Origin of the sequence: Exiguobacterium acetylicum (genome assembly GCF_019890935.1) — a bacterium.
In the GTDB taxonomy this organism is placed as follows: Bacteria; Bacillota; Bacilli; order Exiguobacteriales; family Exiguobacteriaceae; genus Exiguobacterium_A; species Exiguobacterium_A abrahamii.
On the sequence record NZ_CP082333.1, the window covers coordinates 207,672 to 265,342 of the forward strand.

Sequence of the window (57,671 nt, forward strand, 5' to 3'; positions counted from 1 at the left end):
ACAGCAACTCATTGATTTCACGATGATCCGTCAAATCGAGGAAGAAGTCAGCGTAGACTTCCGGAATCTCCATCCGGCGGCGGATGAATGGATGCAGTTTAAGGACGAAGACGTACTCCTCATGAAGTGCTTCGTACAGCGCATCGAGATCAAGTTGATCAAAATCATAATAGGCACTCTTCGCACCATTTCCTCGGAACGTCGGTGCGAACATGATGACTTTCTTTTGTTTGAAGATGGGATATTCCTCATAGATACGTGCTTTTGCTTCCTCGATGAACGGTTGATCGAAGAACATATCCGTCCGTGGAATACCGGTCGCGATGACTTGATCTTCCCGTAACCCGAAGCCTTCAGCATAATGACGGGCGACATTATGGGAGCTGACGATCGCTTTCGTATAGTTTCGATGACTGAGCGAGTTCGCGCTTGGACCACCTGGTTTTCCGAGGCGGCTGTACCCGAATGTCTTGAAGGCGCCGACGGCATGCCAGACTTGAACCAAATCACTGCCTTTACGAATGTTCAACGGATAGATCATCGGATAGAAGTCATCGACCAGAATCGTTTTTGCTGTCGCTAAATGGTATGGCAAGGCAAATTTGTCACGCCAATCACGACGAGACTGAAGATTTGGTTTGAAGAAGGTCTTCACATCGAGATCGAGATCACGACGCTTGACTTCATCCAAGATATAAGCAAAGTTCCCACTGATATCACTCCGTGAATCCGAAGCGAGGATGACTTTGTTCTCTTGGATTGGTTGCGTCCATTTCGTGACGTTATAAATCGCCTTGAAGGTGAAACGACGAAACTTGAACGCGCGCTTTTTCATATTCTTTTTCCACTTCTTATAGCGATCGATGACTTGGATTAGACGTTTCGATTCGCCTTTCTTCAGGGAATGGAAACCTAAAGAGTTGCTGTATTCCGAATACTGCACGACAAGTTCATATTCGAGTAAGATCAAGGCGTTACTGTGTTTTGTATCGACGCGGTAAGCGACCGGGATTAACGAACGCGTATCACCAAAAGGCGCTTCATGTAAGATCGTTTTTCCTTGGACGATGGCGAAGAACGCATCAAAATAGCCCATCGGCAGTGGACGACCGGTCGGCGTGATATGATTCAGGTTCAATTCGCCCGTAAAGGCTTCTTCCGTCCAGTCACCTTCGAACGGAAAGCGGCAAATGAACGTCCGTTTGTTTCGTTTATTACGAAAGACGATGGCACGTTCAAGCGGTATTAATGCTTCAGTAGGTTCAGACTGAATATACTCATCGTCATGTTCCTCAAGTTCAGGTTGCTGTTGCGATGTAGGATTTTCAAATAACGTTTGTTCGGCACGCAATAAATCAGCCAATCCACTTAAACGTGCTTCGAAACGAAACGTCGTTCCAGCTAATTCCAAGTAGGTGACCTCAGCATGTAAAGTAGGGGTCAGTGTCTCTTCGATCAAAACCATCTCTCCTCGCTCAAATAATTACAATGCATTTACACAATCATGATAGATTTTTAAATTTTACGTGAACATAGTATAGTGAAACTAGAAATCACCACTCATTATATCGTGAGACATTAAAATTAATAGGGATTTCTTTATTTTTTTGTGTTTTTGTAAAATAACACTTCAACACAGACTGCATCATTACACATACCCTGAACGCTAGGGAAAGAAAACCGAAATTCGATTATTTCATAAGGGAGGGAAGCAGGTCGTCTCGTTTGAAAGAGCCAACGAGACACTGCGTCAGAAGATGATTTATGCAGCCATTTTAGCTGGAGGAAAAGGAACACGGATGGGGAATGTCGATCGACCGAAACAATTCTTATCGATCGGAGAACGTCCAATCATCGTCCATACAGTAGAGAAATTCCTATTACATGAGGATTTTGACCGCATCATCATCGTCACACCGACTGCTTGGATTAACTATACGCGCGATATTTTGGAGAAATACATTGGAAAAGATGAACGCCTCGTCATTACACCGGGTGGACAGGATCGTAATGAATCGATCATGGCAGCGGTGAACTGGATCGAAGAGAAAAACGGTCTGTCTGAGGAAGATATCATCGTCACACACGACGCCGTCCGTCCGTTCTTAACGCATCGCATCATTAAAGAAAACATTGAAGCAGCGCAAGAGTTCGGTTCATGCGACACGGTCATTTCAGCAATCGATACGATCGTCGCGTCAACGAACGGTAAAACGATCACGGATATTCCGGTTCGTGATCAAATGTATCAAGGGCAGACACCACAAAGTTTCCAGATCACGAAGTTGAAATCGCATTATGAGTCGCTTTCAACGGAAGAACGAGCGATTTTGACGGATGCGTGTAAGATCCTTCTTCTGAAAGGGGAAGATGTCGCGCTCGTCACAGGGGAACTGTTCAACATTAAAGTGACGACACCATACGACCTACGGATTGCAAATGCTATCTTGAAGGAGCGGATTCATCAATGATTAACCAAGTCTATCAACTCGTCGCCCCGCGTCAAATCGAAGTGACGTATGATGAACGGTCATTGAATACCGATCGTGTTGTCGTGCGTCCAACGTATTTATCGATTTGTCACGCGGATCAACGCTACTTCACGGGTAGCCGTAGTGCGGAAGTATTGGCGAAAAAATTACCGATGGCCATGATTCATGAAGGCATCGGAAAAGTCGTACATGATCCGAGTGGAACATTCAAGAAGGGAACACTCGTCGCGATGGTTCCGAATACACCGACGGAAGAAGATGACATCATCGGTGAAAACTATTTGCGAACGAGTCGTTTCCGTTCGAGTGGATACGATGGCTATATGCAAGACTATGTGTTCTTAAAAGCAGATCGTCTTGTCGAAGTACCGGCTGATCTTGACCCTGAAGTCGCGGCATTCACTGAACTCGTTAGTGTATCGGTCCATGCCTTGACTCGTTTCGAAAAGATTGCCCATCCGCGTCGGGAGACGTTCGGAGTGTGGGGGGACGGGAACCTTGGCTTCATCACAGCACTCTTGCTACGTAAGTTGTATCCGGAAGCGAAATTACTCGTCTTTGGCAAAACGCAGTCGAAGCTTGACTATTTCTCGTTTGCAGACGAGACGTACCACATCGACCAGATTCCAGCCGATGTCTCCTTCAACCACGGTTTCGAATGTGTTGGGGGAATTGGCAGCCAATATGCGATCAATCAGATGATCGACTATATCATTCCGGAAGGCACGATGGCGTTACTTGGCGTATCAGAAGATGCCGTCGCGATCAACACGCGGATGATTCTTGAAAAAGGACTTCGTGTCTACGGTTCAAGTCGGAGTACACCGGCTGATTTCGCACGGACGATGGAATTGTATCAAGCACATCCTGATATTCCAGCTTATTTATCGAACCTGGTTTCAGGCGTATTCCAAATCCGACAAATCGAAGATATTCATAAAGCGTTTGAAAACGATTTGACGAACCGGTTCGGAAAGACGGTCATGGAATGGTGCATGTAACGATGTGCGCTGAAAAAGAGGAGAATCGTCTATGAAACAAAAAATTCGGTTATTGCAACGACGGACGGTCCACTATCTGCTTGCTATGACGTACTGGTTGACGAAACGGCTACCGATTCAACCGAAAAAAGTCGTCTTTGCGACGTATCGTTCCGATCGTCTTGTCGATAACTTTCGTGCCGTCTACGATGAACTCGAACGACGCGACTTAGGGTATGAATACGTTTTTTTGTTAAAGCGATTCCCTCAATCGTTGGCGGGGCAAATCCAATACGTCTTTCATATGATGCGGGCGACGTACGAATTAGCGACTGCTCGTTACTTCATCATTGATGACTATTATTACCCTGTATATGTGTCGTCCTTACGGAAAGGAACAGAAGTCATTCAGCTATGGCATGCTTGTGGAGCCTTTAAAAAGTTCGGCTATAGTGTGCTTGATAAATCCTATTCGCCGGATGATGATTATTTGAAGATGGTCCAGATTCACCGGAACTATAGCAAGGTCTATGTTTCCGGTGAAGCATGTATCGCACCATATGCGGATGCTTTCGGAATGGAGCAGAAACGGATCTATCCCTTAGGGGTTCCACGGACGGATCAGCTACTGAACACAGCACGCCAAGCCCGTGTTCGAGAAAAGTTGTATGACCGATATCCAGAATGGCGCAAGAAACGAATCATCTTACTCGCACCGACGTTCCGAGGAAATGGACAGACAACGGCACATTACGATCAAGAGCTCGATTTTGAGAAGTTCCGTCGTGAGCTTGGACCGGATACAGTCCTCTTGCTTCGCATGCACCCGTTTGTTCTTAATCCACCAGTCGTACCGGACGCGTATGCGGATCAAATCATTAATATGACAGACTATCCGGACATCAATGATTTGATGCAGATTGCGGATATTCTGATTACGGATTATTCGTCTGTCATCTTCGAGTTTGCCTTGTTGCAGAAGCCGATGATTTTTCTCGTCAACGATTTGCAGTCATATAAAGCAGAACGCGATTTCTACTTTCCATACGAAACCTTCGTGCCGGGACCAATCGTGTCGACGTTTGAAGACGTCATTGCTTGGATTAAACGTGGACAATTCGATACACAGAAAATCGAGACATTCGCGAATCAGTTCTTTACGTATCAGGATGGAGAAGCGACCAAACGAATCGTCGACCATATGTTATATGACACGATTCCAGAGGCGCCTGTCTATACGAAAACACCAGTGTGAATACAGAAAAACGTTCCGATTGCGTCTCCATTTGGGGAGAGAGACGTCATCGGAACGTTTTTATTTTTGAATTGGGGCTTGATTGGCGCGAGCAGGGGTAGCTCGCAGAATGCGCACCTCTTAAAAGTGCGTCAACTTGTCCTTTGCGGACGTTCTCGGTTTGACAGGTGGAACGATGGCAGGCCAGCCGATTTGAATGACGCCGAGAACGCGTTCGTTTTCAGAAGCGTCAACGAGTGAGGCATACTCTGGTGTGAACCAGTGTTTCCCGCTCTTCCAGCAACACCCAAGACCTCGTTCTGTTGCTACCAACTGCAGGTTTTGAATCATCGCAGCTGTTGCAAGTGTATCCTCGAGCTGTTGATCCGGTGTCCCTTGTACCTGACAAAGTACCGTTAAATAAACCGGAACTTCCCGTAATTTTTGTTCAGCCTGTTGACGTTGTTCAGACGTTTTCGTCTCGAATTGACCACGCGCTGTCAGCAATTCCATCAAGGCATCGACATACCGTGTTTGTCCGTCTTCGATTGCGAGAACAAAGCGCCAAGGCTCTCTTAATTTATGATTCGGGGCATAAATCGCCGTGTCGAGTAATGCTTCTACCAATTCGACCGGAACGGGTTGTTCCGTATAGGACCGGATCGACCGGCGTGTTTCGATCACTTGTTGGGCATGCATCCGTTTCATCTCCTCACTGAGTACTTTTTCACTATAAATGATAACGATTATCATTGTCAACGTTATTTGTCAGAAAACAAAAAAAGACGATTCCCGATAGGAAATCATCTTTCGTTGTATTCGGGTTAAGAGGCTTTTCGTTCCTCGTCTTGATCTTGAGCAACAGTCGTTAGTTTCTTTTTCATAAGACGAATCCGGTATAGGGCAAATAGATAATGGGCGAAATAGATCGTAAAACCAAGGAAAATCGTTAATGCTACATGAATTTGAACGCCGGGAACAGCATGAAGCTGAATGAAGAGCAAGACAGACATTGCCATCGTATAAAGCACCATTTCCACCGATTGTGGCATGACGCGTTGACGTTTTAAGAAAAAGGAACGCATGAGTGGCAGGACGACGAGACTGACGAGACGATCAACCAGTCCGATGACGAGCACGCTGATCACCATCGCTAAACCATTTTCAAAAGCGATTAACCGTGGGAAGACAAGATAGGTGACGAGTAATAGTGGTCCAACTAATAAAAAGATTGAAATCGAGGCACGTGCGAATACGAAGAGCCCGTTGACACTTGTTAAAAAGGCACGAACGATCTTTTGTGACCAAGGGGACGGTCGACCAACTTGCCAAGCAAAACAACAAGCAAAGATGAACGCATAAAATTGCAGAAAGGCAACCATAAAGCATCTCCTTTAGATATGAAACTCATTGTCCCTAGTGTATCGATTTTAGGGCTGAAGTGCAAAGAAGAACTTTTCGTAAAGTATAAGAAAAGAGGCTGACTCAAAAAAGAATGACGCGTCTTTTCACGCCCTTTCCTCAGGCGAGACACAAGCCAGTTTTCCTGCTTTATTCAAGCAGGAAAGCGGGTCTTGTTTGTCTCTGACAGCGCAAAGATGCGCTTTTTCCTGTAGGAGTTGCGTGAAACGCGTCATTCTTTTTGTTATGAGGTAAGGGTGGCAGATCATCATTCTGCCACCCTTATCTTTGTGGAAACTGACTTTTGAGTCAGCTCCTTTCGTCAATCAATCCAGATTCGGTTCTTTTTTTCCGTGCAAGAAGAAGGACAGAATCAGTGCAAGCGCAGATAAGACGGTAGCAATCCAGAACGCATCGGTGATTCCTTGGATCGTCGCTTGTTTCGTCAGCATCGTAAACCAACTCGTTGAAGCGGCTTGTGAGCTACCCAACTGTTGTCCAAGATCGTTTAAATGTTGCGAAAGCGTCGGGTCGAGCGTCGTAAACTGATTCGCGTCGTCTGCCAAGTGAGCCGTCGTTTGACGGGTCATGACGGTGACGAGAATTGCCGTTCCGATGGAGCCGGCGACTTGACGAAGTGTGTTTTGGGTCGCGTTTCCGTGTGGGATCATCTTCATCGGTAAAGCGTTCATACCGGCAGTCATGATTGGCATCATGATGAATGCCATACCGAATGACCGAAGCATGTAGATGCCCATGATGGAATAATACGACGTATCCATGTTTAATTGCGTCAATTCCCATGTCCCGTACGTCATCAACGTCAAACCGAAGATAGCGAGCGGTCGAATACCGAAGCGGTCAAATAAACGACCGGCAATCGGTCCGGTGATTCCCATGATCAGTGATCCGGGCAAAAGGAGAAGACCTGAATCGACCGGTGAAAAACCGCGAATGCTTTGAAGGTAAATCGGTAAAAGCAACATCCCGCCGAACAAGGCCATCGTGACGATGACATTGATGAAGAGGGTGAACGAAAATTCCGGAACCTTTAACACACGAATATTCAACATTGGATCTTCCATCGACAGCTCACGCATTGCAAAAGCAGCAATTCCAATTAAGCCGATGACGATCGTGCTGATGACGATCGGGCTATCCCAGCCGTCATTCCCGGCTTCACTGAATCCGTAAAGGAGACTCCCGAATCCGATCGTACTAAATAAGACGCCCAGTGCGTCGAAAGAAGGTTTCGAGAGTGGCTGCGTCAGGCGGAACCAGGCTGTACCGAGTAACAATGTCACTAATCCAAAGAACGACATCGCATAAAACATGACGTGCCAGTCATAGTTTTGGATGACATATCCCGTGATCGTAGGTCCGACAGCAGGAGCCAGAATCATCGCGATTCCGAGCATTCCCATGGCAGCACCGCGCTTATGCGGTGGGAACAATGTCATGAAGACGTTTGATCCGAGTGGCATCAAGATACCAGCCCCCGCTGCCTGAACGACACGACCGATCATCATGACCGGGAAGTTCATTGCCATCGAACAGATGACCGATCCGAAGAAAAACAGTGTCATCGAAGCGAGAAACAGCTGGCGGAACGTATAGCTTCGCATCAAAAAGGCACTAATCGGAATCAAAATCCCGTTGACGAGCATGAAGCCCGTCGTCAACCACTGGGCAGTGGACGTCGACACGTTAAAGTCATTGATCAGAACCGGTAACGCGACATTGATCAACGTTTGGTTCAAAATAGCAATGAACATACCGATGAGTAAGACCGTCAGTACTTTCGGAATACTGACGTTTTCAGTCGATACCTGCTTAGAAGGTGCTGCGACTGGTGGTGTCACGGTCATCGTCGGTTCCGCCTCGAGGGATTCCTCAAGAGTCGGTCCGTCCGTCGCCAGCGCCGTGTCGGATGAGCGACTTCGACGGGCGATCCAGTTGACGCCGATAATGATCAGAATCGTGAACGCACTGTATCCGAACAAGAAGGTAGTAGACATGAACGTCCCTCCTTAATCCTTATGAATGCGGACGGTCACATTCATACCAGGTCGAATGTCGAGTGATTTTTCTTGCGAGAGTGAGACTTTAACAGGAATGACTTGTGCGACTTTCGTGTAGTTCGCATTTCCGTTTGAAGAAGGCATCATTGAGAACGTGGAAGCCGTCGTCATACCGATTTGCTCGACTTCACCAGAAAGTGTCGTGTCCGGGTAGCTGTCGACGTAAACATCCACTGTTTGTCCGACTTTGATTTCATCGATTTCTGTTTCTTCGATGTTCGCTGTGACCCAAAGGTCGTTTAAGTCAAAACCATATGCAAGAGGTGTACCTGCTGCGACGAAGCCGTTCTTTGTCGCCATCGACTGAACGATCGTTGCTTTTGAGGGCATTGAAACCGAGAGATCCGTCGGTTTTTGTCCGGCTTGTGCCGTCATGACGTGTCCGACTGTTGCGCCACTGGCAAGTGATTCGCCTGTTTTCGCAGACCAGTCTGTTAATTTACCAGCGCTTGGGCTCGCAACCGTTATCATCTTACCGTCGATTTTCGCATTGTCTGTTTTGACATAGCTCGTTGCTTGATCGTAATAGTAGTATCCGACAACACCACCACCGATTAAAACGATGAGTGTCACGATATTGATGATCAATAATTTTTTCATACTCATAGGTGTGTTAGCATCCTTTCTTGTGTACAATCGATTCAAAAAAAGTACTCCTCTGGGGGGAGGAGTAATTAATATAGTTAATTATATGGAACGTTAGCTAACAAACAACCGACAATTTCCGACAAAATGTTGGAAAAATAGATGATAACGGATTCATTAATGAAAAGATGGTGAAAAAGGAGTGAAATATGGATGAATGAGAGCCGTGATCCCCGACCAAAACGGTCACGTGACCGTATTACGATGGAATTATTTCGTTTACTGAAGACGCACAGCTTCTCGAGCATTACTGTCAAAATGTTGACGGATGGAGCAGGTGTGAATCGTTCGACCTTCTACGCACACTATACGGATAAGTATGATTTGCTCGACCAAGTCGTTGAGGAGCAAATGAAAGCACTTGAACAAGCGATTCGGATCACGGGTACAGGAATTGTCTTTCCGACAGTCGAGCAGGTGAGTCGCTATTTTGCTCGTTTGTTCATTCATATCGAAGAAAATGAACTATTCTATCAGACGATGCTCGTTCAAGGACCGATCAAAACGTTCATCTCTCGTTTTCTCGATACATTGAAAGAGAATTATCGAATTGTGTTTCGACCGCAAATCACAGAAGAAGCTACGTTCGTCGATCGGGACTTATTATTGAACTATGTTATTGGTGGACAGTTAGGATTGTTGATTTCTTGGTTACGAAACGGTCGACCGTATTCATCAGAATACATGGCAGAACAATTAAGTCGGATGATTGTTTTCGGAACGGTTGAAAGCATCGGTTTTCCTAAAGAGACGGAATGAAGACGTAAAAAAGACACTCCCCTACGGAAGTGTCCCATTAGTTTAAGCTTGTCGGAATGCAAGTTCTTTCGTATAAATCGTACTCCGGTTCCGTCCGCTTTCTTTTGAGTAATACAACGCTTTATCTGCCTGTTGTAATGCTTCAAGTGACGTGTGCGAACCACTAGAATGTGAAATCCCAAGTGAGATCGTGATTTGCAGATCAGGTACATCTGCTGTCGGGAACAGGTTACGTGCGACCGTCAACCGAGCTAGTTCTGCTATTTTTTGCGCTTCTTTCGCCGAAGTACTTGGTAAGATGATTAAAAATTCTTCACCACCGTACCGTCCGACGAGGTCGTCTGGACGCGTCAAGGAAGCGAGAGTCATGCCGAGTTGGCGTAACACATCATCGCCCGCATCATGACCATATGTATCATTGACATGCTTGAAGAAATCGATATCGATGAGCACAAGTGAATAGCCTTGATCGGTCGAACCGACAAGCGATAGCGAGTCATCCAGACGACGGCGATTGGCGAGCCCTGTCAAAGCATCCGTCATGGCGAGTTTCTGCTGATACTGGATGTTTTCGAAGTGACGGCGTAATTCCGTCAGTAATCGAAAGGCAACAAAGCCAGCTAATAAATTAAAGAAGACGTACGCAATCGAGATTTTAAAGAATGTCGACCAGCTGTGCGTCAAGATGTAGATGGCGGGTAACGAATAGAGAATACCGACCAACACCATAAGTTGAAAATGACGCATCGAGACATGGACGAATCGACGAATGATCCCAATCGTCGTGATGAATAAGACGATGATCAGCGTAGATAAATAAAATCCTTCCATTTGATCAACTGGTGTTAAAAAGTAACGTGTCCCGATGATCATTGCTCCTGCAACGATGGCGCTTGGGAAACCACCGAACAGCATGGCGATCGCGACGGGAACGATACGTAAATCAACACGGGCGACATCGATTTGGATCCCATTGAACATTAATAAGACCGCAATCAGACCAGAGACTGCTCCGAGTATAAGTCGAATGCTCCATTTGGAGTTCAATGAAATACGCGGTTGATTCCGAAACGGTAAGAACAAGAGAGTAATCGTTGTGAACAGTAGACAAAAGTTAATGATGAATTGATTCATGATGGACAACAAATCCTCCCAACTCCCCCAGCTAACAGATTTCCATATATATACTTCTAGTATACTCAAGTAGATAACGGTTAGACAGAGGGAAATCTTTAGACCAAAATAGAAAAAACGGTAGAAAATCTACCGTTTTTAAGAAGATGAAGTAAGGGTATCCTCATCCATCGTCTGTAAAATTTTATCAAAGACATGAACCATCGTTTCGAGCTCTTCTTCGGTCAATGTACCGAAGCGGTCTTGTAAATAGTTTTTCCGGACGATTTCGAGATCCCGAAATGCACGTTCCCCGTCCTCCGTCAAAGCGAGTACGATTGAACGACGATCTTCCGTCGAACGTGTCCGTGTGACATATCCTTGTTTATACAGCTTATCCGTCAAAGCAGTGACTTGACTCGTCGCGAGCTCAAATTGTTCCGCAAGAAGCGTCGGGCGCTGAGGACCATTTTCAGAAAGGCTTCGTAAGATGAAAAATTCACTCCGAGTCGCCGTTCCTTCAAATAGCCGGTTAAGTTCACGTCGCAGGGTACGAAGAATGACACGCATTTGTTCTTCGAGTCGATAAGTTAGCAAATCACGTTCCTGTGGCATGCAAGCAGCATCCTTTCTCTCAGTGGACTTCTACCATTTAGTGTACTAAACATATCGGATTTTTACCATCGACTACCCGATATTCGAAAAAGGCAATTGACAATTTCGTGGCGTTTTGTGTAATATGGCGTAGTAATAACTAACTTAATTCAGTTCTCACTCAACCAGTGGGATGGAGGTTGCAATTCTTAAGAGTACGGTTACGGATGTCGTCAAGCGACAGATGAGGTGATCTGAAAGGAAGAATTGCCGAAATCAATCATCGCTTTGAAGATGATCGATTGGGATTAGATCAAATAGGTCTAATACTGTCACAAGTCGGGTATCACCTACTTGTGGAGAGCTATCTTTCACGACGGTAGAATGAGGCGCATCCATTTTATTATGTTGCGTTCTCATCTTCCATCTGGAAGATGAGGGCGCTTTTTGTTTTTTTCATTCAAAAAGTGTCCTCTCAAAAAAATCTAAACAGAGAGAAGCGAACGAAATGAACAATCTAGATGTGAAACAAACAACAGATTCGACAGCAGAAGGATTAAAACGTGGATTACAAGCCCGTCATATGTCGATGATCGCCATCGGTGGGGCAATCGGAACAGGACTTTTCATTGCGTCCGGTGCTTCCGTCGCAGCAGCAGGACCAGGTGGGGCGCTCCTATCGTATGCAATCGTTGGTCTGATGGTCTACTTCCTCATGACAAGTCTTGGTGAAATGGCAGCGTACATGCCGGTCGCCGGATCCTTCTCGACATATGGAACGAAATTCGTCGATCCATCATTCGGTTTTGCACTCGGTTGGAACTACTGGTACAACTGGGCAGTCACGATCGCAGTTGAGCTCGTCGCAGCACAAATCGTCATGACGTACTGGTTCCCGGACGTTCCTGGATTTTACTTCAGTGCCTTATTCCTCTTACTCATGATCGGTTTGAACTACTTCTCCGTTAAAGGATTTGGGGAAGCGGAGTATTGGTTTGCCATGATTAAAGTCGTCACCGTCATCGTCTTCTTAGTCGTCGGTGTTGCGATGATTTTCGGTGTCTTTACATCGGAGCCACCGGTTGGCTTTAAAAACTTTGCTCTTGGCGATGCGCCGTTCGTCGGTGGCATTCCTGCCGTCATCGGTATCATTCTCGTTGCCGGATTCAGTTTCCAAGGTACAGAACTGGTCGGGATTGCCGCGGGTGAATCGGAAGATCCGAAAAAGAATGTTCCAAAAGCAGTCAAACAAGTCTTCTGGCGTATCTTGCTTTTCTACGTCTTCGCGATTTTCGTCATCGGAATGCTCATTCCATATACGAGCCCGAACTTGGTTTCCAATGACATTACGGACGTCGCGGTTAGTCCGTTTACGCTCGTCTTTGAAAAAGCGGGTCTTGCCTTCTCAGCAGCACTCATGAACGCCGTCATCTTGACATCTGTTCTATCTGCCGGAAACTCAGGTATGTATGCTTCGACTCGGATGCTTTATACACTTGCTCGCCAAGGGGATGCACCGAAGTTGTTCGCGAAAGTATCGAAAAACGGTGTACCGCGTAACGCTTTGCTCGCAACAGGAGCAGTCGGTGCGCTCTGTTTCTTGACGTCGATGTTTGGTGGACAAGTCTACTTGTGGTTACTCAATGCTTCCGGTATGACAGGCTTCATCGCATGGCTCGGGATTGCGATCAGTCACTATCGTTTCCGTAAAGGATTCCTTGCACAAGGTCACTCGTTGAAAGACTTACCATATGTTGCACCAGCGTTCCCATTCGGTCCGCTGTTCGCCTTCGGTCTTTGTTTCCTCGTCATCGTCGGTCAAAACTATGCCGCATTCCTCGCGGATCAAATTGATTGGGTTGGAATTGCCGCAACGTATATCGGTATTCCGTTGTTCCTTGCTTTCTGGTTAGGACATAAATTCAAAAACCGGACGTCAATCGTTCGTTATGACGAGATGGACTTCCCAGAACATCCACGTCAATCATAATGTGTGAACCACCTTCTATAAATGAAGGTGGTTTTTTATTCCTTTAAATGAAAACGTTTTCTAAAATATAGTTTTGAAAAAGTATAAAAAAGGAATCAATGAATAAGTATTCAAAAATAGAAATATGAATAAAGAATAGGGGGGAAGGCGAATGACTACATCTGAATTATTTTTCACATTAGGTTCTGCAGCGTTTTTCATGTTGCTCGTTGCCTACATATCCTACCGATTGACGCGTGGGAAAACACAAGGCGTCGATGAATACTTCTTAGCGGGGCGAGGGCTAAATGGCGTTTTCATTGCCGGATCATTACTACTGACGAATTTGTCGGCGGAACAGTTGATTGGACTAAACGGACAATCTTTCATGGGAAACATGTCGAGTATGGCGTGGGAAGTCACGGCAGGATTTGCTGCGATCATCATGGCCATCTATCTGCTCCCGAAATTTCTTGGACTCGGTATCTCGACGTTACCGGAATACTTAAGTCACCGGTATGACGAGACGGTTCGTCGGATGACAGTCTTACTCTTTTTGCTCGGATATATGTGCGTCACGATTCCTTCGATGCTTTATTCAGGTGGGATTGCTGTCTTGCAACTGTTCGATGTTCCGGAGCTATTTGGTCTCAGTTATACGCAGTCCCTTTGGTTAGTCGTTTGGGTCGTCGGGATCATCGGAGCGATTTATGCGATTTTTGGAGGGCTCCGTGCGGTGGCTGTCTCGGATACCTTGAACGGAATCGGGCTTGTCTTCGTCGGATTCCTAGTTCCAGTGCTTGGCTTTATTGCACTGGGTGACGGGAATTTACTTCAAGGGATGAAGACGATTGCGACTGTGCAACCAGAGAAGCTGAACGCAATCGGAAGCTCAACCGATGCCGTTCCGTTCTTCTCGATTTTCACGGGTATCCTATTTGCGAACTTATTTTATTGGTCACTCAATCAATATGTCATTCAACGTGTGCTCGGGGCAAAAGATTTGAAGGAAGGACAGAAGGGCGTCCTCATGACAGGATTTTTGAAGTTATTAGTTCCAATCTTCATGCTGATTCCTGGGATCATTGCCTATCACTTGTATGGGAACACACTAACAAGCGGTGATTTATCATATCCTCGACTCATTACGGAGTTACTGCCGGTCTCGCTGATGGGATTTTTCTTAGCTGTCTTACTCGGAGCCGTCTTCAGTTCGTTTAACTCGTTGCTCAATAGTATTGCGACACTTTTCGTCCTCGATATCTATCAGCCGGTGTTTGCGAAAGAGGCGAGTGATGAACATTTGATTCGTGTCAGTAAATGGTTCGGAACGATCGTTGCCTTGATTTCTTTCGTCATCGCACCATTCTTGATGTACGCGCCGGACGGCTTATGGAGTTTGATCCGGCAATTCACAGGGTTTTTCAATATTCCGATTCTCGTCATCGTATTAATGGGGATTTTCATGAAACGAATTCCGGCAATTGCGGCGAAAATCGTCATCGTCTTTCACGTGTTCGCGTATTACTTATTCGTCTTCGGTTTCAAACAACTGTTTGGCTGGGATCATGGCATTAGCTATATTCATGGGTACGGTATTCTACTCGTGATTGAAGTGCTGTTCATGGTATTCATGGGATATCGTTACCCGGCCGTCCAGTCAAGAAAGGTCAATCGACGACAGTCTGTCGAGCTCACTCCATGGAAGTTCGCGATTCCGGTCTCGATCCTATTATGCACATCCATCATTTGGACGTACGTTCTGTTTTCAAAAATCGGACTGGCTTCTACAGCAGGAATCGTATCGATGTGGTTCTGGCCGATTACGTTAGGACTTGCCATCGCAACGATCGTATTATGGCGTGTGTCGCTAAACGCTTGGGAAGCGAAGTACCGGACCTATCTCGAAGAAGAGTACCGTCAAGCCGAATAATCCTCTCGCAGAAGACATGACATATCGGGTAAGATGAAAGAAAAACAGGAGGCGATCTTCGTGAATTACTGGTACCACTTCAAGCGTGCCTTCTTACCGATCGCATTATTGCTTGTGACGCTTGCCTTGTACCAAATGATTTATCGTTTGAATAACATCTGGTATTCGCTCGGAGGACTTCTTCTTGTCTTTGCGGCGATTTACTTCGTCATGCGTCGTCTAAAAGCGAACCCAGAGGATTGAATGAGCAGGAAAGTCGAGTCCATTCTCTGAACGCGGTAAAATAGACACATACAGAGGAGGGGAAGATAGATGGCAAAAGCAATATTTGCAGGTGGTTGTTTCTGGTGCATGGTCAAGCCATTCCATAAATATGATGGGGTAGAGCAGGTCATTTCAGGATATACCGGTGGTCATACAGAGAACCCGACTTATAAAGAGGTCTGTTCGGAAACGACAGGTCACTTGGAGGCGGTTGAAGTCACGTACGATCCGTCCGTCATTACGTACGAAGAATTACTCGATATCTTCTGGCGTCAAATCGACCCGACAGATGGCGGAGGTCAATTCAATGACCGTGGTGAATCGTACCAACCGGCTATCTTTTATGTCGATGAAGCACAGCGTGAAGCAGCTGAGCGTTCGAAAGCAGCGCTTGACGCATCAGGACGCTTCTCGCGTCCAGTCGCGGTAGAGATTCGTCCAGAAAAGCCATTTTGGCCAGCTGAAGAATATCACCAAGATTATTATAAAAAGAATCCGTTCCGTTATCAGATGTATAGTGTCGGCTCAGGTCGCGCGAAATTCATCAAGGAAGCGTGGAAGGATCACGGTAAGGAAAAAGAACTGAAAGAGCGTCTGACACCAATTCAGTATAAAGTCACACAAGAGAACGGGACAGAACCCGCTTTCCGTAACGAATATTGGGATGAAGAACGTCCAGGTCTGTATGTCGACATCGTCGATGGCACACCACTCTTCACATCAAAAGATAAGTTCCAGTCGAACTGTGGTTGGCCGAGCTTCGCTAAACCGATCTCAGAAGACAAGATGGAAGTCGAACTCGATACGAGTCACGGGATGACGCGGACGGAAGTGCGTTCTGCGAATGCGGATAGTCACCTCGGTCATATCTTCGATGATGGTCCGACAGAACTTGGTGGTCTTCGCTATTGTATCAACTCAGCAGCATTACGATTTATTCCGCTTGAAGAGCTTGATTCGGCAGGATATGGGGAATATAAAAAACATTTCGAGTAACACGTAAGGAGCAGTCAAACGATTTCGTTTTGACTGCTCTTTTTTCAAATGGAAGGGAGAGAATCGAATGTTTCGACCCGTGTATGAAGAGATTCGACAAATGACGATTGCGAAGGTACTTGATTTCTACGATCACGAAATCCGTCAGCTCGATGAGCAAGCACGTCAGGAAAAGTACGACAAGATGAGCTTGAGTCCGTTTCGCTTTTTCCGTGGGAGTTCGCATCTGTTTTATTATGATGTGACGCGAATCCCCCTTGGTTTTGATACGCCTCGCGATAAACCGACGTGGATTCAGGGAGATCTTCATTTTGAGAATTTCGGTGTCCATGGTAATGCGAAGGGAGAGATCATCTACGATGTCAACGACTTTGATGAAGGGTACTTAGGATCTTATTTATATGATTTGATTCGCATGGCGGTCTCCGTCCGGTTGTTCGCTGAAGAGGCAGGATACGACCCGACTCCTGCGATTCGAAATTATGTCCTTGAATACTTACACGATTTAAAAAAGTACGCTCTCGGAAAAGATCCGAGTGATGTTTGTTTTACGCGAGAAAATACAAAAGGACCAATCAAGAAGTTGATCAAAAAAGCAGAAAAGAAACGTGAGGAATTAATGGGAGAGCGGACGGAATTGGTGGATGGCGTGAGACGTTTTTGTACATTACCAGATATGGCAGCGGTAGATGATTCGACACGAATGGCGATTGAATCTGCTTGGTCCTCCTACATCGAGACGATTGACGCCGAGGATCGCCGTGAAGAATCGTTCTATACGATTAAGGATATTGTCAGGAAGCTAGACAGCGGAACAGCATCGATTGGTCTTGAGCGCTATTACATTCTGATTGAGGGCGAAGGTGGAGAAGAAGATTTGATTCTTGAGATGAAACAGGCGCAAACGTCCGTTCCTTCGTTATTCCTGCCTGTCTATCGACTGGAAGCAGAAGCCGTCCATCAAGGGCGACGGGTCATCACGTCTCAAAAAGCGATGCAGGCACATGAAGATCCATATCTTGGTTATTTGACGATTGGTCAAAAGGAATATTATGTACGTGAGCGTTCACCGTATAAGAAAAAGTTAAAAGCAAAGCATATCAAAAGTCAGGATGACCTCGAAAATGTCTTATGCATTCAAGGTCAAATTACCGCCAAAGTGCATGCACGGGCAGATCAAGATGCTGGGATTAAAGAAAAAATATTAACCCATCATGCGGATGTTGAAATCATTCGAGCCATCGGTGTTTCTGATACCGCTTTTTTGGAGCAAATCGAACGCTGGTCGGAAGCTTACGTCATGCGAACAAAGCTGGATTACCAAGTGTTTTTGGAATGGACGAAGACGCGAAAAACGACTGGAAACTCAAACTGAAAAAGGAATATTTTATCGGTATGTAACATCTGTTACATACCGATGTTTTTGAGAATTTTTTTATTCTTTAACAGATGAAAGCGTCACTCAAAAAACAAATAGGTATAATGACCTATATCAATTTATCAGAAAACTTCGTAAATTTTTGATTAAGTTCTTACGAACGACTCGCTTCGTACAGACAAATCACAACGAATATAGGGGGAAGTACATCATGAGTTTGACGCGGAAAAAAGATGTTTCCGCTATGATTGCTGCAAGTAAACGAAACAGTGGACTTGCTCGAAATCTTGGCGCGATGGATTTAACGTTTTTAGGAATTGGCGCCATCATCGGAACCGGAATCTTCGTTTTGACGGGAACAGGAGCATTGACTGCAGGACCAGGACTTATCGTATCATTCATTCTATCTGCCATCGCCTGTGGTCTAGCTGCTCTTGCTTACGCTGAATTCGCATCAACGATTCCGGTCAGTGGATCCGTCTATACGTACACGTACGCAACGATGGGAGAGATCTTCGCTTGGATCATCGGTTGGAACTTGATCCTCGAATATGGACTCGCCTCCAGTGCCGTTGCAGCCGGTTGGTCTGGATACTTCCAGTCCTTACTCGCAGGATTTAATATCCATGTGCCAACAGCTTTATCAGCAGCTCCTGGAGCAGTCGAAGGAGCCAAGACATACTTCAACCTTCCAGCCTTCCTGATCCTCTTTGCCATTACGGCATTGTTGTCGATGGGAATCAAGGAAACGAAACGTGTCAACAACATCATGGTTGTCATTAAATTAGCAGTCGTCGTATTGTTCATCGTCGTCGGTGTCGGCTACGTTGAACCATCAAACTGGACACCGTTCACACCGTTTGGTTGGGGAGGCGTCTTCTCGGGTGCCGCAATCGTCTTCTTCGCGTACATCGGTTTTGATGCTGTTACATCAGCAGCAGAGGAAGTTCGTGATCCGCAAAAGAACTTACCACGTGGTATCATCGGTTCGCTCGCTGTCTGTACAGTCCTTTACGTCATCGTCGCAGCCATCATGACGGGTATCGTACCGTACCAACAATTCGCTGGTATCGATCACCCGGTCTCGCTTGCGATTCAAATGGCAGGTCAAAACTGGGTTGCTGGATTCATCGATCTCGGTGCGATTCTCGGGATCACAACGGTTATTCTCGTCATGACATACGGAATGGTACGTCTTGCATTCGCCATCTCGCGTGACGGAATGTTCCCGAAAGTGTTCTCTGAAGTGCATCCGAAGTACCAAACACCATTCAAGGCGACTTGGATGATCGGACTGGGTAGCTCACTCGTTGCTGGATTTGTTCCGCTCGATGTCATCGCAAACCTCGTCAACATGGGTACACTCGCAGCCTTCGTCTTGATCTCTGTCGCTGTCTTGATTCTTCGTAAGACACAGCCCGATCTCCCACGTGCGTTCAAATGTCCCGGTATGCCGTATGTGCCAATCGCAGCAATCGCTGCATGTCTTTTCTTGATGTTCAACTTGAAGCTCGAGACATGGATTGCTTTTGGAATCTGGCTTGCTATTGGTTTAGTCCTTTACTTTACGTTTGCACGTAAGAGTTCGAATTTACACCCAGGCAACATGCCGGCAGCGGAACTCGCTGCTTCGAAAGAAGAACAGTAACACACAAGAAGACCCGGTCGCCTGAAGGCGATCGGGTCTTCTGATGTTATGAAAGTGGAACAGGTCCTTTGACGCGGACCGCATCAAATTCACGACGAATGCTTTCATTGGCTCTCGCTTCATCTTCTGCCGACCAGCCGAGTTCGCTACGCATCAAGGCGAGAACACCATCTGCGTACTGTTCAGCGTGAGGGAAATCAAAGAAGACGGCCGAGGCACGACGGTTCAAGAAGTCGCCAGGTTGCATGACGAGCTCAGCTTCTAATCCATATAGAAGAGCACCGAACCAGTGTAACGGTAATTGATAACGAGCTGCCTCGTCGCCACGTGTCCGAATCAACTCGTAGACACGTTCGACGTTCGTACCGTAACGTTGGATGAGCCATGTCGCCTCATTCGGTGACAATCCGAGTGCTTCTCCTTTTGGTTGTTGCTCCTTCAAGTAGCGGGCAAATCCTTTACTTCCTTGTGGATGACCACCACCAAGCAAGATATCGTGCGTACGGGAAGCGAGGTAAATTCGATTTTCTTCTGTCTTGAATTGGTCTGCGACCATATCAATGATTCGTTCTGCCATCTTCCGGTACCCGGTCAACTTCCCACCAGCGATTGACATCAGCCCGGATTTCGAGACGAAGATCTCATCTTTTCGGGACAGTTCACTTGGGTCCTTTCCATCTTCATGAATGAGTGGACGTAGCCCGGACCATGTCGATTCGACGTGTTCAGGTCGTAACTCGACGTTGAACATTTGATTTGTCGCCTCTAGAATATAGTCCTGATCCTCGACGGTGACACCCGGCTCAAGAATATCTCCTTTATAGTTCGTGTCAGTCGTTCCGACATAGGTTTTCCCTTCGCGTGGAATCGCAAAGATCATCCGACCATCTGGAACGTCGAAATAAACAGCCTGTTGGAGTGGGAAATGCGCTTGATCGATGACGAGATGAATCCCTTTCGTCAGGTGGAGCGATTTCCCAGCTTTCGAACCATCTTTTTCACGTAGTTCGTCGACCCACGGACCGGTTGCATTGATGATTTTCTTCGCCCGAATCGTATACGTTTTGTCACTTAAGACGTCACGGACTTCGACACCGACAACTTTTCCATTGTGGTAGACAAGCGATTCAGCCTTCGTATAGTTGACGGCACGTCCACCGTAACCAACGGCTGCCTTTAAGACTTCGACTGTCAATCGGGCATCATCCGTTTTATATTCGACATAACGACCACCACCGACTAAGTGTTCCGAACGTAATAGTGGCTCGTAACGTAATGTTTCTTCTTTACTGAGCATCGTCCGGCGTTCCTTGCGTTTGACGCCTGCGAGCTGGTCATAGACGCGTAAGCCGATCGATGTCGAGAAGCTGCCGAACGTTCCGCCTTCGACGAGTGGAAGCATCATCCACTCTGGCGTCGTCACGTGTGGGGCGTTCTCATACACGATGGCACGTTCTTTTCCGACTTCGGCAACAAGTTTGATTTCGAACTGCTTCAGATAACGCAATCCACCATGGACGAGTTTCGTCGATCGGCTCGATGTCCCTTCGGCGAAGTCCTGCATCTCAATCAATCCTGTCCGCATGCCTCGACTTTGTGCGTCAAGCAAAATACCGGCTCCCGTGATACCGCCCCCGATGACGAGCACGTCTAAAAGTTCTTGTCCCATCTCTTCTAACCAAGCTGTCCGTTCCGTACTTGAAAACATCTTGTCTTCCCCCTGTTCGTCTGAATGGATAGTTAGTCTACTTCTATCCATGTACCCGATTTTGCACTTTTTTGAGCACGATCAATGATTTTCATGACGAGTTCAGCCTGTTTCGGAGAGACAGGTGGGATTGTCCGTTTACGAATGGCTGGGGCGAGGTCTGTATAATAGTCCCCAAATTGACCGGAGACAAAAGGAAAGTTTTCAAGGGGACCGTTTGCTTCAGCCAATTGATACGTCGCGCGTTTCGTATCGACTTCATCGACGAAATAGCTAGCCTTTGTTCCGTGTACCATAAGCGAAGGACCGACAGCCGGAACGATGGAGCCGATGTGCAAAATAGCGCGTCGTGTGCCGAAGGCTAAAATCAGATGTGTGTAGTCATCGACAATTCCACCTTGTCGTTGAATCGTTTGATCACAAAAGACGCGATCTGGTACTGCATTGAAGGCGACGAGTGCTTGATCGATCAAGTGTGATCCAAGATCGTACAAGAGACCAGCACCGGGTACGTCCTGTTCGCGCCAACGATCCTCAACGTCTGGACGATAGCGATCATAATGCGCTTCGAACGTTTGGAGGGTGCCGAGACGTCCGGATTCGAGTAAGGTCATCAGCGTTCGAAAGTCCTTCGTATACCGACGATTATGATAAACTGTCAGTAACCGATCGTGTACACGTGCTAGTTCTGTCAACGTTTCGGCTTCTTCGAGCGTGACAGTGAACGGTTTCTCGACGAGTACATCACAGCCCGATAGCAAAGCGAGGCGCGCAAGGGGATAATGTAGTTCATTTGCTGTCGCGATGACGACTAAATCGATCTGTTCTTTAGCGAGCAGGGCTTCAAGTGTCGAATAAACAGGTAGCGTCGCGTCATAAGAAGCGACGGCTTCCGGACGACTCGACTGAACAGCGACTAACTGATAATCAGGTGCGTGTAAATAAGGAGCATGTAAATGTTCACCGGCAATACCAAAACCAACTAAAGCGGTACGAATCATGGAAAACACATCCTTTTCAAGTTCATACCCTCAATCTACCATAAGGAGGAATACAAGATGATTACGGAACAACACATCATCGAAAAGATGCGTCAAGCGATGCAACGCATTGAGCAAACGACAGGAGCCGCGCAGAAAGAGCAGATTGCAGCAATGAAGGCGTACTGTGAACTATTACTTGAATCTGAGGCAACATCAAGTTCAACGATATCGCTACCTACGTCAACACCTCAGGCAACACCAACAGTCGATCCGATGTTAGCGCGTTTCATGGGTGTTTCGCAGGAGAAAGAAGAAAAAGGCACTTCATTGCTCGATTTTTGAATGAAATGACGCGATTCAGGGAATAACCATCACAGTTGAAACGAGAAGGGGAGATACGTCATGAAAACAGTAATCGTCATCGGAGCAGGACCAGGAAACGGATATGAAATCAGTAAACGATTCGGACAAGAAGGTTTTCAAGTCGTTTGTGCGGCGCGGACGCAAGAAACACTCGCAGCCGTCATCACGGAACTAAAAGAAGCGGGCGTGGAAGCGGTCGGAGTGGAATGTGATGCTTCACGAAAAGCTGATATCGCATCCCTCATCGAATGGACAGAGGAGCAATACGGACAAGTCGATGTCTTAGTCTACAATGCTTCGATTTTACATCAAGCGTCTGTCCTTGAAGTCTCGGCAGAACAGATTACGAAAGAGTTCGAAATCGATGTTCTCGGTGCACTGCATGCCGCACAACTCGTTGCGCCGTCGATGCAAGAACGGAAAGACGGCGCCATCCTGATTACTGGAGGCGGCGCTGCGATGCAAGCAATCAAATCGTTACCAGGGCTTTCAATCGGGAAGGCAGGCGTTCGCCAAGTGACGCATATGTTACACGATACGTTGAAGGAAGACGGTGTCTACGTCGGAACCGTCACGATTGCCGGGGAAGTGAAGCGTGGAACGGCACTTGATCCGAAAAATGTAGCGGAAGCGTTCTATCAACTTTATACGAACCGAAATGAAGTCGAAACGGTTCTTTCAGCAGACTAATGAATAAACAAGATAGCGTATGCGGGTTCGGGCTTTGACCGAATCCGTATTTTCATGGAAAGGAGCGAAACAGAAGTGAGACGATACGCCATGATGAGTCTACTTTTTCTATTCGTTCTCATCGGTTGTGCACCAGAGGAGACAGACTTGCTTGGCATCAAGCAACCGGATGACGAGAAGGTTACAAAGGCGACGGTCGAGCGCGTCATTGATGGAGATACGTTAAAAGTAAAGTTGGCGGATGGGAAAACGGAGGACGTTCGTTTACTGCTCGTTGATACACCGGAAACCGTCAAACCGAATACACCGATTCAACCATATGGAACGGAAGCTTCAGCATTTACGAAAGAGACCTTACCGAGCGGGACAGCGATTCGGTTGGAGCGTGATCATTCCCGTACTGATCGATACGGAAGATTACTCGCATACGTCTGGTACGGCGACAAGATGTTGAATCAGGAGTTACTTCGAAAAGGACTCGCGCGTGTAGCGTTCGTCTATGAGCCGGACACACGTTATGTCGATATGTTCGAACAGATTGAACAGGAAGCCAAGCAGGCGAAGAAAAAGATTTGGGAGCACGATGGCTACGTCACGAATCGTGGCTTCGACGCTCAAGCGATTACAGAAACGAAATCCTGCGACATCAAAGGCAACATCAATCGGTCGGGTAAAAAAATCTACCATGTACCGGGAGGTCAGTCCTACGATGAAGTGAAGCCAGAGCAACGGTTCTGTACGGAAAAAGAAGCAGAAGAAGCCGGATTCGTTCGCGCTGCACGCTGATAAGCGCACACAAAAAGCCATCGATTTCGATGGCTTTTTGTTTATTCTACAGGTGGTGAGGGAGATTGATACTGCTGTACTTTATCATCTTCATCAAAGGAGATCGTGACATCGGTGACCCCTTTAAGAATTCGAATTTGTAGCTCCAGTCGATCCTTGATGTCGTCCGCTTGGGCAATCGTTAAGTTAGGATCCACTTCAATCTCTGTCTCGACATGGAAGTGATCGCCTTCTTTGATGACTTCAAGCTTTTCAATATCACGAACCGCTTCATCACGTAATAGGATTTCACCGATTTTAGCAGTCAATACTTCATCAATCTCACCGAGTGCACCGGCAGCATTTTGAATAAAGACATTATAAACGACGTAGAACATCATCAGACCAATCAAAATCGATGCAATGCCCTCTGCTTGATAAAACGATGTGTAATGCGAAATCAGAACGGCGATGATCGCGATGATACCACCGAGAGTCGCAACAAGGTCTTCCATGAAGACAAGGCGTGTCGCTGGTTTTGCCTGCCCAAGATGGGTGAAGCTTTGTCCGACAAGCGTCAATCCTCGGGATTTAAGCCCGGTTTCATGAGCAATCTCGATCATTGCTTTATAAAAGACGCCGACTTCGAGGACGACACCAATTCCAAGTGCCGTCAAAATGATCCAAAGCCCAGTCGTCTCTTCGCCAGGACCGTGTGTGATATGCAAGATGCCTTCACGAATCGTCTCATACGCAAGGAGGGCGACGACGATGATTGCAGCAAGTAACACGAGGTTAACAAGCCGACCGAATCCGTTCGGGAATCGTTTCGTTGGTGCTTTTTTACTGAGAGCAGAACCGATATAGACGAAAAACTGATTCGCCGCGTCACCGATCGTATGCATCATTTCAGCGAACATTGCAACGTTCCCGGTCAAGATATAAGCGACGAACTTGATGATAGCAATGATCGTGTTGACGACAGCAGCAGCAAGTGCTGACTTATTACCGCGACGGATCAATGAGAAAAAAGTGGCCATGAGCGGTTCTCTCCTTGTCTATTCAAAATAGGTTAACCGCGTCCTGCTTGGAACGATGGATAAAGTGTCATCCCGCCGTCCGCAAAGAGTGTGATACCAGTGACATAACTCGCTTCGTCCGACGCAAGCCATGCGGCAACGGCTGAAATCTCCTCGGGTTTTCCGATATTGCCCATTGGAATCATGCTCTCGACTTCTTTTCGTTGTTCTGGATCTTCGAATTTTTCAGCGTTAATTGGTGTATTGATCGCACCAGGTCCAATCGCATTGACCCGAATTCCTTTTGGTGCATATTCCATCGCAAGCGTTTGTGTCATCAATTTGACGCCACCTTTACTCGCGGCGTAGTGAACAAACGTCGGCCATGGAATGATTTCATGCACGCTCGACATATTGATGATACTGCCTTTGACATCATGTTTGACGAAGTACTTCAGAGCTTCTCGCGCCCCGAGGAAAGCCCCTGTTAAGTTGACGTCGATGACTTTTTGCCAATCTTCGAGTGACATCTCATGGGATGCTGACGGCATTTCGATTCCCGCATTATTGACGAAAACGTCCAATTGACCAAAATGATCAACAGTCTCCTTGACGAGGTTGATCATATCGTCTTCCTTCGAAACATCCCCTTGGATTGTAATGGCTTCGCCGCCCTGTTCTTGAATCGATTCAGCGATTTTTTTCGCTTCTTCCGGATGACTGCGATAGTTGATGACGACACGCATACCTTCTTCTGCATAACGACGAACGATGGCTTCACCGATTCCCATTGATCCACCTGTTACGATGGCTACTTTTCCCTTTAAACTTTCATACATGATGCTTCACTCCTTCATTATTGTTTCGTAAATCCGATCATGATTCCGCCGGCAACGACTAAAATACAACCGATGATGACGAAGGTCATTTCTTTCTTTGTCTTCGTCTCTTTTAGTAAGAGGACACCGCCAATCGTTGAGATGACGACCCCAGTTTGAGATAAGGAGAAGCTCGTTGCGACTCCGACTTTTGCTGTGGCAAACAGTAAAGCGACGTTCCCGACAGCCCACATGAGTCCACCGATAGTATTGCCCGCTGTTTTCTTTGTAAAGAGATCTCCTTCTCGTAAAGAAAGCAGAATCGCACTCACGACCATCCCGACAGCTTGTGGTAAGACTGCTTCCCATCCGTTGATATCGAACCAACGGGCAATGACGACGTAGCCGACATACCCGACAGTCGAGATGAGGAGGAGCGTCAGTCCTTTTCCGATATTCTCATCTTGTTTACTCTTATCTTCCTTGTAAGACGTGAAAGCTGCTCCGGCAATGATCAATACAAGGGCACCGATTCCGAGAATCAACGCAGTTGTCGTTGACCACTCTCCAAAAGCGAGAACACCGAACAACGATGTTCCGACGAGTTGCATCCCTGTTGAGATTGGCATCGTCTTTGAGACACCCATTTGACGGAATGCGGCAAATTGATTTTTTTGACCGAGCGCCCAGAAGGCACCAGAAAAGAATCCGGCGACCCAAGCAGTCGTCGACATCTCTGGGCTGACAAAAAAGAAGGTGACGATCGCGAAAAGCAATGCACCCAGAGTCGTACCGATAATTTGTTGCGCCGTTGAACCTCCGATTTTCGAGACGACGAGCGGCAACGATCCCCACATTAATGCAGGAACGATGGCAATTAAAATATCAATCAAGTGTTTCACCTCTCCTTACTGTTATCTCTCTACTTGAAGCTGTACCCCGCGAGACGCGAGGAAAAACCTCGAAGCGCGAAGAGGAATTATTCTGAAATAAAAAAACGTCCACCGAAGTGGACGCATATTGTCGTTCTATTTAACGAAACGGTTCATCAGCGATCCGGACGATTTGTCGTCCGATCCGTCGACCATTCCATAATGCGATGACGGCGATCGTCAAGGAAATGCCCATGACGTCGTACTGCGTAAAATAATAGCCGAGATAACTAAAAGGCAGACTGATGATCCCGACGAGTGAACTCGTCCACTGCCGGATTTTGAGTGACTCGATATTCGCGACACGAGAGAACTTTTGTTGCTCCATGATCCGCCAACGTGTCGGTTCGCTGAGAGCGTCGTTGACAAGACGCGGGAAGGCGAGCAATCGCGCACCGTAAGAGCCGGCAATCTGGAGGTAACGATTTTGGTTTTTTCCTTCATCATCGAGCCAACGCCGAACCATTGGTTTGGCTAACTCGAGTAGGTTGATTTGCGGTGAAAGAATCTGAAGAATCCCAAGAATCGTCGAGGCAGCACGACCGAAGAAAGCAAACTCGGCAGGGAGCTGGATCGGTTCGTTTCGGACGAGCAATTCGATATCGGATAAGACCTTCTCAATCAGTTTCGTATCGACGTTTTCCATATCACTCTCGAGATAGAACGTGACCGCTTTTTCAATTGCTTGTCGGATGTTTTGCTTATTCGCATTCGGCAACAGGAATCGTAAATCTTCGAGACCATCGACGATTGCATCATAATCTAATGTGACGAAGGATTGGAGGATTCGTTGAATCGCTCGCATGTCATCAGGCGTTGTCGCTCCAATCATCCCAAAATCAAGCAAGACGATTTTGCCGTCAGACTGGACGAGGACGTTGCCCGGGTGTGGGTCGGCGTGAAATTTCCCGCCGAACAGTAATTGCTCACCAGCGTTCAAGAAGAGATTACGCGCTAGTTCGTCACGATCAATCTGATGTTCCGCTAAATAATCGAGATCGGTGATACGTGTCCCGTCAATCCATTCCATGACGAGCACACGATTCGTACAATGTTCTTCATAATAACTCGGAATATAGATGACAGGATTCGTCTCATACATTTTTTTAAAGTAGAAACCGTTTTTTAATTCAGTTCGGTAATTCAATTCATCACCGATGACGAAGACCATTTGGCGATACAGACTTTGTAAATCAGTCGATTTGTTTAATGAAGTCCGGCGTAACATGGCAATGACGATGCGCATGGCACGGAAATCGGTTTTGATGATTTGTTCGATGTTCGGTCGCTGAACTTTGATCGCAACTTTTTTACCATTTGATTTTAAGGTTCCGCTGTACACCTCACCAATCGAGGCAGAAGCGACAGGACGGGAACTGATATCCGAGATGATCTCTTCGATCGGCATCCCCCAATCCTCTTCGATGATCTTTCGTGACTCACCGAGTTTGCTAGAAGGAACTTTATCGACGAGTTCGGTCAGTTCCATCAAGACGGATGGAGGAAATAGATCGGCTCGAATCGATAAGAACTGACCGAGCTTGATCAGCAACCCTTCTAACCGTAATGCTTTTTTCTTATAGTCACGCGCAATCCGGATCATGATGCGCTCAAACTCTTCGTTGTTCGTACCTGGCCGGTTTTTCCGGGTGAATCGATAGATCGTAAAGATGTAACGTGCGAACATCGTCACGATGACGACGATGCGATAAAGCGCCCAACGTTTCATACGGTCACCTAGCTTCCTGTACAGTTTGTTTCAGTATAGGTTACTTTACCTAAAAACGTCACTCGCAAACGGTCGAAACGGTGACAGAAAATTAATGCTTTACGGAAACTAAAAAGAGAGTATAGTAAGTATTGGAATTTCTTTGTAGAAAGGTGAAATGTGCGCATGTCCTGGGACTTATTGAATATCATCGGCACGGTCGCTTTTGCGATGAGTGGTGCGATTGTTGCGATGGAAGAAAAATATGATTTATTCGGTGTCTGGTTACTTGCTTTGATCACAGCATTCGGCGGTGGTGCCATTCGTAATTTACTGATTGGTGTACCGGTATCCGCTCTCTGGTCGCAAGGTGGTCTCTTTTTAGTCGCGATTCTCGTTGCGTTGTTGATCTTCATGTTGCCCCAGTTGTTCTTGCCGCACTGGACACGTTGGGGCGTCCTCGCGGATGCGCTCGGATTGTCTGCGTTTGCGATTCAAGGTGCTTTGATGGCGACAGCAAAAGGACTGCCATTGTCAGCAACGATTTCGGCTGCTGTACTGACTGGTGTTGGTGGTGGAGTGATTCGCGATTTACTCGCTGGTCGGAAACCACTCGTCTTGCATAAAGAGATCTATGCGATGTGGGCCGTCATGGCAGCACTTGTGATTGATCGTTTCCAATTGACGAATCCTCTACATTTGTTCACATTGCTCGGACTCATCACTGTTTTACGTATGCTATCGTATTATTATGAATGGAATTTACCAGCACGACGGTTAGGGGGAGAATAAGCATGAAAGTTTTCATTATGATTGGCGCGATCTCGATGATGTTATCGGTCGCACTCGGTGCATTCGGTGCACACGCCTTAAAAGATATGTTGACGGAACGGATGCTCGCGAACTGGCAGACAGGCGTACTTTACCAGATGGTACACTCGCTCGGTATCCTAGCACTCGGGGGACTCTTATTAAAAGCATCGATCCCGCAATGGTCATTGGCTGCATGGCTGATGCTTGCCGGAATCGTCTTCTTCTCCGGTAGTCTGTACGTCATGGCATTGACGAACGTAACAAAACTGGGAGCTATCACACCGATTGGTGGCGTCTTATTCATCGCTGCATGGATCTTTGTCGCGATTGGTGCCTACAAAGGCTTATGAGGATTGACCGTTTTTCTTCCGTCATGAAGAAGAACGGTCTTTTTTTTATACGAAAAACGCCTACTCGCGATGGAGTAGGCGTAGGTATCAAAACGAATTCATCGTTTTGTCGTTTGAGTTTTGTTTAGCTTCGATAATGCTTGCTCATAGCGATCCAGTACGCGATCTGCAACCGGTTTCAGCTCTTTTGAAAGCACAGCGAATTGCAATTCACGCGACCGTGTCGATCGGTTCATAGCATTCCCCATGGTAATTCCTCCTTACGTCATTCAACTTACTGTTTTATAGCCGCAAGGAGTATATTCCCATGAGATATTTCAATCAAACGTCATTCAACACATTAAAGTGCAAAATGAGTATTTAATTGTTCACTTTCGAGACGGTTCCCGATGAAGAACTCACCAAACTCACCGTACTTCGCGCTGACTTCGTCAAAACGCATTTCATAGACGATTTTCTTGAACTGGAGAATGTCGTCTGAGAAGAGCGTAACGCCCCATTCCCAATCGTCAAATCCAGTTGATCCACCGATGATTTGCTGAATTTTCCCAGCATAACTTCGACCGATCATACCGTGACGATACATGAGCTCTTTTCGTTTCTCCATTGAGAGCGTGTACCAGTTGTCGCCATCGCGACGTGACTTGCTCATCGGATAGAAGCAGATGTGCTTCGCTTGCGGCAAGATTGGATAGAGACGATCACGCACGTAAGGGTTCTCGTATGGGTTTCCTTCGCCTGAACCACGGTACGTACCGAGTTCGACGACAGAGACGTAAGAATACGTCGGGATCAAGTAATCATAGAGATCAAGTTTCTGCATTTTGACTTCGACGTCTTGAATTTGTTCCATCGTTGGACGAAGAACCATCAAGACGAGATCGGCTTTTTGACCGATGATCGTGTAAAGTGCGTGGCTTCCGTCTTTTGCCGCTTCGACACCAGAAAGCTCTGAGAGGAAAGCTTGGAATTCTTCAATCATGCGCGCACGGTCTGTCGCGTCGACTTGTTTCAAGCGTGACCAATCGATCCGGCGGAAATCATGTAATGTATACCAGCCGTCGAGTGTTTCAGCGGCTTGTTGCGTAGCAGTCGGTTCAGATGTTTGGTGTTGCATGGGATGACCTCCTGAGTCTGAAATAAATTGTCTTTTTCCATATCCTATCTTATCACATTCTACTGAAACGCTTCGCCCGAAAAGGTCTTTGTCCATGAGATCGTAACACATGAAAAAAGCAGAGAGTGGGTAAAAGGGGAAGTGGAGATTACTTTGCTTGGAAATAGTCTCTGTACCATTCTTAAAAATGACTGTAATAGTCAGTGAATATGGCTTCAGTGCTTTTGTTAGATAACTTTTTTGCAAATTGTTTTAACAACGATTGAGAACTGTGTATAATAAACGATGGAAAAGAAAATCGATCAAATCGACGACGTCGTGTTTACCTAAAAAGGAGAGAAACTCATGCAATTATTCGATATGTTAGAACAAAAGATTAAAGCGCACCAACCAAAAATCGTCTTCCCAGAAGGAATCGACGCGCGTGTTCTTGGCGCAGCTGTCCGTTTGAAGAAAGACGGTCTCGTCACACCGGTCGTCATCGGACCACGTGTACAAATCGAAGAAACAGCAGCAGCGAACGGAATCGATGTCACGGGACTTGATACGATCGATCCTGCTTCTTACGCTGGAATCGATGAGCTTGTCGCATCGTTCGTTGAGCGTCGTAAAGGGAAAGCAACAGAAGAGCAAGCACGTGCTGTCATCTTAAAAGACGTGAACACGTTCGGTACGATGCTCGTTCATACAGGGCAAGCAGAAGGTCTTGTATCGGGTGCGATGCACGCAACAGGCGATACAGTTCGTCCAGCACTTCAAATCATCAAAATGCAAGAAGGCTATAAAAAAACATCAGGCGTCTTCATTATGGTACGTGACGATGAGCAATACGTCTTCGCGGACTGCGCAATCAACATCGCACCAGATGCAAACGATCTAGCAGAGAATGCGATCGCATCTGCGAAAACAGCAAAAACATTCGGGATCGACCCGAAAGTAGCATTGCTCAGCTTCTCGACAAAAGGTTCAGCAAAATCACCAGAGACAGAGCGCGTCGTTGAAGCAACTCGCATTGCTAAAGAACGTGCACCAGAGCTTGCAATCGATGGCGAACTCCAATTCGATGCAGCATTCGTTCCAAGCGTCGCGAAATCAAAAGCACCAGAATCAGATGTCGCAGGTCAAGCGAACGTCTTCATCTTCCCAAGTCTTGAAGCTGGAAACATTGGCTACAAAATCGCACAACGTCTTGGTGGATTCGAAGCAATCGGTCCGATCCTTCAAGGGTTGAACAAACCGGTCAACGATCTTTCACGCGGTTGTAACGAAGAGGATGTTTACAAACTCGCGATCATCACGGCAGCACAAGCGGTCGAAGAACGCCAAGCCTAAGCACGGTGTGAAAAAGTCTTTACTTTTTCGCTAAACCCCGTACAATGGTACACATCACGAAAATCACGAAACGTAAACGTATAGCAACGCTCGTATAATAGTGGGAATTGGCCCACGAGTCTCTACCGGATCGCCGTAACGGTCCGACTACGGGTGGTGAGTTACTGCTCTCTTTTTTGGCGTACAGTGGCTGCCCCCGGGTAGCGGCTGTACGTTTTTTCGTTTTTAAAGAGGAGAATGCATGTATGAAACGTCTACACGACATGATTAATCAAGAGGGAATCGTCTTATCGGATCAAGTATTGAAAGTGGATGCCTTTTTAAACCACCAGGTCGACCCGACCTTGATGTGGGAAATCGCCTATGAGTTCATGGATCGCTTCCAAGATGCCGGTATCACGCGGATTTTGACGATCGAAGCAGGTGGTATTGCCCCGGCAATGATGACGGCGCTCCGTTTAGGGGTACCAATGGTCTATGCTCGTAAGACGAAATCCGTCACCTTGAATGAAGGAACGATTTCAGCTGAAGTCTTCTCGTTTACGAAACAACAGACGAGTACGATTACGGTTGCAGAAAAATATCTGCAACCGGGTGAACGTGTCTTGATCATCGACGATTTCCTCGCGAACGGGGAAGCGGCATTTGGTCTTGCTCGTCTTGTTGAGCAGGCAGGTGCGGAAGTTGCCGGCTTTGGAATCGTCATTGAAAAGTCGTTCCAACCGGGACGTCAAAAGTTAATCGAAGCCGGGTTCCGCGTCGAGTCACTCGCTCGTGTGGAGTCGTTGAAGGACGGAAAAGCGACGTTCGTTGACTCGGTGACCGTATGAGACTATCGAACTTCAAAGCAGCTAGTCTTGGACTTCAGCATGTGCTCGCGATGTACACAGGAGCAGCTGTCGTTCCGCTGATCGTCGGGAGTGCGATCGGATTGTCGGGAGAAGAACTCGCTTATTTAGTGGCGATTGATCTCTTCATGTGTGGCGTAGCGACCTTACTACAAGTGCTCGTCACGAAATATACAGGCGTTGGTCTTCCAGTCGTCCTCGGTTGTACCTTCACCGCAGTCGGTCCGATGATCGCGATTGGTAGTCTTCAAGGAATTACGGCGATTTATGGTGCGTTGATTGCGAGTGGTTTGATCATTCTCGTCATCTCAGGATGGTTTAGTAAGATTGCTGTCTTGTTCCCGCCAGTCGTCCTCGGTTCTGTCGTGACGATCATCGGCATTTCCTTGATTCCGGCTGCAATCAATGACATCGGAGGCGGACAGGGCGTAAAGGACTTTGGTGACGCACGTTATCTCGGACTCGCCGGACTGACGATCGTCTTAATTTTAATCTTGAATCGTTACGGAACGGTCTTCTCAAAAGCAGCAGCCGTCTTGATTGCTGTAATGATCAGTACACTCGTTGCGTTCGGCATGGGGATGATCGACTTCAGCCCGGTGGCGGAAGCATCATGGTTCCAAATGGTGACGCCGTTCTACTTCGGTGTTCCGACATTCAATGCGACGGCGATCTTGACGATGACGCTCGTGGGTCTCGTCTCGATGGTTGAATCGACAGGTGTGTTCTTGACACTCGGTGAGATCACAGATCGTCGCTTGACGGATAAGGATCTAGCACGTGGCTACCGGGCAGAAGGTGTCGCGACGATCGTTGGTGGTATCTTCAACAGTTTCCCGTATACGACCTATAGCCAAAACGTCGGTCTCGTTCAGTTGACTGGCGTGAAGACACGTAAAGTCATTTTATTTGCGGGTGGATTTTTAATCTTGCTCGGCTTCTTACCAAAAGTGGCGACATTCACGACGTTGATTCCAAAACCTGTCCTAGGTGGGGCAATGTTGATCATGTTCGGAACGGTCGCAGCGAGCGGGATTCGTATTCTGTCGCGGGTCGATTTTTCGAAGAACGAACACGTCATCACGGTGGCACTCGCGCTCGGAATTGGTTTAGGAATCAGTACGAATCCGGAGATCGTAGCCGGTCTCCCATCACAAATCCGTGTCTTGACGGACAGCCCGATCGTCGCGGGATCGCTAACAGCATTATTGCTAAATGGAATCTTCCGATTGACGAGTAAGTCGGAGTCAGTAGACGCGCCACTTGCTAAAGTTGATTAACAATTGTAACTTTCCGAAAGGAGCCGTCCTGTATACTACTTAGTAGCAGGAGGTTCCTTTTTTTATACTGCTAACGTAATCAGAATATTCCGAGTATGTGGATTTGGTAAGAAATATCATATGAAAACGTTTACAAAATCGACACATCTTCTTTATACTGACAACGTAGCGGTACGGGGAACTGCTAAGAAACAAACAGAGACGGGAAGGACGTCGTAAAAATGAAACAACAGACAGAGTTGAATCGGGGACTGGAAGAACGTCACATTACACTGATGTCGCTGGGGGCGGCAATCGGTGTCGGACTCTTCCTAGGGTCAGCAAAAGCGATCCAATTAGCAGGACCAGGGATCTTACTTGGTTATCTGATTGGTGGTGTCATCATTTTCATTATCATGCGAGCACTTGGGGAGCTTGCAGTGCGGGAGCCGGTGGCTGGTAGTTTTGCGGAGTATGCCCGGAAGTATGTCAGTCCATTAGCTGGCTTTTTAACAGGTTGGAATTATTGGTTACTCTGGATTTTTACGTGTATGGCGGAAATCACAGCAGTCGGTATTTACATGAAAGTATGGTTCCCGGATTCTCAGGGGTGGGTATGGGCACTAGCAGCACTTGTCTTGATGACAAGCATCAACTTCATTGCTGTTAAATTTTATGGTGAATTCGAATTTTGGTTTGCGTTGATTAAAATCGTCGCGATCGTCGCCATGATCATCTTAGGAACTTTGACGATCGTCATTGGTCTTGGAAACGGCGGTACACCGGTTGGGATTTCGAATCTGTGGTCACATGGTGGATTCTTACCGAACGGATTCAGTGGAGTACTCCTTGCCATGCAGATGGTCATGTTTGCCTTCTTAGGAATTGAAGTGATTGGGGTCACAGCAGGGGAAGCGAAGAACCCGAAGAAAACGATTCGAAAGGCCGTCAATAACGTTTTCCTTCGAATTTTAGTATTCTATATCGGGGCGCTCTTCGTCATTTTATCGATTTATCCGTGGGATCAAGTTGGTGCGAACAATAGTAGTCCGTTCGTATTATTATTTGATTCACTTGGTATTCCGGCAGCAGCCGGCATCATTAACTTCGTTGTTTTAACGGCAGCACTCTCGTCATGTAATTCGGGTATCTTCTCGACAGCCCGGATGATGATGAACTTATCCGAAAACAGTGAAGCGCCACGTCGTTTCTCGAAAATCTCGAAAAACGGTGTTCCGGCACTGGCGACGATTCTTTCAGGTGTCGCCTTACTCGTCGGTGTCGCTTTGAACTACTTCTTACCGGAAGACGTCTTTGCGATCGTTACGAGTATCGCGACGTTCGGAGCTGTTTGGACGTGGGCGATGATTCTGATCGCACAAATGCGGGCACGGAAGGTACACGGTTCAGCAGAATTCGCTGTTCCGTTCTTCCCGGTCGCGAACTATATTGCCCTTGCGGCACTTGCTGGTGTCATCGTCTTGATGGCATTTGACGCAAGTACACGCATCGCTTTGGTCGTTGGACCACTGTGGTACGCAATTCTGATTGCTGTCTATTATGCACGGGGAATGCATAAGGAGACACGTCAGTCGACGCGTCAGGCATCAGGAGAATAATGAAATGAGCGGATCCGGAAACGGATCCGCTTTTTCAACACTTCGCACCAAACGGTTTCGTTTTGTTTTGATTATAGATTTGCTACACTTACGGCAGAACCATACAGGAGGTCATACGAAATGAAAACGATTCATGTAGACGAGTTACAAGAGCGATTAGAAGCAGGCGAGGCGTTACACGTCGTCGACGTTCGGGAGCAGGATGAATACGATGCAGGACATATTCCGAACGTCCGCTTCCTTCCGATGTCTGAGATCGGCGAACGCTATACGGAGCTGCAAGAAGGCGAAACCTACTACTTGATCTGTAAAGCGGGCGCACGGAGTGAAAACGTCGGTCGTTTCCTCGAGCAGTACGGATATGATGTCGTCAACGTTGAAGGCGGTATGATGAACTGGAAAGGCGATCAAGAAGCATAAGGATAAGCGTTACCAAGGAAGACGACTCTATGCGGGTCGTCTTTTTTTCATGTGAATCAATGAACGATTATTATTTTTTACTATGAATATTCTTCGCTATTCTTCCGATAAAGAAGGTAGAATAGCGAGTCCTTGCACTCGGGAATGGAGTGACACATGGAACAAAAGATCAAACGCACGATGAGCATCAAACAAAAATTAATTCTGACATCGATTCTATTATTAGTAATCCCAGCGCTTGTGATCGGATTCGTCGCCTACAATCAGGCGAAACAATCCATGACGGAGCAAATTCTACAATCGGCACATGGTGGAGTCGATCGAATGAATGATGAGATCCAGAATATCATTGATCCGATGCGACGCGATGTCGCCTTTTTTGCGGACCGGATTGACGGAACGCTTTATCAAAAAGGAAAACAAAATGCAGCGTTAAAAGAAAAAATGACGGAATATCTCGATATGCATCCGCAGGCAGCGAACATCTATTTCGCAACGACGGAAGGGGATATGAACATTTTCCCGGAACAAGTCATGCCCGAGGATTATGATCCACGCGAACGTTCATGGTATCAGTCAGCGGAAGCAGCAGGTGGAAAAGTCGTCATCACCGATCCATACGTCGATGCGGCCTCAAACAAGATGATGGTCACGCTCTCGCAGACGACAGGCAACGGAAGAGGTGTCGTCGCGATTGATGTCGATGTCGACCGCATCGCGGAAATCGCGAAAAAGATTAAAATTGGTAAGGAAGGTTACGTGACGATTCTCGATTCGAATAAGAAGTTCGTCACGCACCCAACGTTAAAACCAGGTGAAAAAGCGACAGGGAACTGGGTTGCCCCACTCTATGCGGATCCAGCTGGACAATTTTCGTATGAATTCGAAAATGAAGGCAAACAGATGGACTTCATGACGAATGATTTGACGAAGTGGAAGGTTGCCGGAACCCTGTACGATCACGAAATCACCGATGCGACATCAAGCATTCTTTGGACGACACTTGCTGTCATTGGCGGAATGTTACTCGTCGCAGCCGTCTTCATTTACTTCATCCTTCGCTCGATTCTTCGCCCACTCGGTCATTTGACACGTGGGGCAGAACGGATTCAATCCGGTGATTTGACGGAACCGGTCATCGTTGAATCAAACGATGAGGTCGGACAGGTCGCACAAAGCTTTAATGTCATGGTCGATTCACTCCGCTCGATCATCATCAATCTCGACCAGTCGATCACACAAGTAGCCGGTTCGTCGCAGGAATTAATGGCGAACTCTGCCCAGACGACGTCCGCATCGGAACAGATTGCGGGATCGATTCAACAGGTCGCAGCGGGGGCCGATCAATCGAAGCGTCAACTCGATGCGAACGCAGTCTCGCTCCAGTCGATTACAGCCGGCATCATGCGGATCGCTGAGAGCTCAACGGACGTCTCAGAGCTATCACGTTCAACGGCAACAGAAGCTGAGAACGGAACGGTTGCTGTCCTGCAGAACGTTAAGCAGATGAAAGAAATCGATGCCTCCGTTCAAAATTTCGGTGGTGTCATCAGTTCACTCGCGCATCGTTCGAATGAGATCGGAAAAATCGTCGATGTCATCAACGGTATTGCCGAACAAACGAACTTATTGGCATTGAACGCGGCGATCGAAGCAGCACGCGCAGGCGAAAACGGAAAAGGCTTTGCCGTCGTCGCAAGCGAAGTAAGGAAACTAGCAGAGCAGTCACAGGACTCAACGAAGCAGATTGCACAGCTGATTCAAAACATTAAACAGGAGACGGATCAATCGGTCACGATGATGAAGGAAGTCTCGGGACAGACGAAAGCTGGCTTGTCGACGACGGAAGCATCAGCAGAACGATTCCAGAAGATTCTCGAACGGACACAAGAGATGACACCACGAATCGAAGACGTGACGGCAACTGTTGAGGAAATCGCAGCGAACGTTCAAGAGGTATCAGCATCGGCGACGGAAATCGCCCATATCGCGCAAGAGAATTCGTCGGCGTCGAAACAAGTCGCAGCGACGACAGAAGAGCAGTTGAGTGCGATGGAAGAGATTTCGCAATCTGCGAAAGCATTATCCGATATGGCAGAAGAGCTACAGGTACTCGTTGCCCGTTTCCGTGTTTAAGTCATCGATTATAAAAAGCAAGGAAGCTAGTCTTCCTTGCTTTTTTTCGTCTATCACCATTCTGTGACAAACTGAACAAATACCTTGGAATCCTTGTGAATCCGGGCTTGAGACGGGGTTAAAACGGGAAAATAATAAATGTCTAACACTTCGAAGGAGGTGGGTACGGTGAAGCAGTTACGCAAGATGAGAGAGTGGAGTGAAGCGGGGCTTTTGGACGAAGCAACCGTCAAACGAATCATCGATTATGAGAACAATCGTAAGGAAAAGCAACGTCTCCCGCTCTTGTTGATTGTTGGAGGGACCTTCGTCGTCTTGGCTGTATTCAGCTTTTTAGCTGCCAACTGGCAAGCGATGCCGATCGGCTGGAAAATCGGACTTGTCGTAGCACTCATGTGGATGTGTTACATCATGGCGGATCTTTCGGAACGTCGTCGTATTTTTCATCCGGTCGTCTTTCGAATCGGTGGAATCCTAGCGTTTGGCGCCTCGATTCTCGTAGTTGTTCAAAGTTTTCACTTGCCGATGGAAGGATCACTGCTCAGTTGGTGTATGTTTGTCGCCGCATTAGTGCATTATATGCTTTGGCGTCATGAAGCATACGGTGTCGTCGCCTTCCTTTCCGGATGGACGATCTTTACGAGTCTTGGTGGTTTTGGTCAAGAACAGGCGAGTTATCTCGACTGGACGTCGTTCGGTCTGATGGTCGTGTTGTCGTTCAGTTGGTTTTACTTCAGTCAACGTCTGCCATCGCTTTTGTTTAGCTGGCTATTTCTCTTCTTCAGTGGTCTCTCCTTGTTTCTCCTCGTATCGTATGACGGATTCCTGTGGCCGGTCTGGACGCTATTTTTACTCGTTCCAGTTCTCTGGCTTGTTCGTGAGGAGTCCAATCGTCGGATCGTCGAAATGGTCTATCTGGTCGTCGCTGCCATCAGTTCGATCGTCTATCTGTCTATACGTGCGGAATCAAATGCCGCATTACCATCCATGACAGAAGCGATTCTGCTAGCTATCGTATCCATCGGGTTGGGAATTTTCCTCTATCAAAAACGTCGCTCCTTATTGTTTATCGTTCCGCTTGGATTCGTTGGAGTCCTGTGGCTTGATGAACAGGCCATTCTACTCGCCATCCTCGTTGAACTATCCGCGCTACTGTATCTGTTGTATCAAGAACGTCGTCATGCGATCATCTGGCCAGCCTTCCTATATTTCATTCTCGTTCAACTCGCGATATACGTCATCTATGCGTGGGATCGTTTGAACATGTCTTTGTTTTTCCTCATCGGTGCGCTCCTCATCTTCCTATTGTCCGGTGTCTTATGGTGGTTACGCCGTAGAGGAGGTGTGACGTCATGAAGCACTATTTAATGCCTGTATTGCAGACGTGCGCCGTTGGTCTGTTGATCGTCAGCTTTTTTGCGACCTCCTGGTTCGGAACATCGTACCGTTTTCGGGCAGAGCCGTTTGATCCGTTTGATCCCGTTTACGGTGAATACGTGATGCTTCAGTATCCGGATTTAAAACCAGGTCCGACGATTCAAAATGGGCGTGTTTATGTCAGCTTCGAGACAGATGCTTCCGGTTATGCTCAAATCGACCGGATTTCGAATGAACGATTCTTCGGAAGTGTTGCTGGCGACTATTACGATCAATACGTGTCGATTCCACAGTTGACGCAGTATTATGTCGAACAGGGAAGCGGAAAACAATACGAGAAAGCTAAAGCACTAGAAGTCCATGCGGATGTGTCACCATGGGGAACGATCCGGACGACGAATTTAAAAATTTCTGAGTAAAAAACCTTGCGTCAGGGATGAAACGGTTGTACTATTAATTTAAATTTTCAGACAACTAAATCTGCATGCGTAGATGGGAAGAGTAAAGTGATCAGAAATCGATAGAGAGTCTCTGTTGCTGGAAATGAGACGATTTCGTCATTTGAAGATGGTCCCGGAGCAGTCGGAAGAACGTGAACCGTGTTCATCAGTAGAACCGACCGGTAGGACGGATACCGTTAGCATTCCATGGAGTCTCGTACTCCTAGAGGTGGCTGAACGTGAGTTGAGCCATGAACGAAGGTGGTACCACGTGATCAGACATCACGTCCTGAGAGATGAGGGCGTGGTGTCTTTTTTGTGGGGACGTTCGCGCAGGAGGAGGATGACGAGATGGCAGAAGCATTGGTATTGCAATCAGACTTTGGCGTGAGTGATGGGGCAGTGAGTGCAATGTACGGGGTAGCGCATAGCATCAATCCAGAGATTCGGATTTTTGATTTGACGCACGACATTCCACCGTTTCACATTTGGGAAGCGTCCTATCGGTTACTGCAGACAGTGCCGTACTGGACGGAGCAAACGGTGTTCGTTTCTGTCGTTGATCCAGGTGTCGGGTCAAGTCGAAAGAGTGTCGTCGCGCGGACGCATGCGAATCAATACATCATCACACCGGATAACGGAACGTTGACGCACCTGTGGCAAGGCGGATACATTGCTGAAGTGAGACAACTCGATGATCAACGGCATCGCTTACCGCGGATGGGGGAATCGTATACGTTCCACGGACGGGATATCTTTGCTTTCACGGGTGCTCGATTATCAAGCCATGTCATCACCTTCGAGGAAGTAGGACCCGTTTTACCTGTTGCGGACATCGTCTTGCTCGACCGGACAGTTGCCTCGTCGTCGAACAGCGGTGTTACCGGTATCGTCGAGATTCTCGATGTTCGCTTCGGAAATGTCTGGACGAATATTCCGGTCGCTCTCGTCCGTCAGGCGGGTCTCGACATCGGTAGCCAGGTCAAGGTAACGATTTCGTACCGGGAACGGATCGTCTATGAACAGACACTGCTCTTTGGTCATTCGTTCGCCGACGTGCCAGTCGGTTCAGGCGTCGTTTACATCAATTCGCTGGATCAGATTGCTCTTGCCTTGAATCAAGGTTCGTTTGCGCATGCATTTGAAGTTGGAATCGGAAATGACTGGAGTGTTACCGTACAACACATCAAAGGAGGAGATCGAACATGAAAGGATTTACGACAAAACAGATCGTCGCAACCGGGATCGGAGCAGCTGTATTCATCATTTTAAGTCGATTCGCTGCGATTCCGACAGGCGTACCGAACACGTCAATCGAGACAGCCTATGCATTTCTCGCATTCATGGCAGTTTTGTTCGGACCGGTCACAGCCGGTTTGATTGGTTTAATCGGTCATGGATTAAAAGATGCGATTTTATATGGTTCCCCATGGTGGAGTTGGGTCATCGTCTCCGGCTTCGTCGGGTTTGGCATCGGACTGATCGCTAACCGGATTCGCTTAGAAGAAGGCGGATTGACGACACGTAAAATCGTCTTATTCAATGCGACACAAGCCATCGTGCAAGCGATCGGTTGGATCATCATTGCACCGGTACTCGATATCTTAATTTACACGGAGCCGGCGAATAAAGTCTTCGTCCAAGGGGCTGTCGCTGCGACATCAAATATCTTGACAGTCGGTGTCATTGGAACATTGTTACTCGTCACGTATGCCAAAACAAGAAGTAAAGCAGGCAGCTTGAAACGCGAAGTTTGACCGAATGAGCTATGATCCTGTGCGAAGAGTCGACAGGATCATAGCTCATTTGGCTTGGGGGGAGAAAGACATGACAAACGTGATTGAATTTCAGGATTTTTCATTTACATATCGGAGTCAGTCGGAACCGACACTCCGGCAGATTCAGTTAACGATTCAAGCAGGAGAACGCATCTTAATCGTTGGACCGTCGGGTTCAGGAAAAAGTACGCTCGCCCAGTGCATCAATGGGTTGATTCCGTTCTCGTACCCGGGAACGTGGGAAGGACAGGTCCTGATCAAAGGACAAGATGCCCGGGAGTTATCGTTATTTGATCGTTCGTTGCATATTGGCACGGTGTTACAGGATCCAGATGCGCAGTTCGTTGGTTTATCGGTTGGCGAAGACATCGCCTTTGCGCTCGAGAACAAACAGACTAGGCGACCAGAAATGCAGGAGATCGTCGAACGCGTCGCACGGATGACGGATGTCGAGACGCTCTTGCACGCACGATTGAATGATCTATCAGGCGGACAACGACAGCGGGCGGCATTAGCCGGAGTCCTCGTCGAAGATGCGGATATCTTACTGTTTGATGAACCGCTCGCGAATCTCGATCCGGTAGCGGGACAAGAAGCGATGGCGCTTATGGATCGACTGCAACGTGATACGAACCGCACACTGATCGTCGTCGAACATCGAATCGAGGATGTACTCGTCATTCCGTTTGACCGCATCATCGTCATGGTCGATGGGGAAATCGTTGCCGATGACCATCCGGATGTCATCTTAAGCAATGGCGTGCTTCAACAAGCGATCTTGCGTGAACCCCTCTATGTCAGTGCCGCACGCTGGGCTGGTATGACTGTTGAACCTGTGGACCAGCCGAGCCGCATCGATCCCTTTTTAAAACAGTTCAATCAGACGGACGTGTTAGAGCGTTTAGAGGAAACGCCTCAAAAAGAGACTGCAACCGCTACTGCGTTGCTCGAACTTGAACAGTTGGCGTTTCATTATCGTCAAGGAACACCGGTGCTTGAGAATGTGACGGCGACTTTTCAAAAAGGAACACTGACGACGATCGTCGGTCAGAATGGTGCCGGGAAATCCACCCTTGCGAAAGTGTTGAGTGGTTATCAACGGACGACAGGTGGTCAGATCCTACTTGACGGAACTGATATCACGAACCAATCAATCACAGAGCGAGCAGGAACGATCGGATTCGTCCTGCAAAACCCAAATCATATGATTTCAAAACACCTTGTGCAAGAAGAAATCCGCTACGGGATGCAGGCGCTCGGATTAAGTGAAGCGGAAGAAAACGAGCGTCTCGAGCAGACATTACGTCGTTGTGGATTATATCCGTTTCGTAATTGGCCGATTCAAGCACTGAGTTTTGGTCAGAAGAAACGAGTGACGATTGCTTCGATTCTCGTTCGACGACCGGATATCTTGATTCTCGATGAACCAACAGCCGGTCAAGATTACCGGCATTATTCGGATATGATGGACTTTTTAGAAGGATTGAAGCAGGACGGGATGACGTTACTCATCATCACGCACGACATGCACCTCGTCTTAGAATACAGCGACCAAGTCTGCCTCGTGCAAGCTGGGCGTATCCGTTATGCTGGGACATCATTTGGACTGCTGAATCAAGAACAATTACTGCATCACGCCCATTTAAAACAAACATCACTCTTTACGATAGCTCAATATCTCGATATAGACCCGGAACGATTCGTCGAGTCCGTGATTACGGCGGAGCGAAAGGAGCGGGAACAATGGCTGTAGAAATGCTTGGTTATATTGAAAAAACGTCACCGATTCATCGCTTGACGGGAACGACGAAACTAATCGGATTCTTGTTATTTACGACAGCGACGATGTTCACCTATGATACACGCATTTTACTTGTGATGGGGTTAGTCAGTATCGTGTTATTCCGCTTGTCGCGTATCCAGTTTCGGGAAGTTCGGTTCGTCTTGATCTTTACAGCAATTTTTGTCCTAATCAATGCGCTCGCTGTTTATCTGTTCGAACCAGAGCAGGGTGTAGCGATCTACGGATCACGTCACATCTTACTTGAAGGAATCGGAAGATTTACGGTGACCGCAGAACAATTATTTTATCTGTTCAATTTAATCTTAAAATACAGTGTGATCGTTCCGATTGCCGTGTTGTTTCTCGTGACGACCCATCCGACGGAGTTCGCTTCTTCGTTGAATCGGATTGGTGTTCCGTATAAGATTGCCTTTGCGGTCTCCTTAGCGCTCCGTTATATTCCGGACGTTCAATCTGATTTCCGGACGATCGCGAATGCTCAGGAAGCACGGGGGATTGCCGTCTCACACGGTTCCCTTTGGCAACGGGCACGTAATAGCATTCAGATTTTACTTCCGTTGCTATTTACGAGTCTCGAGCGGATTGAGACGGTCAGTAACGCGATGGATCTCCGTGGATTCGGTGCCGGACGAAAGCGGACGTGGTACAATCAACAGACGATGACACGAATCGATTATGTCGCGATCAGCTGTGTGCTACTTTTGACGGTTTTGTCATTCGTCGTCACTTTCTACGATGGCAACCGCTTTTATAATCCATTTTAATGATTGGTAGATAATAAATAGGGAACTGAAAGATAAGATAAAAGAGGGAAGCTTTCCGGATGAAATACCGGAAGAGCTTCCCTTTTATTTGTTGGAATGGTACAAGCATGTTTACATCAAATAGATCCAGTTACGCAGATCGTTTTTGATTTTCCCAACGTGGTGAATTCAACAGTTCAATCCATTTCTTAACGGCTGAGATCGTAATGACGATCGCGAGCAGTCCCATCGTTACCGACAAGACCGTATTCAAGATGCTGAAACCTGGAGAATCTGGATTCGCATAGACATTTGCGACCATCCAGATATCCGCGAACGTTACCGTGATCAGGAGATAGACGAGTGGGATGAACGTCGTCAATGCATAGACTTTTTTGTCAGCGATTTTCAAGATGATCGTCGTTCCGATGATTAAGCCAATCGATGCCATCAGCTGATTGGATACCCCGAATAATGCCCAAATCGAACCGATGTCACCCGAGAACAGGAGATAGCCCCAGAAGAACGTGCCGAGTGCTGAAGCGAAGATGGCACCTGGAATCCAGTCGACGCGTTTGAGTGGTTTGTAAAACTCCCCGAAGAAATCTTGAATCAAGTAACGGGCGACGCGTGTTCCGGCATCGATTGCTGTCAGGATGAAGACCGCTTCGAACAAAATAACGAATTGGAAGAAGAAACCGGCAATCTCTTTGAACCATGGGATGGCACGGAAGATGAACGTCATACCGACAGCGAGTGAGACGGCACCACCTGTTCGACCTGCCAGATCGAGACCGATTTCACGGGATAGATCATCGAGATAGACTGTGCTCATACCGAGCGTCGCGAATACTTCTGGAGTTGAGTTGATGGCGAAGTAGTCACCGACTTCAAGCGATGTCGCAGCGATCAATGCCATGACGGCAACGAGACATTCGACAAGCATGGCACCGAAGGCAACGGGTTTAATATCGCTCCACCGATTGATCATCTTCGGTGTCGTACCAGAACCGACGAAAGCGTGGAAACCAGAGATTGCACCACAGGCAATCGTGATCGAGATGAATGGCCAGACTGGACCAGCGATGATTGGACCACCACCATCAACGAACTTCGTGAACGCCGGGAATCGAATGTCCGGGTTGATGATGAAGACACCAACGATCAAGGCAAGGAAGACACCGATTTTCATGAAACTCGATAAATAGTCGCGAGGTGCGAGTAAGAGCCACACTGGCAGTGCAGCAGCGAAGAATGCATAAATCGGTAAAGCAATCGCGAGTTGACGTGACGACAGATCGAACCAGTCACCGATGAATGTTTCCGTTAACTGAGGACCAAAACCAATCGCAGCTAGAATAAGTAGAAAACCAACTGTTGAAGCAAGTGCTAGGTTACCACCTTTACGTAAGTAAATCCCAACGAACATCGCGATCGGAATCGTCGAGAAGACAGCGAATGTACCCCATGGGTTATGTTCCAGGGCATGCAAGACGACCATCGATAGACCAGCCATCGTGATCGTGATGATGAAGAGCATCGCAAGACCGGCACAAAAACCAGCGACGGGACCTAATTCTTTTTTAGCGACTTCAGACAGCGATTGACCGTCTTGGCGCATCGAAGCAAAAAGGACGACCATATCATGGACCGCTCCACCGATGACGGCACCGATCAAGAGCCACAGTAAGCCGGGGAGATATCCGAACTGCGCAGCAAGAACAGGTCCGACGAGTGGACCGGCAGCAGCAATTGCTGCGAAGTGGTGTCCGAACGAGACCCATTTGTTCGTTGGGACGTAATCTTTTCCGTCCGCTAATTTATGAGCAGGCGTTTCGCGATCATCTTTGATTTTTAAGACTTTCGCGGCCATGAACGTACCGTAAAGACGATACGCGATTAATAAGATACAGATGACAGCAATAACGATTGGAGTAGCGCTCATCTAAAATTCCTCCTCTTGAATGAACTATGATGGATTTAGTATACAAGTTATGGAAGCGCTTTCTTTGATTTTTAGATGAGGTGTCGGTTTCGTTCGATGAAAGGTTGAAAATGGACCTTGAATCACAAAAAAGAAGCGCTTAAATACCGAGCGCTTCTTTCAGTAGTTTGACATACGTCCGACTGACTGGCACATCAATCTGATGAATTTTTAAATTATAGGCTCCGTTGAACCAAGGTTCGATGGCATCGATTGCTGATAAGTTGACGAGGTATGAGCGGTGAACTCGTAAAAAGCGATGATCTTGAAGCTTTCGTTCAAGTTCGAGTAAGGTCTCGTTCGATGGATACGCCTCATGTTCTGTGACGATCTTTGTTTTCCCGTTCTCAGCGACGATATAATTGATATCTTGAGGAGACAATAATTTCAGTTGTTCGCCCGTCTCGACGGCTAAACGTTCAAGTCGAGGTGCTTTTTTCGGAAGCGGTCGTGCAACTTTTTCAATCGCACGGACAATCCGAGCCGGATCATACGGTTTCAAGATGTAGTCATAGGCATTGAGCTCAAACGCTTCAAGCGCATGAGCATCATACGCCGTCACAAACAAAAGAGCCGGAGGACGTGGCATCGACTTTAAGCGTTTAGCGACTTCAAGACCACTTCCGTCTGTCAGCTCGATATCGAGAAAGACTAAGTCGGGTTGAAGGGAGCGAACGAGTCGTTCGGCTTCCTCGACACTACCGGTTTCCCCGACGACTTCAAGACCGGCTGCGGTCACGTGATAACGGAGCTCATCACGTGCGAGCGGTTCATCTTCAATCAACAAGGTGCGCATGCTGAATCTCCTTTCTGACTTCAATCGGGAGACGAATCGCGATCGTCGTGCCGTTTTGACCGTCACTCGTGATCGTAAACTGTCCCTTTTCACCATATAAACTTCGAATCCGTTCTGCCGTATTAAATAATGCGGTACCGGTGCCTGAGGACGGAACGACTTCTCGACCGAGACGGGCAAGGCGCGAGGCATCAATGCCGCGTCCGTTGTCGACGACTTCGAGACACAGCTGGTCTGCCTCACACCATGCCGTCACCCCGACATATCCTGTCTGTTCAGAAGAAAACGCATGAAGGAACGCATTTTCGATCAACGGCTGTAAGATGAACGGTGGAACGAGTAAAGCCGTCGTCTCGTCTGCTAAATCGATATCGAGAAACGGACGATTCGGAAAACGAGCGGCTTCAAGCGATGTGTATGCTTCGATGTGCTCGAGTTCCTTTTGGAGCGGAATTTTCGTCGATCGTGCGCCTTGGAGGTTACTGCGGAAGAACGTCGACAATTCGAGCAACAACGTGCGTGCCTGTTCGACATCCGTCCGGCACAGCGCATAAATCGTATTGATCGCATTAAACAGGAAGTGGGGATGAATTTGTGCTTCGAGTGCCCGAATCTCGGCATCTTTCAGTAAACCGGCTTGCCGCTCTGCGTTACCGAGTGCAAGTTGTGTCGAGAACAATTTCGCTAACCCTTCAATGAGTTCGACTTCGACGGCGTCGAGCAATTCGGCATGAGGATAATAGACTTTCAACGTCCCGATCGTCGTTTCCCCGACGATGAGCGGAGCGATGATGCCGGCTTGAAGGGGACAATCGGTTACGGGACAGCCGATATCGAGTCGTTCCGTCACAAGACGAACTTGTCCGTCCTGCAAGACATGCTCAGTCGGTTTCGTCGTCCAGTGACTCCCAGCTTGATGGTGGTCGCTCCCGATACCGATATGGGCCAGGATGACGGAACGATCCGTCAGTGAGACGGCTTCGGCTCGCGTTTGCTGCAACAGAATTTCCGCGACAGCTTCTGCCGTATGGATATGTAGACCACGCGTCAGATGCGGCAGCGTCAAATCGGCGATATGCAACGACCGTTCGGCTTCTCGTGCCCGAACCGTTTCCTCTTCTCGCGCAGCGAGGCGGATGATCGATAAGAACAACCAGACACCGAGGACGTTGATCAGTGTCATCGGTAAGAAGATGAACTGGACGAGTTCGACTGCCGCATCAAAGGGACGGGAAAACAGTAAAATCAGTGACATTTCAAACAGCATTAAAAAAGCAGTCAGACACACGGGCAATAACGCTTGGCTACTGAGGCGGTCGCGCCAATAGGAGCGTAAGAGACCGCTGACACCACCGGCAATGACAGTCGAAAGCGCGCAAGCGAACGCTGTGAATCCGCCGAGGGAATACCGGTGAACCCCGACGATGAGTCCGGTCATCAAGCCACCGAGCGGACCAGCGAGCAATCCGCTGATGACGACGATCATCGTTCGTGTATTCGCAATCGCTGATGTTCCGTCGACCTCTTCGAGCCAAGCATGAGGCAAGAAGTCTGCTAAGTCGACTTTGACCCCTGTATAGTTACTTAAAATGCCATACGTCGCAAAAAACAGGACGAGGACACGAAATTGCCAGCCCGCTTCCGGTTGACGCAGCAGCCGTCGTGTCGGTCCCCACTGGGCGAGGATGAACGCTAAGATGATCATGATACCAAGTCGTTCGAGTAAAAAAGGAATCAGTTCCAACATGTGCATTCCTCCATTCGAGTTAAGTGTAAACGCTCGCAAAACGGAGAGCAATGCCGGTATACAAAAAAAGCCGTACTCGCTCGGATTAAGAGGGAGTACGGCAGACTTACTTATTGTGCGTCTTTATCGAACGTGATCCGTGCGATCGCGTCGTGTTGGTGAATCGTTTCTTCGTTACGACATTCGACGTAGAACGAAGCGATTGGATCCATTTCGTACAAATCAGCAGCAATCAAGCGAACCATATCTTCTACGAAACGTGGATTTTCGTATGCCATCTCTGTCACGCGCTTTTCATCCGGACGTTTGAGTACTGGGTGAAGTGGCGCTGAGGCATTGGATTCCGCAGCATCAAGCAATGATTGTTTCCAGTCAAAGTCTTCTGCTTCATCACGTAACGATGCTTCCATCGTGACGTAACCACGTTGGTTGTGAGCACTGTATTCGCTGATTTCTTTTGAACATGGGCAAAGTGTCGTGACGTTGATCGTCAAGCCGACAGACAACGTCGCTTCGTCCGTTTCCGTGTTGACGCTGACTGTTTGCCATACTTCAGCATTCATCAAGCCACTAAGACCTGTTGCAGGTGCTTTACGTGTGAAGAACCATGGGTAACGGATCGTCAATTGACCTTCCGTTTGTTCCATGCGGTCTGCTAAATCACGCGCAAATTGAATGAGTGACTCGTTCGTGACCGTCCAACCTTCGTTGTGGTATTGATCAAGTTGTTCTGTTAAACGGCTCATATTGATCCCTTTACGGTCTTGTACGAGTGATGTCGACAGTTCAAACGTCGCGACTGTCGCTTGTGTCTTGTCTCCGTCTTGGATGACGACAGGATGTTTAACGTTTGAGATTCCGACAGCATCTAGTGCGAACAGGAAGTTCTTCGGTGTATTTTGCAAGTCGACCATCTTATCTTTTTCAGTCGGTTTTGTTCCTTTGATCGGTGGTACCGAACCGAACAGCTTATGGCGCTCTTCTTTCGTTGGTAACGTAATCGGGTAGGTAGACATATTCATTGGCCCCTTTGTCCTTTTGTAGTGTTTCAATAGTAATAACATGACAGGAATGCTAGAGACGAGCAAGTCTGATGATTCCGCAAATGTGTTTCATCTTTTCATCGCTAGAAGTATTGTCTTGAATTTTATCACGAACGTTCGATAAACGAAACTCGCACGACTCAAAATCGACACATTCTACATCTGTAGGAATAACTTACTTGCAATCGGGTATACTATCCTATAGTATATGTTCAGGTGAACGTGTAATCATTGTTTTTTCGTCATGGTCAATAATTGAAGTTTTTTTATTTTACAGGCAGTAAGAGAAAGGGATGACAGAGATGGATTGGCAGTTACTATTACAGTATGCCTGGGTCGTACTCGTCTTGATCGCGCTTGAAGGATTACTTTCAGCGGATAATGCACTCGTACTCGCGGTCATGGTCAAGCACTTACCAGGAGAACAACAAAAGAAAGCACTTTTTTATGGACTAGCTGGAGCGTTCGTCTTACGATTCGCGGCATTGTTCGCGATTTCGTTCCTCGTCGATATTTGGCAAATCCAAGCACTCGGAGCAGCGTACTTGCTCATCATGGGACTACGGCATATTTATAAGACCGTTAAAGCCAGAAAGCTCGGTGAGAACCATGGGGCTGAAAATGAGCTAGATGAAGAACCGAAGTCGGAAGAGCCAGTTTCAAAAGGTGAATTCTGGCGGACAGTCGCGAAGATCGAATTCGCGGACTTAGCGTTTGCTGTCGATTCGATTCTTGCAGCAGTAGCACTTGCCGTTGCCCTTCCAAACTGGGGATCAGGTGAAATCGGTGGTTTGAACACAGGTCACTTCATCGTCATCTTAACAGGTGGTTTGATGGGTGTCGTCTTGATGCGGTTCGCCGCACGTGTCTTTGTTAAATTACTCGCAGATCGCCCAGGTCTTGAGACAGCAGCCTTTGCAATCGTCGCTTGGGTCGGTGTGAAGCTAGCTGTTCTGGCGCTTGAACACCCGAAATACCACGCATCAATCGAAGGAACAATCTTTGAAGCCTTAAAACTTCCTGAAGGGTTTGCCCATAGTACACCGTGGCAGGCATTCTTCTGGACAGTCATGGTCGGTCTTGCTCTTTGGGGTTGGTTCTCTTCACCAAAAACAAAATCAAATCCAGATGCTGAAAAAAAAGTCGATCAAAACTTATAAGAAATGGAACGATCCGTCGATGACGGATCGTTTTTTGTGTAACGCATGAAAGAAGGATACGCACGTTACAACTGTTTAAACAGCGGGAATAAGAGACACAGTGAAGTCAAAAAGGAGAGCAGGTCTCTTTTTCTTTCCTCATGTCCGGCATATAATGAATAGACTGAACAATAAAGGGGATTCGTTAGTATGGATATTGGATTAATTACACAGTATGCGACCGTCGGGCTCGTACTGATCATTTTGCAAGGATTACTATCCGCCGACAATGCGATGGTCATGGCGGTCCTCGTCCGACCGTTACCAGACGATCAACGTAAAAAGGCGCTTTTCTATGGCCTCGTCGGAGCACTCGTCTTACGTTTCGTCGCAATCTTCTTTGCTTCGTATTTAGCGACGATTTGGGAACTTCAAGCACTCGGGGCGATCTACCTCTTTTATGTGGCGTTCAAAGGAATCGTCGAGGCTCGATCGAATAAACATCAAGTACCGGATGCAATTGCCTCACAAAAAGCCTCACCGAATTTTTGGTGGACGGTCGTCAAAGTCGAGTTCTCTGACTTGGCGTTCGCTGTCGACTCGACACTTGCCGCTGTCGCCATGGCAACGACATTACCGATGATTGGTGGAACGATCGGTGGTCTGAACACAGGACAATTCTGGGTCGTCTTCTTCAGTGGGATCATTGGTCTCGTCATCATGCGTTACTTCGCGAGCTGGTTCGTCGTCTTGCTCCAAAAGCGACCAGGTATCGAAGAAGCTGCCTTTTGGCTCGTCGCATGGGTTGGTGTAAAACTGGTCGTCATGACACTCGCGCATCCGTCGATCGACGTCTTGCCGCATGAGTTTCCAGAGAGTACACTATGGCAAACGATCTTCTGGGTCGTACTTGCCCTAATTTTAATCATTGGTTGGTTCCGTAGCGGAAGTAGTTCAACCAAATCAGCAAAATAATACAATGGCGGGCAGGGTACTCTCTGTCCGTCTTTCGTTAGGAGAGATTTCATGCAAAACGGTAATTTCATTCGGATGCTGACGCGGATGCAAAACGTTCCACGGTGGGATGAATACGCACCACGTTTTCCGGATAACGCAGCCAGTCACAGTTTTCGTGTTGCCTTATTCAGTTTGATGGCAAGCTATTTAGAAGAAGCAGACGGGCAACCACCAGTCGACCGCCAGACATTGCTCGGAAAAGCTCTATTCCATGACATGAACGAAGTCATCACCGGACCCATTAAACACCGGACGAAAAAAGAGCCAACGTTACATGCACACATTCAGGCAATGGAACAACAAGCAAGTGAACAGCTCGTTGCCTTACTCTCGAAGTCGCTTCAACCAGCGTTCACGACATACCTCGTACATGCAGAGGATGAATCACCGGAAGGGCGAATCGTCGAAGCCATCGATACGTTCGATGCGATGTTGTATGCACGAAGGGAAGCACGGATGACGGAGTCCGTCTTTTTCGAACAAAAAGCAGCGGAATTACAGGCTGTTCTGGAACGACATCCACTCGTTTCGATTCGTCGCTTGACACAGTCGGTCATGGAAGAGGATGAGATGTCTCATTTCATTGAAAATGTCTTGATGATGGATACGATTCGGCGCTGGAAAGGACGTTTCAATACGATTGATGATAACGACGCGACACATGCGTTTCGAGCAGCCTCACTTGGTATCTTCAATGGTCTGATTGAATCGGAAAAGTACGGCGTCACGATCGACATCGAAGAAGTCGTCTCACGTCTCTTGTGTCATGATCTCGTTGAAGGAACGACAGGAGATGTTCTTGGACCTGTCAAACATGCAACACCGGTCACAGCAGCAGCCTTCGAAGCTTACGAACGGGCAGAAGGAGAGACGTTGATCAATAATTTACCAAAAGAAATCCGAGCACCATTCCGTCGGTTCGTCGTGGAAGCAAAAGACGAGACATACGAAGGACAGATGGTTGATGTGATCGATAAACTCGATGCATTGATTAAAATGAACATGGAACGGAAGTTGAACGGGGTCGAGTATGAGACCGGTTACCGCGCACAACTCAAAAAGGTTCAGATGACATATGAAAATCCATCGGTCGTCTTTTTCCTCGCTTATGTCTTGCATGATTTGGATTACGTGACGTCATGACGAAAGAAACCATGACCCCACGCCGCTTAACGTTGATCTTGATCCTCGGTTCACTTGCTGCACTTGGACCACTCTCGATCGACATGTATCTACCTGCTTTTCCAGATATGTCACGCTCGTTTGATGCGAGTGCATCACTAATCCAATTGAGTTTGACGGCTTGTATGCTCGGAATGGCACTCGGACAATTGATCGTTGGTCCGCTCAGTGACGTTCGCGGTCGTAAACGACCGCTGATGGTTGCATTACTTGCCTATCTGCTCGCTTCTCTCGCCTGTGCGATGGCACCGACGATTGAAGTGTTGATCGCGCTTCGATTCATCCAAGGAGCAGCTGGAGCGTCAGGAATCGTCATTTCCCGGGCAATCGTTCGTGACTTATTTGATGGACCCGAATTGACGCGGTTTTTTGCTGCCTTGTCACTCGTCAACGGAACAGCACCGATTCTCGCACCCGTCATCGGAGGACAGTTGCTTCGGTTCGGTGACTGGCATTTCGTCTTCTACTTGCTAGCGATTTTAAGCACGATGATGTTACTTGCTGTTGCACTCCGTTTACCGGAAACACTTCCGCTTGATAGACGTGTTGAGGGAAACCTGACGACGACGTTGAAGACGTTCGGACGTTTGTTGACGGATCGCGTCTTCATTGGCTATGCGTTCGCGCAAGCATTCGTCATGGGCGCGATGTTCGCCTATATCTCGGGTTCACCGTTCGTCTTACAAAATATTTACGGCGCTTCGCCGCAACAGTTCAGTTTTTTGTTCGGTTTAAACGGAATCGGAATCATCTTAGCAGCACAAATCGCCGGTCGCCTTGCGGGTCGTGTCGATTCAGAGCGGCTGATGCGAATCAGTTTGACGATCGTTGCGAGTGCGAGCATCTTATTGTTCCTCGCCTTGACGTTAACGGATCAGCTGATCTTCGTTATGATTCCACTATTCTTCGTCGTTTCAAGCGTCGGTTTGATCTCGACGCTCGGTTTTACCTTAGCGATGCAAAATTACGGAGCAACGGCAGGCAGTGCCTCGGCTCTTTTAGGTCTCTTGCCGATGCTCGTCGGTTCGCTCGTGTCACCACTCGTCGGGGTCATGGGAGAACAATCGGCTGTTCCGATGGGACTGATCATCATGACCTTAGATTGCCTGGCGCTCATTCTCTATTATGGTCTGATTGTTCGTCGACCGAATCGTTCATAAACGCTAATTATTCAAAAACGTTTGTCCTCTGTAGGGGATGAACGTTTTTTTCTTTTAATGAAAGGAAAAGAATTGGAATTCATTTTGAAACATTTTCTAAAAAATAAGCGTAGAAGAGAAAGAAAGCCAGTACTTCAGAAAGGAGTGGAGCGATGAAACAGGAGTTGCAGCGTGAACGAGAGCCGTCGATTGAGGCAAGATTAGCACGTCATTTTGCCGCACAGAAAAAATACTTACGCCGTCAAGAAGAGGCCATCGATCAACGAGACAAAGAATTGGCTCGTTTATTGTTTGAGGAAAACCGGGCTGCTTATCAAAGGGCTTACCACGAACTGTATGGCTCACATCCTTACATCGAGGTGAACGAAGATGGACGTTAGTACACTTTATTTATATGCGTTAGCGGCCGCTGCTTGTGGTGTGTTTGTGTCCATCCTATTCTCAGACGCCATTCCAGGCGTCGATCAAATCTTTCATCCCACGTTGATCTTATCTTTTGTCATCATCACGTCAGCGATCGGATTCGGACTCGAACAGCTCAGTCCACTTCGTTCGATGTTGATTTTAATCATCAGCAGTGTGATTACGTTATTAGTGACGACGCTGATGCACATCTTTTTATTCGTTCCGATGGCACAAGCTGAACAGTCGCTTGGATTTTCGGAACAGATGCTAGAAGGTCGCAGCGCAACCGTCATCGTGCCGATTCCGACTGAAGGATATGGTGAAATCTTACTTGATGACGTCTCAGGGCGCGTATCAAAGTCAGCCGTCCTGTTTGAAGGACCTGCCTTACCACAAGGCACGAAGGTGCTCGTCATTGAGATCAAACAAGGCGTCGCGTCTGTCGTGACGTACCCCCAACAATGGAAAAAGGAGATGTTTACATGAATCCAGTGTTAATCGTATCGATCGTCGCGGTCGCGTTGATCGTTGCATTGATCGTCTTATTCATCACGAAGTACCGAACGGTCGGTCCGGAAGAAGCGTTGATCGTATCCGGTAGTTATCTCGGAGGACGCAACGTCAATACGGATGAGTCCGGTAACCGGGTAAAAATTATTCGAGGTGGCGGAACATTCGTGTTACCTGTCTTCCAACAGGCGACACCACTGAGTTTGTTATCGAGTAAACTCGAAGTCACGACACCTGAAGTCTATACGGAGCAAGGTGTACCGGTCATGGCAGACGGTACAGCGATCATCAAGATCGGTAGCTCGATTTCTGAGATTGCGACGGCAGCGGAGCAGTTCCTCGGAAAATCAAAGGAGGAGCGGGAAGGCGAAGCACGTGAAGTCCTTGAAGGACACTTGCGTTCGATTCTCGGGTCGATGACCGTCGAAGAAATTTATAAGAACCGTGATAAGTTCTCACAAGAAGTCCAGCGGGTCGCGTCTCAAGACCTGGCGAAAATGGGACTCGTCATCGTTTCGTTTACGATCAAAGACGTCCGTGACAAGAACGGATACTTAGAATCCCTCGGTAAACCGCGGATTGCACAGGTTCGCCGTGATGCGGACATCGCAACGGCAGACGCGGAAAAAGAGACACGCATCAAGCGGGCGGAAGCTTCAAAAGATGCGAAAAAAGCAGAACTTGAACGTGCGACCGAGATCGCTGAAGCGGAAAAAGAAAATCAGTTGAAGATGGCAGACTACCGCCGCGAACAAGATATCGCGAAGGCGAAAGCCGACCAAGCGTATGATCTTGAGAATGCACGCGCGCAACAAGAAGTTACGGAGCAACAGATGCAAATCAAAATCATCGAGCGTCAAAAACAAATCGAGCTCGAAGAACGCGAAATCCTCCGTCGTGAGAAACAATACGACGCGGAAGTCAAAAAACGCGCTGATGCTGATCGTTACTCGATTGAGCAAGCTGCCCAAGCGGACCGTGCGAAGCAATATGCGGAAGCGGACGCAACGAAATATCGGATCGAGGCATCGGCAAAAGCAGATGCAGAACGAATTCGTCTGGATGGTCTTGCGAAAGCGGATGCTGAGCGGGCACAGGGGGAAACAGAAGCGGAGATCATTCGTCTGAAGGGTCTTGCGGAAGCAGAAGCGAAAGAAAAAATCGCGCAAGCGTTCGAGCAATTCGGACAAGCGGCGATTCTCGATATGGTCATTCGGATGATGCCAGAGTACGCGAAAGAGATCGCTGCACCACTCGGTAACATCGATAAAATCACAGTCGTTGATACAGGTAGTGGTGAAGGGGGCGGTGCAAACCGTGTCACCGGTTATGCGACGAATTTGATGGCGTCACTGCAAGAAACATTAAAGGCGTCGTCCGGATTAGATGTCAAAGAGTTGATCGAGAATTTCTCCGGTAAAGGAACAGCAAAGCCGTTGACGGTCAACTTAAATTCCCATGATGCGGTGGCAGCATCGAAAACAGAAGACTGATGGCAATCCGTGTCTTATTGATTGTGTTCGCACTCCTACTTTTTCATGTCACTTGGCCACTTCCATGGTATGCACTAGCGGTACTAGGCGGCGTCATTGGTATCATCAAAGGGTACACATCGGATGACGGAATCGCGAATATATTCAATATAAAGAAGGTATCTTACTCACTTTACGATCGACAAACACGTCTGGAAGCCGTTCTCGCTTTGATGTGTAGTCTGTTGACGGTCGACTTCCCGTATTGGTTCGTCGGAGTGACGACAGGAATCACGTGGCGTGATATCGGATATGCCGGTTTCGAAGTAGTATCGACACTTCTGTTCGCTTATGTTTTATTCCGTTTCTTATGTCTGAATCTATTCCGACCATTCTTGGAGTCTGAAAGAAGGGAGCAAAGAAATGGATAGTTTATTTTTACTGCAAGAACGTTGGATGCTGTTGCTTCCGTTCCTCGTCGTCCTCTTGATCAACGTCGGGTTATTAACTGCCCTTCTGAAGAAGCGACGTGATTTACCGAAGCTGTTAGTTTTCGGAATGGGTGGGATGGCGATCGTGTTCCTCGTCTCTTCGCTTGGATTAAGCATGGCATTGCTGTTCTTCGGATACAATTCATAAAAAAACGGGGCAGGCTCTAAACAGAGTCTGTCCCATTTTGTCGTACTATAAGATAAAAATGAGTGCCG

At 47.5% G+C, this 57,671-nt stretch carries 55 protein-coding genes and 2 riboswitches (1 of these 57 only partly in view); of the genes, 36 read left to right on the forward strand and 19 right to left on the reverse strand.

From position 1 onward, the window contains the following. A protein-coding gene (locus K7G97_RS01210; protein WP_262415778.1) for a CDP-glycerol glycerophosphotransferase family protein crosses the window boundary here: on the reverse strand, positions 1–1,459 show its 5' portion. It extends 308 nt beyond the left edge of the window; only the first 1,459 of its 1,767 coding nucleotides appear in the window; its start codon is at positions 1,457–1,459; its stop codon lies off the left edge, out of view. A gap of 298 nt (positions 1,460–1,757) precedes the next feature. Between K7G97_RS01210 and K7G97_RS01215 the strand changes: the two genes are divergently transcribed. The 3 genes from K7G97_RS01215 to K7G97_RS01225 are packed head-to-tail and all read left to right on the forward strand — an operon-like array spanning position 1,758 to position 4,727. Continuing rightward, positions 1,758–2,471: an IspD/TarI family cytidylyltransferase gene (locus K7G97_RS01215; RefSeq protein WP_056064491.1), complete on the forward strand. Its 714-nt coding sequence runs from the start codon at positions 1,758–1,760 to the stop codon at positions 2,469–2,471. Further along, positions 2,468–3,493 carry a ribitol-5-phosphate dehydrogenase gene (locus K7G97_RS01220; protein ID WP_064300479.1) on the forward strand — a complete coding sequence of 342 codons (1,026 nt, stop codon included), beginning with the start codon at positions 2,468–2,470 and terminating at the stop codon, positions 3,491–3,493. The genes K7G97_RS01215 and K7G97_RS01220 overlap by 4 nt, the downstream gene beginning before the upstream one ends. 31 nt (positions 3,494–3,524) lie before the next feature. After that, positions 3,525–4,727 (forward strand): CDP-glycerol glycerophosphotransferase family protein, encoded by a 1,203-nt coding sequence (locus K7G97_RS01225; protein ID WP_223041147.1) that lies wholly within the window; start codon positions 3,525–3,527, stop codon positions 4,725–4,727. Between the two features lie 120 nt (positions 4,728–4,847). Here the strand turns inward: K7G97_RS01225 and K7G97_RS01230 are convergent, their stop codons facing one another. From K7G97_RS01230 to K7G97_RS01245, 4 genes are all read right to left on the reverse strand, one after another. Next, positions 4,848–5,405, reverse strand: coding sequence for a nitroreductase family protein (locus K7G97_RS01230; protein WP_023466727.1), 558 nt, complete (start codon positions 5,403–5,405; stop codon positions 4,848–4,850). A gap of 125 nt (positions 5,406–5,530) precedes the next feature. Continuing rightward, complete coding sequence (locus K7G97_RS01235; protein WP_223041148.1) at positions 5,531–6,088, reverse strand: hypothetical protein; 558 nt, start codon at positions 6,086–6,088, stop codon at positions 5,531–5,533. A gap of 345 nt (positions 6,089–6,433) precedes the next feature. Next, positions 6,434–8,125: a DHA2 family efflux MFS transporter permease subunit gene (locus K7G97_RS01240; protein ID WP_058265449.1), complete on the reverse strand. Its 1,692-nt coding sequence runs from the start codon at positions 8,123–8,125 to the stop codon at positions 6,434–6,436. A 12-nt stretch (positions 8,126–8,137) separates the two neighbouring features. After that, on the reverse strand, positions 8,138–8,794 hold the full coding sequence (locus tag K7G97_RS01245) for an HlyD family secretion protein (RefSeq protein WP_035399222.1): 657 nt from the start codon (positions 8,792–8,794) through the stop codon (positions 8,138–8,140). Between the two features lie 192 nt (positions 8,795–8,986). Between K7G97_RS01245 and K7G97_RS01250 the strand changes: the two genes are divergently transcribed. Then, positions 8,987–9,592, forward strand: coding sequence for a TetR/AcrR family transcriptional regulator (locus K7G97_RS01250; protein WP_223041149.1), 606 nt, complete (start codon positions 8,987–8,989; stop codon positions 9,590–9,592). Between the two features lie 42 nt (positions 9,593–9,634). Here the strand turns inward: K7G97_RS01250 and K7G97_RS01255 are convergent, their stop codons facing one another. Together K7G97_RS01255 and K7G97_RS01260 are read right to left on the reverse strand one after the other, a co-directional pair. Next, positions 9,635–10,726 carry a diguanylate cyclase gene (locus tag K7G97_RS01255; protein WP_231884709.1) on the reverse strand — a complete coding sequence of 364 codons (1,092 nt, stop codon included), beginning with the start codon at positions 10,724–10,726 and terminating at the stop codon, positions 9,635–9,637. 138 nt (positions 10,727–10,864) lie between these two features. Beyond that, positions 10,865–11,320: a MarR family winged helix-turn-helix transcriptional regulator gene (locus K7G97_RS01260; RefSeq protein ID WP_058265451.1), complete on the reverse strand. Its 456-nt coding sequence runs from the start codon at positions 11,318–11,320 to the stop codon at positions 10,865–10,867. Between the two features lie 165 nt (positions 11,321–11,485). Continuing rightward, positions 11,486–11,674, forward strand: a riboswitch (Lysine riboswitch). Between the two features lie 133 nt (positions 11,675–11,807). On the opposite strand from K7G97_RS01260, the gene K7G97_RS01265 reads away from it, so the two are divergent. The 6 genes from K7G97_RS01265 (at position 11,808) to K7G97_RS01290 (ending at position 19,487) form a co-directional block, all read left to right on the forward strand. After that, positions 11,808–13,289, forward strand: coding sequence for an amino acid permease (locus K7G97_RS01265; RefSeq protein ID WP_058265452.1), 1,482 nt, complete (start codon positions 11,808–11,810; stop codon positions 13,287–13,289). A gap of 151 nt (positions 13,290–13,440) precedes the next feature. Next, positions 13,441–15,201, forward strand: a complete 1,761-nt coding sequence (locus K7G97_RS01270) for a solute:sodium symporter family transporter (RefSeq protein WP_223041150.1) — start codon at positions 13,441–13,443, stop codon at positions 15,199–15,201. 60 nt (positions 15,202–15,261) lie between these two features. After that, the gene (locus K7G97_RS01275; protein ID WP_035399267.1) at positions 15,262–15,444 is read left to right on the forward strand and encodes a hypothetical protein; all 183 of its coding nucleotides are present in this window, start codon (positions 15,262–15,264) and stop codon (positions 15,442–15,444) included. Positions 15,445–15,513: 69 nt separating this feature from the next. Beyond that, the gene (msrA, locus tag K7G97_RS01280) at positions 15,514–16,461 is read left to right on the forward strand and encodes a peptide-methionine (S)-S-oxide reductase MsrA (protein WP_149426647.1); all 948 of its coding nucleotides are present in this window, start codon (positions 15,514–15,516) and stop codon (positions 16,459–16,461) included. Positions 16,462–16,528: 67 nt separating this feature from the next. Further along, positions 16,529–17,836 (forward strand): DUF2252 domain-containing protein, encoded by a 1,308-nt coding sequence (locus K7G97_RS01285; RefSeq protein ID WP_223041151.1) that lies wholly within the window; start codon positions 16,529–16,531, stop codon positions 17,834–17,836. Between the two features lie 214 nt (positions 17,837–18,050). Then, on the forward strand, positions 18,051–19,487 hold the full coding sequence (locus tag K7G97_RS01290) for a branched-chain amino acid transporter BcaP (protein WP_223041152.1): 1,437 nt from the start codon (positions 18,051–18,053) through the stop codon (positions 19,485–19,487). A 46-nt stretch (positions 19,488–19,533) separates the two neighbouring features. Here K7G97_RS01290 and K7G97_RS01295 read toward each other — a convergent pair whose 3' ends face one another. Both K7G97_RS01295 and K7G97_RS01300 read right to left on the reverse strand, forming a co-directional pair. After that, the gene (locus K7G97_RS01295; protein WP_223041153.1) at positions 19,534–21,195 is read right to left on the reverse strand and encodes a glycerol-3-phosphate dehydrogenase/oxidase; all 1,662 of its coding nucleotides are present in this window, start codon (positions 21,193–21,195) and stop codon (positions 19,534–19,536) included. Positions 21,196–21,227: 32 nt separating this feature from the next. Then, the gene (locus K7G97_RS01300) at positions 21,228–22,196 is read right to left on the reverse strand and encodes a Gfo/Idh/MocA family oxidoreductase (RefSeq protein WP_223041154.1); all 969 of its coding nucleotides are present in this window, start codon (positions 22,194–22,196) and stop codon (positions 21,228–21,230) included. A gap of 57 nt (positions 22,197–22,253) precedes the next feature. Between K7G97_RS01300 and K7G97_RS01305 the strand changes: the two genes are divergently transcribed. The 3 genes from K7G97_RS01305 to K7G97_RS01315 all read left to right on the forward strand — a co-directional run bounded on the left by K7G97_RS01305 (position 22,254) and on the right by K7G97_RS01315 (position 24,017). After that, positions 22,254–22,520, forward strand: coding sequence for a DUF5327 family protein (locus K7G97_RS01305; protein WP_058265458.1), 267 nt, complete (start codon positions 22,254–22,256; stop codon positions 22,518–22,520). A 60-nt stretch (positions 22,521–22,580) separates the two neighbouring features. Then, positions 22,581–23,231, forward strand: coding sequence for an SDR family NAD(P)-dependent oxidoreductase (locus tag K7G97_RS01310; RefSeq protein ID WP_029343173.1), 651 nt, complete (start codon positions 22,581–22,583; stop codon positions 23,229–23,231). Between the two features lie 90 nt (positions 23,232–23,321). Then, positions 23,322–24,017 (forward strand): thermonuclease family protein, encoded by a 696-nt coding sequence (locus K7G97_RS01315; RefSeq protein ID WP_262415779.1) that lies wholly within the window; start codon positions 23,322–23,324, stop codon positions 24,015–24,017. A 41-nt stretch (positions 24,018–24,058) separates the two neighbouring features. Here the strand turns inward: K7G97_RS01315 and K7G97_RS01320 are convergent, their stop codons facing one another. The 4 genes from K7G97_RS01320 to K7G97_RS01335 form a co-directional block, all read right to left on the reverse strand. After that, positions 24,059–25,036, reverse strand: coding sequence for a cation diffusion facilitator family transporter (locus K7G97_RS01320; RefSeq protein ID WP_029343175.1), 978 nt, complete (start codon positions 25,034–25,036; stop codon positions 24,059–24,061). A 32-nt stretch (positions 25,037–25,068) separates the two neighbouring features. Continuing rightward, positions 25,069–25,854, reverse strand: a complete 786-nt coding sequence (locus K7G97_RS01325) for a glucose 1-dehydrogenase (RefSeq protein WP_223041156.1) — start codon at positions 25,852–25,854, stop codon at positions 25,069–25,071. Positions 25,855–25,871: 17 nt separating this feature from the next. Beyond that, positions 25,872–26,723 carry a GRP family sugar transporter gene (locus tag K7G97_RS01330; RefSeq protein ID WP_223041964.1) on the reverse strand — a complete coding sequence of 284 codons (852 nt, stop codon included), beginning with the start codon at positions 26,721–26,723 and terminating at the stop codon, positions 25,872–25,874. A gap of 142 nt (positions 26,724–26,865) precedes the next feature. Further along, a complete protein-coding gene (locus K7G97_RS01335) occupies positions 26,866–28,494 on the reverse strand; it encodes an ABC1 kinase family protein (protein ID WP_223041157.1) in 1,629 nt (542 codons plus the stop codon). A 165-nt stretch (positions 28,495–28,659) separates the two neighbouring features. Here K7G97_RS01335 and K7G97_RS01340 point away from each other — a divergent pair, with 165 nt between their 5' ends. Next, positions 28,660–29,265, forward strand: a complete 606-nt coding sequence (locus tag K7G97_RS01340; RefSeq protein WP_023466752.1) for a trimeric intracellular cation channel family protein — start codon at positions 28,660–28,662, stop codon at positions 29,263–29,265. A gap of 2 nt (positions 29,266–29,267) precedes the next feature. Beyond that, positions 29,268–29,636: a DUF423 domain-containing protein gene (locus tag K7G97_RS01345; protein ID WP_023466753.1), complete on the forward strand. Its 369-nt coding sequence runs from the start codon at positions 29,268–29,270 to the stop codon at positions 29,634–29,636. A 98-nt stretch (positions 29,637–29,734) separates the two neighbouring features. Here K7G97_RS01345 and K7G97_RS01350 read toward each other — a convergent pair whose 3' ends face one another. Continuing rightward, entirely contained in the window at positions 29,735–29,884 is a 150-nt protein-coding gene (locus tag K7G97_RS01350; RefSeq protein WP_023466754.1) for a hypothetical protein, read from the reverse strand. A 92-nt stretch (positions 29,885–29,976) separates the two neighbouring features. After that, positions 29,977–30,753 (reverse strand): hydrogen peroxide-dependent heme synthase, encoded by a 777-nt coding sequence (gene hemQ / locus K7G97_RS01355; RefSeq protein WP_023466755.1) that lies wholly within the window; start codon positions 30,751–30,753, stop codon positions 29,977–29,979. A gap of 345 nt (positions 30,754–31,098) precedes the next feature. Between hemQ and pta the strand changes: the two genes are divergently transcribed. The 12 genes from pta (at position 31,099) to K7G97_RS01415 (ending at position 44,530) form a co-directional block, all read left to right on the forward strand. Beyond that, positions 31,099–32,085 carry a phosphate acetyltransferase gene (gene pta / locus K7G97_RS01360; RefSeq protein WP_035399200.1) on the forward strand — a complete coding sequence of 329 codons (987 nt, stop codon included), beginning with the start codon at positions 31,099–31,101 and terminating at the stop codon, positions 32,083–32,085. Positions 32,086–32,155: 70 nt separating this feature from the next. Beyond that, positions 32,156–32,255, forward strand: a riboswitch (purine riboswitch). Between the two features lie 75 nt (positions 32,256–32,330). Continuing rightward, complete coding sequence (locus K7G97_RS01365; RefSeq protein ID WP_023466757.1) at positions 32,331–32,915, forward strand: xanthine phosphoribosyltransferase; 585 nt, start codon at positions 32,331–32,333, stop codon at positions 32,913–32,915. Continuing rightward, the gene (locus K7G97_RS01370; RefSeq protein ID WP_214724838.1) at positions 32,912–34,213 is read left to right on the forward strand and encodes a nucleobase:cation symporter-2 family protein; all 1,302 of its coding nucleotides are present in this window, start codon (positions 32,912–32,914) and stop codon (positions 34,211–34,213) included. The genes K7G97_RS01365 and K7G97_RS01370 overlap by 4 nt, the downstream gene beginning before the upstream one ends. A gap of 221 nt (positions 34,214–34,434) precedes the next feature. After that, positions 34,435–35,811, forward strand: coding sequence for an amino acid permease (locus tag K7G97_RS01375; protein ID WP_223041158.1), 1,377 nt, complete (start codon positions 34,435–34,437; stop codon positions 35,809–35,811). Between the two features lie 120 nt (positions 35,812–35,931). Continuing rightward, positions 35,932–36,231: a rhodanese-like domain-containing protein gene (locus K7G97_RS01380; protein ID WP_223041159.1), complete on the forward strand. Its 300-nt coding sequence runs from the start codon at positions 35,932–35,934 to the stop codon at positions 36,229–36,231. 156 nt (positions 36,232–36,387) lie between these two features. Further along, entirely contained in the window at positions 36,388–38,367 is a 1,980-nt protein-coding gene (locus K7G97_RS01385; RefSeq protein WP_223041160.1) for a methyl-accepting chemotaxis protein, read from the forward strand. Between the two features lie 168 nt (positions 38,368–38,535). Continuing rightward, positions 38,536–39,723 (forward strand): DUF2157 domain-containing protein, encoded by a 1,188-nt coding sequence (locus K7G97_RS01390; protein ID WP_223041161.1) that lies wholly within the window; start codon positions 38,536–38,538, stop codon positions 39,721–39,723. Beyond that, positions 39,720–40,163 carry a GDYXXLXY domain-containing protein gene (locus tag K7G97_RS01395; protein WP_223041162.1) on the forward strand — a complete coding sequence of 148 codons (444 nt, stop codon included), beginning with the start codon at positions 39,720–39,722 and terminating at the stop codon, positions 40,161–40,163. The genes K7G97_RS01390 and K7G97_RS01395 overlap by 4 nt, the downstream gene beginning before the upstream one ends. Positions 40,164–40,535: 372 nt before the next feature. Next, positions 40,536–41,393 (forward strand): SAM hydrolase/SAM-dependent halogenase family protein, encoded by an 858-nt coding sequence (locus tag K7G97_RS01400; RefSeq protein ID WP_223041163.1) that lies wholly within the window; start codon positions 40,536–40,538, stop codon positions 41,391–41,393. Further along, positions 41,390–41,941 (forward strand): ECF-type riboflavin transporter substrate-binding protein, encoded by a 552-nt coding sequence (locus K7G97_RS01405; protein ID WP_056064409.1) that lies wholly within the window; start codon positions 41,390–41,392, stop codon positions 41,939–41,941. The genes K7G97_RS01400 and K7G97_RS01405 overlap by 4 nt, the downstream gene beginning before the upstream one ends. Positions 41,942–42,011: 70 nt before the next feature. Continuing rightward, positions 42,012–43,715: an energy-coupling factor transporter ATPase gene (locus tag K7G97_RS01410; protein ID WP_223041164.1), complete on the forward strand. Its 1,704-nt coding sequence runs from the start codon at positions 42,012–42,014 to the stop codon at positions 43,713–43,715. Then, entirely contained in the window at positions 43,706–44,530 is an 825-nt protein-coding gene (locus K7G97_RS01415; RefSeq protein ID WP_223041165.1) for an energy-coupling factor transporter transmembrane component T family protein, read from the forward strand. Before K7G97_RS01410 ends, K7G97_RS01415 begins: the two co-directional genes overlap by 10 nt. A 130-nt stretch (positions 44,531–44,660) precedes the next feature. On the opposite strand, the gene K7G97_RS01420 is transcribed toward K7G97_RS01415, so the two are convergent. The 4 genes from K7G97_RS01420 to folE2 form a co-directional block, all read right to left on the reverse strand. Continuing rightward, the gene (locus K7G97_RS01420) at positions 44,661–46,454 is read right to left on the reverse strand and encodes a carbon starvation CstA family protein (RefSeq protein WP_023466771.1); all 1,794 of its coding nucleotides are present in this window, start codon (positions 46,452–46,454) and stop codon (positions 44,661–44,663) included. 139 nt (positions 46,455–46,593) lie between these two features. Further along, positions 46,594–47,289, reverse strand: a complete 696-nt coding sequence (locus tag K7G97_RS01425; protein WP_223041166.1) for a LytR/AlgR family response regulator transcription factor — start codon at positions 47,287–47,289, stop codon at positions 46,594–46,596. Beyond that, positions 47,270–49,036 (reverse strand): LytS/YhcK type 5TM receptor domain-containing protein, encoded by a 1,767-nt coding sequence (locus K7G97_RS01430; RefSeq protein ID WP_223041167.1) that lies wholly within the window; start codon positions 49,034–49,036, stop codon positions 47,270–47,272. The genes K7G97_RS01425 and K7G97_RS01430 overlap by 20 nt, the downstream gene beginning before the upstream one ends. A 110-nt stretch (positions 49,037–49,146) precedes the next feature. Then, positions 49,147–50,052, reverse strand: a complete 906-nt coding sequence (gene folE2, locus K7G97_RS01435; protein ID WP_023466774.1) for a GTP cyclohydrolase FolE2 — start codon at positions 50,050–50,052, stop codon at positions 49,147–49,149. Positions 50,053–50,381: 329 nt separating this feature from the next. On the opposite strand from folE2, the gene K7G97_RS01440 reads away from it, so the two are divergent. The 9 genes from K7G97_RS01440 (at position 50,382) to K7G97_RS01480 (ending at position 57,603) form a co-directional block, all read left to right on the forward strand. After that, complete coding sequence (locus K7G97_RS01440; RefSeq protein ID WP_223041168.1) at positions 50,382–51,239, forward strand: TerC family protein; 858 nt, start codon at positions 50,382–50,384, stop codon at positions 51,237–51,239. Between the two features lie 189 nt (positions 51,240–51,428). Continuing rightward, complete coding sequence (locus K7G97_RS01445; RefSeq protein WP_023466776.1) at positions 51,429–52,193, forward strand: TerC family protein; 765 nt, start codon at positions 51,429–51,431, stop codon at positions 52,191–52,193. Between the two features lie 51 nt (positions 52,194–52,244). After that, complete coding sequence (locus K7G97_RS01450; RefSeq protein ID WP_223041169.1) at positions 52,245–53,378, forward strand: YfbR-like 5'-deoxynucleotidase; 1,134 nt, start codon at positions 52,245–52,247, stop codon at positions 53,376–53,378. Positions 53,379–53,389: 11 nt separating this feature from the next. Further along, a complete protein-coding gene (locus tag K7G97_RS01455) occupies positions 53,390–54,577 on the forward strand; it encodes a multidrug effflux MFS transporter (protein ID WP_262415780.1) in 1,188 nt (395 codons plus the stop codon). Positions 54,578–54,729: 152 nt separating this feature from the next. Beyond that, positions 54,730–54,957, forward strand: a complete 228-nt coding sequence (locus tag K7G97_RS01460; protein WP_058265474.1) for a hypothetical protein — start codon at positions 54,730–54,732, stop codon at positions 54,955–54,957. Continuing rightward, entirely contained in the window at positions 54,947–55,468 is a 522-nt protein-coding gene (locus K7G97_RS01465) for an NfeD family membrane protein (RefSeq protein ID WP_223041171.1), read from the forward strand. The genes K7G97_RS01460 and K7G97_RS01465 overlap by 11 nt, the downstream gene beginning before the upstream one ends. Beyond that, positions 55,465–56,985 (forward strand): flotillin lipid rafts scaffold protein FloT, encoded by a 1,521-nt coding sequence (locus K7G97_RS01470; protein WP_223041172.1) that lies wholly within the window; start codon positions 55,465–55,467, stop codon positions 56,983–56,985. The genes K7G97_RS01465 and K7G97_RS01470 overlap by 4 nt, the downstream gene beginning before the upstream one ends. Next, complete coding sequence (locus tag K7G97_RS01475; RefSeq protein WP_223041173.1) at positions 56,985–57,395, forward strand: hypothetical protein; 411 nt, start codon at positions 56,985–56,987, stop codon at positions 57,393–57,395. The genes K7G97_RS01470 and K7G97_RS01475 overlap by 1 nt, the downstream gene beginning before the upstream one ends. After that, positions 57,388–57,603, forward strand: coding sequence for a hypothetical protein (locus tag K7G97_RS01480; RefSeq protein ID WP_223041174.1), 216 nt, complete (start codon positions 57,388–57,390; stop codon positions 57,601–57,603). Before K7G97_RS01475 ends, K7G97_RS01480 begins: the two co-directional genes overlap by 8 nt. Positions 57,604–57,671 lie beyond the last annotated feature (68 nt).

Bases quoted from the DNA above. Each gene is read 5' to 3' on its own strand.
- K7G97_RS01215 (WP_056064491.1), top strand. From the start codon at position 1,758: ATGATTTATGCAGCCATTTTAGCTGGAGGAAAAGGAACACGGATGGGG.
- K7G97_RS01220 (WP_064300479.1), top strand. From the start codon at position 2,468: ATGATTAACCAAGTCTATCAACTCGTCGCCCCGCGTCAAATCGAAGTG.
- K7G97_RS01225 (WP_223041147.1), top strand. From the start codon at position 3,525: ATGAAACAAAAAATTCGGTTATTGCAACGACGGACGGTCCACTATCTG.
- K7G97_RS01230 (WP_023466727.1), bottom strand. From the start codon at position 5,405: ATGCATGCCCAACAAGTGATCGAAACACGCCGGTCGATCCGGTCCTAT.
- K7G97_RS01235 (WP_223041148.1), bottom strand. From the start codon at position 6,088: ATGGTTGCCTTTCTGCAATTTTATGCGTTCATCTTTGCTTGTTGTTTT.
- K7G97_RS01240 (WP_058265449.1), bottom strand. From the start codon at position 8,125: ATGTCTACTACCTTCTTGTTCGGATACAGTGCGTTCACGATTCTGATC.
- K7G97_RS01245 (WP_035399222.1), bottom strand. From the start codon at position 8,794: ATGAGTATGAAAAAATTATTGATCATCAATATCGTGACACTCATCGTT.
- K7G97_RS01250 (WP_223041149.1), top strand. From the start codon at position 8,987: ATGAATGAGAGCCGTGATCCCCGACCAAAACGGTCACGTGACCGTATT.
- K7G97_RS01255 (WP_231884709.1), bottom strand. From the start codon at position 10,726: ATGAATCAATTCATCATTAACTTTTGTCTACTGTTCACAACGATTACT.
- K7G97_RS01260 (WP_058265451.1), bottom strand. From the start codon at position 11,320: ATGCCACAGGAACGTGATTTGCTAACTTATCGACTCGAAGAACAAATG.
- K7G97_RS01265 (WP_058265452.1), top strand. From the start codon at position 11,808: ATGAACAATCTAGATGTGAAACAAACAACAGATTCGACAGCAGAAGGA.
- K7G97_RS01270 (WP_223041150.1), top strand. From the start codon at position 13,441: ATGACTACATCTGAATTATTTTTCACATTAGGTTCTGCAGCGTTTTTC.
- msrA (WP_149426647.1), top strand. From the start codon at position 15,514: ATGGCAAAAGCAATATTTGCAGGTGGTTGTTTCTGGTGCATGGTCAAG.
- K7G97_RS01285 (WP_223041151.1), top strand. From the start codon at position 16,529: ATGTTTCGACCCGTGTATGAAGAGATTCGACAAATGACGATTGCGAAG.
- K7G97_RS01290 (WP_223041152.1), top strand. From the start codon at position 18,051: ATGAGTTTGACGCGGAAAAAAGATGTTTCCGCTATGATTGCTGCAAGT.
- K7G97_RS01295 (WP_223041153.1), bottom strand. From the start codon at position 21,195: ATGTTTTCAAGTACGGAACGGACAGCTTGGTTAGAAGAGATGGGACAA.
- K7G97_RS01300 (WP_223041154.1), bottom strand. From the start codon at position 22,196: ATGATTCGTACCGCTTTAGTTGGTTTTGGTATTGCCGGTGAACATTTA.
- K7G97_RS01305 (WP_058265458.1), top strand. From the start codon at position 22,254: ATGATTACGGAACAACACATCATCGAAAAGATGCGTCAAGCGATGCAA.
- K7G97_RS01310 (WP_029343173.1), top strand. From the start codon at position 22,581: ATGAAAACAGTAATCGTCATCGGAGCAGGACCAGGAAACGGATATGAA.
- K7G97_RS01315 (WP_262415779.1), top strand. From the start codon at position 23,322: ATGATGAGTCTACTTTTTCTATTCGTTCTCATCGGTTGTGCACCAGAG.
- K7G97_RS01320 (WP_029343175.1), bottom strand. From the start codon at position 25,036: ATGGCCACTTTTTTCTCATTGATCCGTCGCGGTAATAAGTCAGCACTT.
- K7G97_RS01325 (WP_223041156.1), bottom strand. From the start codon at position 25,854: ATGTATGAAAGTTTAAAGGGAAAAGTAGCCATCGTAACAGGTGGATCA.
- K7G97_RS01335 (WP_223041157.1), bottom strand. From the start codon at position 28,494: ATGAAACGTTGGGCGCTTTATCGCATCGTCGTCATCGTGACGATGTTC.
- K7G97_RS01340 (WP_023466752.1), top strand. From the start codon at position 28,660: ATGTCCTGGGACTTATTGAATATCATCGGCACGGTCGCTTTTGCGATG.
- K7G97_RS01345 (WP_023466753.1), top strand. From the start codon at position 29,268: ATGAAAGTTTTCATTATGATTGGCGCGATCTCGATGATGTTATCGGTC.
- K7G97_RS01350 (WP_023466754.1), bottom strand. From the start codon at position 29,884: ATGGGGAATGCTATGAACCGATCGACACGGTCGCGTGAATTGCAATTC.
- hemQ (WP_023466755.1), bottom strand. From the start codon at position 30,753: ATGCAACACCAAACATCTGAACCGACTGCTACGCAACAAGCCGCTGAA.
- pta (WP_035399200.1), top strand. From the start codon at position 31,099: ATGCAATTATTCGATATGTTAGAACAAAAGATTAAAGCGCACCAACCA.
- K7G97_RS01365 (WP_023466757.1), top strand. From the start codon at position 32,331: ATGAAACGTCTACACGACATGATTAATCAAGAGGGAATCGTCTTATCG.
- K7G97_RS01370 (WP_214724838.1), top strand. From the start codon at position 32,912: ATGAGACTATCGAACTTCAAAGCAGCTAGTCTTGGACTTCAGCATGTG.
- K7G97_RS01375 (WP_223041158.1), top strand. From the start codon at position 34,435: ATGAAACAACAGACAGAGTTGAATCGGGGACTGGAAGAACGTCACATT.
- K7G97_RS01380 (WP_223041159.1), top strand. From the start codon at position 35,932: ATGAAAACGATTCATGTAGACGAGTTACAAGAGCGATTAGAAGCAGGC.
- K7G97_RS01385 (WP_223041160.1), top strand. From the start codon at position 36,388: ATGGAACAAAAGATCAAACGCACGATGAGCATCAAACAAAAATTAATT.
- K7G97_RS01395 (WP_223041162.1), top strand. From the start codon at position 39,720: ATGAAGCACTATTTAATGCCTGTATTGCAGACGTGCGCCGTTGGTCTG.
- K7G97_RS01400 (WP_223041163.1), top strand. From the start codon at position 40,536: ATGGCAGAAGCATTGGTATTGCAATCAGACTTTGGCGTGAGTGATGGG.
- K7G97_RS01405 (WP_056064409.1), top strand. From the start codon at position 41,390: ATGAAAGGATTTACGACAAAACAGATCGTCGCAACCGGGATCGGAGCA.
- K7G97_RS01410 (WP_223041164.1), top strand. From the start codon at position 42,012: ATGACAAACGTGATTGAATTTCAGGATTTTTCATTTACATATCGGAGT.
- K7G97_RS01415 (WP_223041165.1), top strand. From the start codon at position 43,706: ATGGCTGTAGAAATGCTTGGTTATATTGAAAAAACGTCACCGATTCAT.
- K7G97_RS01420 (WP_023466771.1), bottom strand. From the start codon at position 46,454: ATGAGCGCTACTCCAATCGTTATTGCTGTCATCTGTATCTTATTAATC.
- K7G97_RS01425 (WP_223041166.1), bottom strand. From the start codon at position 47,289: ATGCGCACCTTGTTGATTGAAGATGAACCGCTCGCACGTGATGAGCTC.
- K7G97_RS01430 (WP_223041167.1), bottom strand. From the start codon at position 49,036: ATGTTGGAACTGATTCCTTTTTTACTCGAACGACTTGGTATCATGATC.
- folE2 (WP_023466774.1), bottom strand. From the start codon at position 50,052: ATGTCTACCTACCCGATTACGTTACCAACGAAAGAAGAGCGCCATAAG.
- K7G97_RS01440 (WP_223041168.1), top strand. From the start codon at position 50,382: ATGGATTGGCAGTTACTATTACAGTATGCCTGGGTCGTACTCGTCTTG.
- K7G97_RS01445 (WP_023466776.1), top strand. From the start codon at position 51,429: ATGGATATTGGATTAATTACACAGTATGCGACCGTCGGGCTCGTACTG.
- K7G97_RS01450 (WP_223041169.1), top strand. From the start codon at position 52,245: ATGCAAAACGGTAATTTCATTCGGATGCTGACGCGGATGCAAAACGTT.
- K7G97_RS01455 (WP_262415780.1), top strand. From the start codon at position 53,390: ATGACCCCACGCCGCTTAACGTTGATCTTGATCCTCGGTTCACTTGCT.
- K7G97_RS01460 (WP_058265474.1), top strand. From the start codon at position 54,730: ATGAAACAGGAGTTGCAGCGTGAACGAGAGCCGTCGATTGAGGCAAGA.
- K7G97_RS01465 (WP_223041171.1), top strand. From the start codon at position 54,947: ATGGACGTTAGTACACTTTATTTATATGCGTTAGCGGCCGCTGCTTGT.
- K7G97_RS01470 (WP_223041172.1), top strand. From the start codon at position 55,465: ATGAATCCAGTGTTAATCGTATCGATCGTCGCGGTCGCGTTGATCGTT.
- K7G97_RS01475 (WP_223041173.1), top strand. From the start codon at position 56,985: ATGGCAATCCGTGTCTTATTGATTGTGTTCGCACTCCTACTTTTTCAT.
- K7G97_RS01480 (WP_223041174.1), top strand. From the start codon at position 57,388: ATGGATAGTTTATTTTTACTGCAAGAACGTTGGATGCTGTTGCTTCCG.